The following is a 57,671-nucleotide window of genomic DNA, read 5'->3' on the forward strand; positions in this document are numbered from 1 at the left end:
GCGTCCAGCAGCGCCGGGTGGAGGCCGAAGGCGGCGGCGGTGGTCCGGGCGCGCTCGGGCAGGGCGGCCTCGGCGAACAGGTCCTCGCCGCGCCGCCACGCCGCGCGCAGCCCCTGGAACACCTCGCCGTAGCCGTAGCCGACGCCGGTGAGCCTGGGGTAGAGCTCGCCCAGCTCGACGGGTTCGGCGCCCTCCGGCGGCCAGGCCCGCAGGTCGAACCGCGGCTCCTCGGCGGCGACGGCGAGCAGGCCGCCGGCGTTGCGGCTCCACGGCGCGTCCGGCGAGTCCGCCGGGCGGGAGTACACCGCGACGGTGCGCCGCCCGGCGTCCTCGGCGCCGACGGCGACCTGCACCGCCACCGCGCCCTGCTCCGGCAGGGTCAGCGGGGCCTGGAGCGTCAGCTCCTCCAGCACCGCGCAGCCGACCCGGTCGCCGGCCTGGACGGCCAGCTCCACCAGGGCGGTTCCGGGCAGCAGGACGGTGCCGTGCACGGCGTGGTCGGCCAGCCAGGGCTGGGCGGAGCGGGAGAGGCGCCCGGTGAGCACCAGTCCGCCGGAGTCGGGCAGTTCGGTCGCGGCGGCCAGCAGCGGGTGCTCGACGGGGAGCTGGCCCAGGCCGCTGGGGTCCCCGGCGGCGGCGGTGCCCTCCAGCCAGAGCCGGGTGCGCTGGAACGGGTAGAGCGGCAGGTCGACCCGGTTCGCGCCGCGGCCCTCGAAGAGCGCGGCCCAGTCGACCGGCACGCCGTCGGCGTGCAGCCGCGCCAGGCCGGTCAGCAGCTCCCGGGTCTCGGCCGAGTCGCGGCGCATGGTCGCGGCGGCGGCCAGGTCGCCGTCGAGGCAGTCCTGCGCCATCGCGGTCAGCACGGCGTCCGGTCCCAGCTCCAGGAACCTGCGCACGCCCAGGGGGGCGAGGGCGCGCAGCGCCGGCTCGAACCGCACCGGGCGGCGGACGTGGTCCACCCAGTAGTCCGGCGAGCCCAGCTCCTCGGCGCCGACCGGGCCGCCGGTCAGGGTGGAGACGATCGGGATGCCCGGCGCCCCGTAGGACTGCGCCTTGGCGACGAGGGCGAACTCGGCCTGCATCGGCTCCATCAGCGGGGAGTGGAAGGCGTGCGAGACGGTCAGCCGGGTGCTCTTGTCGAAGCGGGCGGCGAGCGCCAGCACCGCCTCCTCCTCGCCCGAGACGACCACCGAGCGCGGCCCGTTGACGGCGGCCAGGCCCACCCGCTCGTCGAGCAGCGGCAGCACCTCGGCCTCGGTGGCCCGGATCGCCACCATCGCGCCGCCGGCGGGCAGCCGGCTCATCAGGCCGCCGCGGGCCAGCACCATGGCGGCGGCGCCCTCCAGCGACAGGACGCCGGAGACGTGGGCGGCGGCCAGCTCGCCGACCGAGTGGCCGACCAGGTAGTCGGGGCGCACGCCCAGCGACTCCACCAGCCGGAACAGCGCCACCTCGACGGCGAAGATCGCCGCCTGGGCGTAGTCGGTGCGGTTCAGCAGCTGCTGCTCCGCCTCGATCACCCGGGCGAGCGGCACCGCCAGCTCCCGGTCCAGCAGGGCGGACACCTCGTCGAAGGCGGCCGCGAAGACCGGGAACGCCCGGTACAGCTCCCGGCCCATGCCGAGGCGCTGCGAGCCCTGTCCGGTGAACAGGAACGCCAGCTTCCCCTGGCCGGCCACGGTGCCCGCGGCCGGGGCCAGGGCGGCCAGCAGTTCCTCGGTGGAGGCTCCGACGGCCACCGCGCGGTGCTCCCAGGAGGAGCGGGTGCAGGCCAGCGAGAAGGCCACGTCGGCCGGGTCCAGCCCGGGGCGGGCCTCGACCCAGGCGCGCAGCCGCTCCTTCTGCTCGGCCAGCGCCTCGGGGGTGCGCGCCGACAGGAGCCAGGGGACGGCGTCCAGCGGCGGGGTGGGGGCCACCGCCGGGGTGTCGGCGCCCGGGGCCTCGGCCCGGGGCTGCTCGTCGCCCTGCTCGCCGTCCGCCTCGGCGGAGGGCTCGGACGAGGGGGCCTGTTCGAGGACGACGTGGGAGTTGGTGCCGCTGATCCCGAACGAGGAGACGGCCGCCCGCCGGGGCCGTCCGGTCTCGGGCCACGGCCGGGCCTCGGTCAGCAGCCGGACGTCACCGGCCTCCCAGTCGACCTGGGTGGAGGGCTCGTCCACGTGCAGGGTCTTCGGCAGTTCGCCGTGCCGCATCGCCTGCACCATCTTGATCACCCCGGCCACGCCCGCGGCGGCCTGGGTGTGGCCGAGGTTGGACTTGATCGAGCCGAGCCACAGCGGACGGCCCTCGGGGCGGTCCTGGCCGTAGGCCGCGATCAGGGCCTGGGCCTCGATCGGGTCGCCGAGCGAGGTCCCGGTGCCGTGCGCCTCGACCGCGTCGACGTCCGCCGGGGAGACGCCGGCGCTCGCCAGCGCCTGCTTGATCACCCGCTGCTGGGAGGGGCCGTTGGGGGCGGTGAGCCTGCTGCTGGCGCCGTCGGAGTTGATCGCGGTGCCCTTGACCACGGCCAGCACCCGGTGGCCCAGCCGCTGGGCGTCGGAGAGGCGCTCGACCAGCAGCATGCCCGCGCCCTCGCCCCAGCCGGTGCCGTCGGCGCCCTCGGCGAAGGCCTTGCAGCGGCCGTCGGGGGCGAGGCCGCGCTGCCGGCTGAAGTCGATGAAGGTCTCGGGGGTGGACATCACCGTCACCCCGCCGGCCAGCGCCAGGGTGCACTCGCCCGCCTGGAGCGCCTTGACCGCCCAGTGCAGGGCCACCAGCGAGGAGGAGCAGGCCGTGTCGATGGTGACGGCGGGCCCCTCCAGGCCGAAGGTGTAGGCCACCCGGCCGGAGGCGACGCTGGCCGCGCTGCCGTTGGCCAGGTAGCCGTCGAGGTCGTCCGGCACCGCGTCCAGCCGGGTCGCGTAGTCGTTGTACATGACGCCGACGAAGACGCCGGTGCGCGAGCCGCGCAGCGTCGCGGGGACGATGCCGGCGTCCTCGAAGGCCTCGTGGGAGGTCTCCAGGAGCAGCCGCTGCTGCGGGTCCATCGCCAGCGCCTCGCGCGGCGAGATGCCGAAGAAGTCCGGGTCGAAGTCGGCGGCGTCGTGCAGGAAGGCCCCGGTCCGGGCGTAGGTCTTGCCCGGCCGCGCGGGGTCGGGGTCGTACAGCGACTCGACGTCCCAGCCCCGGTCGGCCGGGAAGTCCGACACCGCGTCGGCGCCGGCGGCCACCAGGTCCCACAGGTGCTCGGGCGTGGCGACCCCGCCGGGGTACCGGCAGGCCATCCCCACGATCGCGATCGGCTCGTGCGCGCGGTACTCCGACTCGCGCAGCCTGCGCCTCGTCTCGCGCAGATCCGAAGTGGTTCGCCTGAGATAGTCGAGCAGTCGGTCCTCGTTGTTCGCCAACGCAGCCATCCGATCGGGATCGAAGCCTTCGGAAACGCGGGATCCCGGCTCTTCGGTCCACGTCCCCGCCTTTGGGAGGCTAGGGAGCAGGGGGTGTCGGGGTCACCCCCTACCGCCCCCTGGAGTGCTCCGGGGCCCCGCTTTCCGGCGCGTTGGTCGAATGCCGCACCGATTGGGCCCGCCGATGTGACGGCCACCACTGGCGGACCTGCGCGTATTCGCCATCCTCGGCTGTACGACACGACCGATCTTGACAACTTTGGCGCCCCCAACATACCGTCAAGTCGGGTTTGTGGCATGGGGGATCACCCCTCCTGAGCAGCCATGAGTCCACGAACGACCCAGAGCGCCCGGGTACGCCCGCCCGACCTCCGGGAGTCCTGGACCAGCCCGAAAACCTCACCGAACACCGCTCCGCCGAACACCACGAGAAATGCCGGCGGGGGCAAGTAATTCACAAAATGACGCGTACATGACTTTTTGATGTCGAGCAGATTTCGCCGCGATGTCACCGCCGATTTCCGGTGCGCGGCGAAGATATTGTTCCGGGGGACCCGTGGGGGCGGGGTACTCCGGAAACAATCATTTGCGGATTCAATTCAGAATACTGGCCATGGGGGAGGTCATGGTGCGCCTTTTCGAGCGCCACCGAGAGCTTGAGACCCTACGCGACGCGTTCGCGGAGAGCGTCGCCGGAGCAGGGCAGCTCGTCATCGTCACCGGTGGACCGGGACTCGGGAAGACCGAGCTGCTCCACGAGTTCGCGAACGCCGCGTGCAGATCCGGGGCGCGACTGCTGACCGCCAGCGGCGGCCCCCGGGATCAGGCCCGGCCGATGGGCGCCATCCGGGAACTCCTGCACAGCGGCGAGCTCCCGACGGATGTCCTGGAATGCTCGTTACAGCCCGATTCCGGGGCCGTCGACTTAGCGTCACTCGACGGATACCGGACGGAATCGGTCCGGTCGAACCCGGTCGGTACCCGATACGCCCAGGAAACGCTCCTCCAGGCCGTGTCCACACCGATCCTGGAGATGGCCTCGGAACGGCCCCTGGCGATCGCCATCGACGACGCCCACCTGTTGGACACCCAGTCCCTCCAGACCCTGCTGTACCTCCTGCGCCGAATAAGGACCAAGCCCATCGCGGTGGTCTGCGCCGGCTGGGAGCAGTCCTCGCCGATGGACCCGCTCATCCACGACGGCCTCACCCGCCTGCCGCACCGCCGCGTCCGGCTGGCACCCCTGTCCGAACAGGGCGTGGCCCTGATGCTGGCCGACCAGACCACCCGGCCGCTGCCCGCCGAGCTCGGCGCCACCTACCACCGGGCCACCGGCGGGAACCCCATGCTGGTGCACGCCCTGCTGGACGACGGCACCCAGTTCGGCGCCGAACTCGGCGAGCCCGTCGCGAGCGTCGCCTACCGTCAGGCGGCGCTGGCCTGCCTCCACCGGGGCGAGCCCGGACACCTCTCGGTGGCCAGGGCGCTGGCCGCGCTCGGCGAGCACGCCAACGCCCGGACCACCGCGCTGCTGCTGTCGAGCTGCCCGGACGCCGTCCAGGTGGTGGTCGACGTGCTGGGCTCCACCGGCCTGCTCGACGGCTACCGCTACCGCCTGCCCGCCGCCGCCGGCGCGGTGCTGAGCGACCTCGACCCCGGCGAGCGCTCGCGGCTGCACGCCGAGGTCGCCCGGCTGCTCTACCTGGACGGCGCTCCCGCGTCCGTGGTGACCGACCACCTGATGGCCGCCGACCAGGTCGCCGAGCCCTGGGGCCTGTCGGTCCTGCGGCTGGCCTCCGAGCAGGCCCTGGCCGCCGACCGGGTCGAACAGTCCACCGGCTACCTGCGGCTGGCCGTGCGCGAGTGTGCGGACGAGCGGCAGCGGCACACCCTCTCCACCGCGCTGGCGCGGGCGGAGTGGCGGGTCAACCCGGCCGCCGTGACCCCGTACCTCGAACCGCTCCACCGCAGCGCGCCGGCCCCGGACCTCGACGCGCGGGACCAGGCCACCGTGGTGCGGCACATGCTCTGGCAGGGCGAGACCGACCTCGCCGACACGACCGTCGCCGCGCTGGCGGCCTCGCTCGACCCGGCCGACGCCCACGTGCTGGCCGAGTTGGAGTTCGTCCGGCACTGCTTCTACGGCGTGCCCCAGGTCAGCCACCGCGGCGACCTCGCCAAGATGGCCACCCTGGAACGGGCCACCACCGGCAAGGTGAACACCCTGTGGGCCGCGGTGGCCCTGCTGGTCAGCGGGGACACCGGCGCCGAGTCGGTGTCCCAGGTGACCGAGGCCCTGCTGAGCGACCAGGTCAGCGACCTGAAGCTGGAACTGACGGTCATCTCGCTGTCGGTCATCGCGCTCACCGGCCAGGACGAGATCGCGTCCGAGGTCTGCGAGGCACTGCTGAACACCGCCACGCGGCGCGGCTGGACGACCTGGCGGGCGCTGCTGCTCGCCGTCCAGGCCCGGATCGCCCTGCTCCAGGGGGACCCGGCCACCGCCGACGCCAAGGCGACCGAGGCGCTCGACCTGCTCAGCTCCCAGGCCTGGGGCGTCCTGATCGGCCTGCCGCTGTCGACGGCGATCTTCGCCAACACGGCCCTGGGCCGGCACGAGACCACCACCCGGCTGCTGCGGCGCAAGGTGCCGGACAGCATGTTCAACACCGTCTTCGGCGTCCAGTACCTGAGCGCCCGGGGACACCACTACCTGTCCACCGACCGGCCGTTCGCGGCGCTGAACGACTTCGAGACCTGCGGGCACCTGATGCGCGAGCGCGCCTCCGCCCTCCAGCCGCTGTTCCCCTGGCGCACCGACCTCGCCCAGGCCAACCTGCGGATCGGCAAGACCCGGATCGCCAAGGAACTGGCCGAGGAACAGGCCGGGCTGCGCCACCCGCTGGGCGTCCGCTCCCGGGCGATCGCCCTGCGGGTCCTGGCCGGCACCAGCCAGCCGCGGCACCGCACCGCGCTGCTGCGCGAGTCGATCGACCTGCTCCAGGTCTGCGGCGACCGGCTGGAACTCGCGCTGGCCTTCGAGGACCTGTCCGCCACCCACTACGAGATGGGCGACTACGCCAGAGCCAGACTGGTGGCCCGGCAGGCCGCCCAGGAGGCCGGCGACGGCGAGCCGCAGGCCCCGGAGACCGACGGCGCGCCGCGGCCCGAGCCGGTGTCCGCCGGCGCCCCGGCCGCCCCGGCGCCCGCCGCCGCGCCCAGCCTCCCCGCCGCCCCGGTGGCCGCCCCGGTGACCGACTCCGCCTCGCTGCTCAGCGACGCGGAGAGCCGGGTCGCCGTCCTGGCCGCGCTCGGCTACACCAACCGTGAGATCAGCGGCCGCATCCACGTGACGGTCAGCACGGTCGAGCAGCACCTCACCCGGGTGTACCGGAAGCTGAACGTCGCCAGCCGCACGGAGCTGCCGTCCAAGCTCCTGGAACGCCAGATCCCGGCGCTGCCCGAGCACCGGCCGGCCGCCGACCGCCGGCCGCGCCAGCAGCGCGCCCTGGTCACCAGGGAACTCCCGCCGCTCTGGCGCCGGCTGGCGCTGTAGCACCCACCTCCGGGCCCGCCGCCCGACGCCGAAGCCGCCGCGTCCGAACTGCCCCACGGGCAGTCGGCGGCGGCTTCGGCGTCGGCACATCGGGAGGGCTCCCTTCGGGAGGTTCGATCGGGGGTCGCGGGCGGGGGGTCGGGTCGGGGGGTGGACGGGGGCGGTGCCTCGGCACCCCCCCCGTCCCGTGGGGCCCGGCCGGCGCCGTCCGCCGACCGGGCCCCGGTGCTGCTAGTCGAACTTGCCGAGCTCGCCGTCCAGGAGGTCGAAGAGCTCGTCGGCGGTGGCCGTGTCCAGCTCCGGGCCGCTCGGCCCGGCCGGCTCCGGGTGCGCGTCCCCGGCCCACTTGGCGGTCAGGGCCCGCAGTCGCAGGGCCACCCGGGAGCGCTGCTCCTCGTCGACCGGGCCGGCCGCGGCCGCCTCCAGCAGGGACTCCAGCCGGATCACCTCGGCCTCGACGTCCGGCGTGCCGTCCACGTCCCCGACCAGTTCGTCGAAGAGGTGGTCGGCGATGGCCGCCGGGGTCGGGTAGTCGAAGGTGAGGGTGGAGGACAGCCGCAGACCGGTGTCGGTGCCGATCCGGTTGCGCAGCTCCAGCGCGGACAGCGAGTCCACACCGAGCTCCCCGAACCCGCGCTCCGGGTCCACCGACTCGGCGCCCGGGTGTCCGAGCACCCCGGCGACGTGGCCGCGCACGGCGTCCAGCAGCAGCTGCCGGCTCTCCGCCGGGGAGAGCGCCGCGAGCCGCTCGGGCAGCGGGGTGGGCCGCGCCTCGCCCGCCGCGGCCGGCCCCGCCTGGGCGGTGCGGCGGACCGGGGTCCGGGCCGCCAGCGCCCGCACCATCGGGGGCGCCTGCTCGGTCGGCCGGACGCTCATCGGCAGCAGCAGCGGGCGCTGCGAGCCCAGCGCCCGGTCGAAGAGCGCGAGCGCCCGGTCGACCGGCAGCGGCTCGATGCCGTCCCGGGAGAGCCGGCGCAGCTCCGCCTCGCCGAGCGAGCCGGCCATCCCGGAGCCGGTGTCCCACAGGCCCCAGCCGAGCGAGAGCGCGGGCAGGCCCGCCGAGCGCCGCTGGGCGGCCAGGGCGTCCAGGAAGGCGTTGGCCGCGGCGTAGTTGCCCTGCCCGGCGGCCCCGAGGGTGGCGGCGGCCGAGGAGAACAGGACGAACGCCCCGAGGTCCAGGCCGGCGGTCAGCTCGTGCAGGTTCCAGGCCGCGTCCGCCTTGGGCCGCAGCACCGCGTCCAGGCGCTCGTCGGTGAGCGCCGTGACCAGTGCGTCGTCCAGGACGCCGGCGGCGTGCACCACGGCGGTGAGCGGGTGCTCGGCCGGGACGGCGTCGAGCAGCGCGGCCATCGCCGTACGGTCGGCGGCGTCGCAGGCGGCGACCGTCACGGTCGCGCCCAGCTCGGCCAGGTCCGCCAGCTCCTCGGGCAGGGTACCGGTGCGGCTGGTCAGCAGCAGGTGCCGCACGCCGTGCTCGCGCACCAGGTGCCGGGCGAGCAGCCGGCCGAGGCTGCCGGTGCCGCCGGTGATGAGCACGGTGCCCCGCGGGTCCAGGGTGACGGCGCCCTCGGCGGGCGCGGCCTCGGCCAGCCTCGGGACGAACGCCTGACCGGCCCGCAGCGCCAGCTCCGGTTCACCGGTGGCCACCGCCGCCGCCAGGGCGGCTTCGGAGGCGGGGTCCTCGTCGAGGTCGACCAGGACCAGGCGGTCGGGGTGTTCGACGGCCGCCGCCCGCACCAGGCCCCAGATCCCGGCCTGGGCGAGGTCCGGGGCGCCGTCCACGGCGACCGCGCCCCGGGTGACGACCACCAGCGGCGCAGCGCCCTCGGCGCGGTCCTCGGCGAGGCGCTCCTGGAGGACGGCCAGGGCGCGGTGCCCGGCCTGACCGGCCCGGGCCGGGGCGTGCGCACCGCCGTCGACGGTGATGGTGACGGTGTCCGGCTCGGCGCCCGCGCCGTCCGGGAGCGACGCCAACGGCACCTGCTCCCAGCGCAGTTCGTACAGGTCGCCGGAGGCCGGCGCGGCCGAGGCCGCGTTCAGCTGCTCGGCGGTCACCTGCCGGATGCGCAGCGCCGACACCTCGGCGACCGGTGCGCCGGCGCCGTCGAAGAGCCGGATGCCCAGCTGCTCGGTGCTCTGCGGGGTCAGCCGCAGCCGCAGGGCCGAGGCGCCCGCCGCGTACAGCGTCACGCCCTCCCAGGAGAACGGCAGGGTCATCACCGTCGGGTCCTGGCCGTCCAGCAGGTCGATGGCGTGCAGCGCGGAGTCCAGCAGCGCGGGGTGCAGGCCGAAGCCGGCCGGCTCGGCCTCCTCCGGCAGGGCGAGTTCGGCGTAGACCTCCTCGCCGAGGCGCCAGGCGGCGCGCAGGCAGCGGAACAGCGGTCCGTAGCCGTAGCCCTGGTCGGCGAGGCGGTCGTAGCTGCCGTCGAGGTCGACGGGCACGGCACCGGCCGGCGGCCACTCCCGCAGCGCGTCGGGCTCCGGCGCGCCCGACGCGGCCAGGACGCCGGTGGCGTGCCGGGACCAGGCGGCGCCGTCGTCCTCGGTGCGGGCGTGCACGGTGACCGGACGGCGCCCGGCGTCGTCGGCGGCGCCGGCGACCACCTGGAGCTGGATCCCGCCCTCGGCGGGCAGCACCAGCGGCCGTTCGATGGCCAGTTCCTCGACCAGGGCGGCGCCGACCCGGTCGCCCGCCTGGACGGCCAGCTCCACGAAGGCGCTGCCGGGCAGCAGCACCACACCGGCGACGGCGTGGTCGGCCAGCCACGGGTGGGTGCTCAGCGAGAGGCGTCCGGTCAGCGCGACGGTGTCGCTCTCCGCCAGCCGCAGTTCGGCGCCGAGCAGCGGGTGCCCGGCCGCGGCCTGGCCGAATCCGGCCGCCTCGCGCGGCCCGGACGGGCCGTCGTCCAGCCAGAGCCGGCGGCGCTGGAAGGCGTACGTCGGCAGGTCGACGCGACGCACCGCCGTGCCCTCGTACAGCCGCGCCCAGTCGATCGGGACGCCGCGCACCTGGAGCGCTCCCAGCGCGGTGGCCAGGGCGACGGGCTCGTCCTTGTCCCGGCGCAGCACGGAGACCAGCTGCGAGCGCTCGGGGTCGGCCAGGCAGTGGGTGCCCAGGGTGGAGAGCACCGCGTCGGGGCCCAGCTCCAGGAAGGTGCGGACGTGCTCGGCCTCCAGGGTGCGGACGCCGTCGGCGAAGCGGACGGCCTCGCGCACGTGGCGCACCCAGTACTCGGGCGAGGTCAGTTCCTCGTCGGTGGCCCGCTCGCCGGTGAGGGTGGAGACGATCGGCACCGTCGGCGGGGCGAACTCCAGGCCGCGCGCGACCTCGGCGAACTCCGCCAGCATCGGGTCCATCAACGGCGAGTGGAAGGCGTGGCTGACCGGCAGGCGCTTGGTCCGGCGGTGGGCGAAGGCGGCCTCGACGGCGGCCACCGCCTCCTCGGCGCCGGACACCACGACGGCGTTCGGCCCGTTGACGGCGGCGATGCCGACGGCCCCCTCCAGGTGCGGCAGCACCTCCTCCTCGGCGGCGTCGACGGCCAGCATCACGCCGCCGGCGGGCAGCGCCTGCATCAGCCGGCCCCGGGCCGCGACCAGCCGGGCGGCGTCCGGAAGGCTCAGCACGCCCGCGACGTGGGCGGCCGCGATCTCACCGATCGAGTGCCCGGCCAGGAAGTCCGGGCGGATGCCCCAGGACTCCAGCAGCCGGAAGAGCGCGACCTCCAGGGCGAACAGGGCGGCCTGGGTGGTGGCGGTACGGTTCAGCGGCTCGGCGTCGGTGCCGAAGACGAGGTCCTTGAGCCCGCCGTCGAAGTGGCCGCAGACCTCGTCGAAGGCCTGCCGGAACACCTCGAACTGCTGGTACAACTCCTGCCCCATGCCGGGGCGTTGGGCGCCCTGGCCGGTGAACAGGAAGGCCAGCTTGCCGGCCACCGGCTTGCCGCGCAGCACCCCGGGCGCCGTCTCGCCGGCCGCCAGCGCGGCCAGCGCCGCGGCGAGTTCGTCCCGGTCCCGGGCGACCAGCGCGGCCCGGTGGCCGAGTTCGGAGCGGCCGGTGGCGAGCGAGTAGGCGAGGTCGGCGATCGGCGTGTCCACCACGGCGGTCAGCTTGGCCGCCTGGGCCGCGAGCGCCTCCGGGGTGGCCCCGGAGAGCAGGACGGGCAGCAGCGCGGGCTCGGCGCCGGTGGGCTCGGGGGCCTCCTCGGTGACGGCCTCGATGATGGCGTGGGCGTTGGTGCCGCTGATGCCGAAGGAGGAGATCCCGGCCCGGCGCGGGTGTCCGGCCTCGGGCCACTCCCGGGCCTCGGTGAGCAGTTCGACGGCGCCCGCCGTCCAGTCCACCTTGCCGGACGGCTCGTCCACGTGCAGGGTCTTCGGCAGCACGCCGTGGCGCATCGCCTCGACCATCTTGATCACACCCGCCACACCGGCCGCGGCCTGGGTGTGGCCGATGTTCGACTTGATCGAGCCCAGCCACAGCGGCCGGTCCGCCGGGCGCCCCTGGCCGTAGGTGGCCAGCAGCGCCTGGGCCTCGATCGGGTCACCCAGCGTGGTGCCGGTGCCGTGGGCCTCGACCGCGTCGACCTCGGCGGCCGACAGCCCGGCGCTGGCCAGCGCCTGACGGATCACCCGCTGCTGCGACGGCCCGTTGGGGGCCGTCAGCCCGTTGGACGCGCCGTCCTGGTTGACGGCGGAGCCCCGGAGGACGGCCAGCACCCGGTGCCCGTTGCGCCGGGCGTCGGACAGGCGCTCCAGCAGCAGCATGCCGGCGCCCTCGGAGAGCGCGGTGCCGTCCGCGCCGTCGGCGAAGGACTTCGCCCGGCCGTCGGCGGCGAGATTGCGCTGCCTGCTGAAGTCCAGGTACGTGTCGATGGTGGACATCACCGAGACACCGCCGGCCAGGGCGAGGTCGCACTCGCCGCCGCGCAGCGCCTGGGCGGCCAGGTGCAGCGCCACCAGCGAGGAGGAGCAGGCGGTGTCCACCGAGAGGGTCGGGCCCTCCAGGCCGAGGGTGTAGGCGACCCGGCCGGAGGCCACGCTGCCGAGGCTGCCGTTGCCCAGGTAGTCCCGCACGTCCTCCGGCGCGTTGCTGAGCCGGCTCCCGTAGTCGTGGTACATCACCCCGGCGAACACGCCGGTGGCGCTGCCCCGCACCGAGTGCGGGTCGATCCCGGCGCGCTCCAGCGCCTCCCAGGACGTCTCCAGCAGCAGGCGCTGCTGGGGGTCCATCGCGATCGCCTCGCGCGGCGAGATGCCGAAGAAGTCCGGCTCGAAGTCGGCGGCGTCGTACAGGAAGCCGCCCTCGCGGGAGTACGTCCGGCCGGCCTTGCCCGGCTCCGGGTCGTACAGGCCCTCGATGTCCCAGCCGCGGTCCCGCGGGAAGGCGGAGATGCCGTCGCCGCCGTCCTCCAGCAGCTGCCACAGCTCCTCGGGGGTGCTGACCCCGCCGGGGAAGCGGCAGGCCATCGCCACGATCGCGATCGGCTCGTCACCGGTCGCCTGCGCGCCGGCGGCGGGGGCCCGGTCCGGCTCGTCGGCGCCGAACAGCTCGGTGCCCAGGTGGCCGACCAGGGCGGCCGGGTCCGGGTAGTCGAAGACCAGGGTGGCCGGCAGCCGCAGCCCGACCGCCTGGCCGAGCCGGTTGCGCAGCTCCACCGCGGTCAGCGAGTCGAAGCCCCACTCCCGGAAGGCCCGGCGCGGGTCGAGCACCATGTCCGGGTCGTGGCCGAGCACGGCGGCGACGTGGGTGCGGACCAGCTCGAACAGGGCCGCGTCGCGCTCGGCCCGGCCGAGGGCGGCCAGCCGGTCCAGCGCGCCGCCCGAGGCCGAGGGCGCCGCCGCGGCGGTGCGCCGGGCCGCCGGGCGCAGCAGGCCGCGCAGCACCGGGGAGGCGGTGCCCGCCGAGCGCAGCGCGGGCAGGTCCAGGCCGATCGGCACCAGCAGCGCCCGGTCCCCCGCCAGGGCGAGGTCGAGCAGCGCCAGGCCCTCGTCGGTGGTGATCGGACGCACCCCGGAGCGGGCCATCCGCTCCACGTCCGCCTCGCTGAGGTGGGCGGTCATCCCGGTGCGCTGCTCCCAGAAGCCCCAGGCCAGCGAGAGGCCGGGCAGGCCGAGCGCCCGCCGGTGCTGGGCCAGGCCGTCCAGGAAGGCGTTGGCCGCGGCGTAGCCGGACTGGCCCGCGCCGTCCACGGTGCCGGCGGCCGAGGAGAAGAGCACGAACGCCTTGAGGCCGAGGCCGGCGGTCAGCTCGTGCAGGTGCCAGGCCGCGTCCACCTTGGGGCGCAGCACGGCGTCCAGCCGCTCGTCGGTGAGCGCGGTGACCAGGCCGTCGTCCAGCGCGCCGGCCAGGTGCAGCACGGCGGTCAGCGGGCGGTCGGCGGGGACGTCGGCGAGCAGCGCGGCGAGCTGCTCGCGGTCGGAGGCGTCGCACTTGGCCACGGTGATCTCCGCGTCCAGGTCGGCGAAGTCGTCCTGGGCGACGCCGCTGCGCCCGGCCAGCAGCAGGTGGCGCACGCCGTGCTCGGCCAACAGGTGCCGGGCCACCAGCGCGCCGAGCACGCCGGTGCCGCCGGTGATCAGGACGGTGCCCCGGGCGTCGAGCGGGCTGCCGGTGCCCTGGGGGGCGCTCCTGGCCAGCCGGGGGACGTGCACCGTGCCGGCGCGAACGGCGAGTTGGGGCTCCGCCGAGGCGGCGACGGCCGCCAGGGCCTGCTCCACGGTGGTGTCCTGGTCGGCGTCGACCAGGACGAACTGCTCGGGGTTCTCGCCCTGGGCGGCGCGGACCAGGCCCCAGACGGCGGCCGCGGCGAGGTCCCGGACGCCTTCGGCGCCCACCGCCACCGCTCCCCTGGTGAGCACCACCAGGCGGGAGGCGGCGGCCTGCTCGCTGTCCAGCCACTGCCGCAGGGTCGCCAGCACCTCGGCGCAGGCGGCCCGGGTGCCGGTGACCGGGTCCTCGTCCCCGTGCACCGGCAGGACCACGAACTCCGGGACGGACGCCAGGGCGGCGAGGCCGCCCTCGCCGAGCACCGCGTGCGCGGGCACCGGCCCCTCCGCCGCGACGGCCGGCCAGTCGAGCCGGAACAGGGCGTCGGCGCGGCCGGCCGCGCCGAGCGCGGCGGGGTCGACCGCCCGGGTGGTCAGCGCGTCCACCGAGGCCACCGGGGCGCCGGTGGTGTCGGCGAGCTGGATGCTCAGGGCGTCGGTGCCGGTGATGCGCAGGCGCAGGGCCCTGGCTCCGGAGGCGTACAGCGAGACGCCGTTCCAGGCGAAGGGCAGCCGGGCCTGCTCCGGCTCCTGGTCGCCGCCGAGGCCGGCGGCGTGCAGGGCGGCGTCGAAGAGCGCCGGGTGCAGGGCGAACCGGCCTTCCTCCACCGGGAGTTCGACCTCGGCGAAGACCTCGTCGGCGCGCCGCCAGGCCGCCTTGAGGCCCTGGAAGGCGGGGCCGTAGTGGTAGCCCTGGGCGGCCAGCGCCTCGTACACGCCGTCCACCGGTACGGCCTGGGCGCCGGCCGGGGGCCAGGCCGCCAGGTCGAAGCCGGCCTCGGCGGTGTCCGGCTCCAGCAGGCCGCTGGCGTGCCGGGTCCACTCGCCCTCGCCGCCCTCGGGGCGCGAGTGCACGGTCAGCGGACGCCGGCCGGAGTCGTCCGGTTCGCCGACGTGCAGCTGGAGTTGGACGGCGCCGCGCTCGGGCAGCAGCAGCGGCACCTCCATGGTCAGTTCGGCCACCCGGCCGCAGCCGACCTCGTCGCCGGCCTTGACGGCCAGTTCCACGAACGCGGTGCCCGGCAGCAGGACCGTGCCGCCCACCGCGTGGTCGGCGAGCCAGGGCGCGGTGGCGGTGGCGAGCCGGCCGGTGAAGAGCATGCCGCCGCCGTCGGCGACCGCGACCGAGGCGCCGAGCAGCGGGTGTCCGGCGGCGACCAGCCCGGCCGCCGCCACGTCGCCCACCGCCTGGGAGCTGCCGAGCCAGAACCGCTCGCGCTGGAAGGCGTAGGTGGGCAGGTCGACCTTGCGCACCGGTGTCCCGGCGAAGACCGCCGCCCAGTCGAGGGCGACGCCGTGCACGTGCGCCTCGGCCAGCGAGGTCAGGAAGCGCTCCGGGCCGCCCTCGTCGCGGCGCAGCGAGCCGATCCCGACGACCTCGGCGTCCAGCGCCTCCGCCGTCTCCGCGACGCTGTTCAGCAGCACCGGGTGCGGGCTGCACTCGACGAAGACGCCGTAGCCGCTGTCGAGCAGCAGCCGGGTGGTGCCCTCGAAGAGCACGCTCTGGCGCAGGTTGGTGTACCAGTAGTCGGCGTCCAGGCCCGTGGTGTCGAACAGGCCGCCGGTCACCGTGGAGTAGAACGGCACCTCGGCGGAGCGCGGGTCCAGCCCGGTCAGCTCCTTGAGCAGCCGTTCGCGGATCGTCTCCACCTGGGCCGAGTGGGAGGCGTAGTCCACCGGCAGCCGCTTGGCCCGTACGCCGTCGGCGCGCAGCGCGGTGTGCAGTTCGTCCAGGGCGTCGGGGTCGCCGGAGACGACGACCGAGGCCGCGCCGTTGACGGCGGCCACCGAGAGCCGCCCCTCGTACGCGGTGAGCCGCTCACGGACCCGCTCCGCGGCCAGCGCGACCGACATCATGCCGCCGCGGGCGGACAGCTCGTCCGCGATGGCCAGGCTGCGCAGGGCCGCGACCTTGGCACCGTCGGCCAGCGAGAGCGCCCCGGCCACGCAGGCGGCCGCGATCTCGCCCTGGGAGTGCCCGATGACGGCGGCCGGGCGCACCCCGTAGGAACGCCACAGCTCGGCCAGCGAGACCATGACCGCCCAGAGCGCGGGCTGCACCACGTCCACCCGCTCCAGCGAGCCGGCGCCGCGGATGACCTCCAGCAGGTCCCAGTCGGTGTGCGGGGCCAGCGCCTGGGCGCACTCGGCCATCCGGGCGGCGAACACCGGTGAGGAGTCCAGCAGTTCGGCCGCCATGCCGATCCACTGGGAGCCCTGGCCGGGGAAGACGAAGGCGATCCGGGACTCGTTCTGGCGCCCGCCGCGCACCACGCCGGCCGCGGCGCGTCCGGCGGCCAGCTCGGTGAGTCCGGCGGCCAGCGCGGCGCGGTCGGCGCCGATCACCACGGCCCGCTCGCCGAGCGCGGCGCGGGAGGTGGCGAGGGTCCAGGCGAGGTCGGGCAGCGGGGCGCTGTCCAGGTGCTCCAGCAGCCGCTGGGCCTGGGCGGCCAGGCCCTGTTCGCCCTTGCCGGAGAGCACCAGCGGCAGCGGTCCGGTCGGCTCGGCGGCCTCCCCCGGCGCCTCGGGCTCGGGGACGCCCTCCAGGATCACGTGGGCGTTGGTGCCGCTGATGCCGAAGGAGGAGACCGCGGCGCGCCGGACCTCGGCGCCCTCGGGCCAGTCCCTGGCCTCGGTGAGCAGCTCGACCGCGCCCTCGGTCCAGTCCACCTGCGGGGTGGGCTCGTTGACGTGCAGGGTCTTCGGCATCCGGCCGTGACGCATCGCCATCACCAGCTTGATCACCCCGGCGACGCCGGCGGCGGCCTGGGTGTGGCCGATGTTCGACTTGATCGAGCCGAGCCACAGCGGCTCGCCGTCGGCGCGCTCCTGCCCGTAGGTCGCGAGCAGCGCCTGGGCCTCGATCGGGTCGCCGAGCGGGGTGCCGGTGCCGTGCGCCTCGACCAGGTGCACCTGGTCGGCGGTGAGCCTGGCGTTGGCCAGCGCCTGACGGATCACCCGCTGCTGGGACGGCCCGTTGGGGGCCGTCAGGCCGTTGGAGGCGCCGTCCTGGTTGATCGCGCTGCCCCGCACCACGGCGAGCACCCGGTGGCCGTTGCGCTCGGCGTCCGACAGGCGCTCCAGCAGCACCATGCCGACGCCCTCGCCCCAGCCGGTGCCGTCCGCCGAGGCGGCGAAGGACTTGCAGCGGCCGTCCAGCGAGAGCCCGCGCTGGCGGCTGAAGTCCACGAAGGTGTCCGGGGTGGACATCACGGTGACGCCGCCGGCCAGGGCGTAGGCGCACTCGCCGGTGCGCAGCGCCTGGACCGCCAGGTGCAGCGCGACCAGCGAGGAGGAGCAGGCGGTGTCCACGGTGACGGCGGGCCCCTCCAGGCCCAGCGTGTAGGAGACCCGGCCCGAGGCGACGCTGCCCAGGTTGCCGTTGCCGAGGTAGCCCTCGACGCCCTCGGGCACCTCGGCCAGCCAGCTGCCGTAGTCGTGGTACATCACGCCGGCGAAGATGCCGGTGCGGCTGCCGCGCAGGGTGTGCGGGTCGATGTTGGCCCGCTCGAACGCCTCCCAGGAGACCTCCAGCAGCAGGCGCTGCTGGGGGTCCATGGCGATCGCCTCGCGCGGCGAGATGCCGAAGAAGGCGGCGTCGAAGCGGGGTGCGTCGTAGAGGAAGCCGCCCTCGCGGACGTGGGTCTTGCCCGGGGCGTCCGGGTCCGGGTCGTACAGCCCCTCGACGTCCCAGTCGCGGTCGGTGGGGAAGTCCCCCACGGCGTCCACGCCCTGGTCGACCAGCTGCCACAGCTGCTCGGGCGAGCTGACGCCGCCGGGGTAGCGGCAGCTCATCGCCACGATGGCGATCGGCTCGTGCGCCGCGGCCTCGATCCGCGTGTTCTGCTGGCGCAGTCGTTCGTTCTCCAGCAACGACTCGCGCAGCGCCTCGACTATCTGCTCGACAGATGTATCCACGGTCGGTGTCGCTCCCTGATTACTTGGCGTCGCTACGGTCGAGCGCAGTGCGGATGAGGTCGGAGATGTCCATGTTCTTGATCGCCGAGGCGCGGTCGGCCTCGGGTTCGGCCGGCGCGGCGGCCTGGGCCTGGGCCTGGGCGGCGTCGCCGGGGGCGGCCTCGGAGAGCTTCAGCAGCCGCTCCAGCAGTCCGGCCTCGCGGAGCCTGGCCACCGGGATGCCGGCCAGCAGCTCGGCCACCCTGGCGTCGTCGGGTTCCTCGGCCGCCGCCTCGGTGCGCTGCGGGCGCAGCCTGTCCAGCAGGTACGCGGCCAGCGCCGCCGGGGTGGCGTAGTCGAAGATCATCGTGGACGGCAGGCGCAGCCCGCTGACGGCGTTGAGCTTGTTGCGCAGCTCCACCGCGGCGAGCGAGTCGAAGCCCAACTCGGTGAAGGCGCGCCGGGGTTGGACGGCCGCCGGGCCGTCGTGGCCGAGGACGGCGGCCACCTGGGAGCGGACCGCCTCCAGCACCGCGTGCTCGTGGTCGGCGGCCGGCAGGGTGGCCAGCCGCTGGGCCAGCGAGGCCGCGGCGCCGGTGCCCGCGGAGCCGGCGGCGGTGGCCGCGTCCCGGCGCACGGCGGGCCGCACCAGGGTGCGCAGCACGGCGGGGACGGACTCGCCGCGCTCGCGCAGCGCCGCCAGGTCGAGGCGGACCGGCACCAGGGTGGGGCGCCCGGCGCGCAGCGCCGCGTCGAACAGGGCCAGCCCCTCGGCCGGGTCCAGCGCGCCGATGCCGGAGCGCTCGATCCGCTCCCGCTCGGCCTCGCCGAGCTGGCCGCCCATGCCGCCGGCTCCCGCCCACAGGCCCCAGGCCAGCGCGGTGGCCGGCAGGCCGGCCGCCGTCCGCTGCTCGGCCAGGGCCTCCAGGAAGACGTTGGCGGCCGCGTAGTTGCCCTGCCCGGTGGCGTCCAGGGTGCCGGCGACCGAGGAGAACAGCACGAACCGGCCGATCTCCCGGTCCGCCGTCAGTTCGTGCAGGTGCCAGGCGCCGTCGACCTTGGGCCGCAGCACCGGGTCGATCCGCTCGGGGGTCAGCGAGCCGAACAGGGCGTCGTCCAGCACGCCCGCGGTGTGCACCACGCTGTGCACCGGGTGCTCGGCGAGCAGCTCGGCCAGCGCGGCCCGGTCGGCGACGTCGCAGGCCACCACGGCCGCCTCGGCGCCGAGTTCGGCCAGCTCGGCCCGCAACTCCCGGGCCTCGGGGGCCTGGAGGCCGCGGCGTCCGGCCAGCACCAGGCTGCGCACGCCGTGCTCGGTGACCAGGTGCCGGGCCACCAGCGCGCCCAGCCCGCCGGTGCCGCCGGTGATCAGCACGGTGCCCCACTCGGGGTCCTCCTGCTCGGCCGGCGGCAACTGGACCCTGGCCAGGCGCGGCACCAGGACGGCCCGTTCGCGCAGCACCAGTTCGCCCTCACCGGAGTCGAGGGCGGCGGCGAGCAGCGGCAGGGTGAGATCGCCGTCGCTCTCCACCAGGACGATCCGGCCCGGGTCCTCGGCCTGCGCCGCGCGGACCAGGCCGCGCACGGCGGCGTCCGCCAGGCCCCGGCCGGTCAGCACCACCAGCGTGGCCTTGGCGTACCGGTCCTCGCGCAGCCACTCCTGGACGGGGCCGAGCACGGTCCGCAGGACGGCGCGCACCCCGTCCGGCACCGGCTCTCCGGCCGACGTCGGCACCGGCAGCAGCAGCACGTCGGGGACGGCGTCGCCGAGCGCGGCCAGGTCCGGGTGGACGGGCAGGCCGAGGCCGAGACCGTCGCCGCCGAGCACCGCGAACTGCCGGTTGCCGACGCCCTGGGGGGCCAGGTCGGGGCGGGGGGTCAGCTCCACGGCGTACAGCGAGTCCTGCTGGGGGCCGAACTGTCCGGCCGCCACCGGGCGGGTCACGAAGGAGGAGACGGTGGCGACCGGGACTCCGGCGCCGTCGGCCAGCTCGATCCGGATGCCGTCGCCGTCCTGGCGGGTCAGCCGCACCCGGGCCGCCGAGGCGCCGCCGGTGTGCAGTTCGACCCCGTTCCAGGCGAACGGGAGCAGCACCTTGCCGTCGGCCGGCGCCTCGCGCCCCTCGTCCAGCAGCGAGGTGGCGTGCAGGGCGGCGTCCAGCAGGGCGGGGTGCAGGCCGAAGCGGGCGGCGTCGGGCCGTTCGGCGGCGGGCAGTTCGAGCTCGGTGAAGACCTCCTCGCCGCGCCGCCAGGCCGCCTTGACGCCCTGGAAGGCCGGGCCGTACTGGTAGCCCTCGGCGCGCATCCGCTCGTACAGGCCGGTGACGTCGACCTCGGTCGCGCCGGCCGGCGGCCACTGGGCGGACGGCTCGGGGCGGGCCTCGCCGCGCTCCGCGAGCAGGCCGGTGGCGTTGGTGGTCCAGGCGGCGTCCTCGGAGCCCGCCGGGCGGGAGAAGACCTGGACGGCTCCGCCGCGCCCGGCGACGACCTGGAGCTGGACGGCGCCCGACTCCGGCAGCAGCAGCGGTGCCTGGAGGGTGAGCTCCTCCAGGACGGGCAGGCCGAGCAGGTCACCGGCCCGGATCGCCAGGTCGACCAGGGCCGTTCCCGGCAGCAGGACGGTGCCGAGGACGGCGTGCTCGGCCAGCATCGGGTGGGTGGCGCGCGAGACCCGCCCGGTCAGCACCACCTCGTCGGAGGCGGCCAGCCGGATCTCGGCGCCGACCAGCGGGTGGTCCACCGGCGCCTGGCCGAGGCTGCCCGCGTCGCCCTTGGCGGCCGGCGCGTCCAGCCAGAACCGCCGGTGGTGGAAGGCGTAGGTCGGCAGCTCGACCGGCCGGGGGGTGTAGTCGCCGTAGAGCGCGGGCCAGTCCAGCGCGGCGCCGCGGGTGTGGGCCAGCGCGACGGCGCCCAGCAGCTCCGCGACCTCGGGCTTGCCCTTGCGGGCGACCGAGGTGAAGACCGCCGGCGCGTCCTCGGCCAGGCAGTCCGGGCCCATGGCGCTCAGCACCGCGTCCGGGCCCAGCTCCAGGAAGGTGGTGACGCCCTGCTCGGCCAGCGCGGCGACGGCGTCGGCGAAGCGCACGCTCTCCCGGACGTGCCGGACCCAGTACTCGGGGCTGCGCAGCTCCGCCGGGCTCGCCGGGCGGCCGGTCAGGGTGGAGACGATCGGGATGGCCGGCTCGGCGTAGTCGAGTTCGGCCAGCACCGCGCCGAACTCGGCCAGCATGCCGTCCATCCGGGGCGAGTGGAAGGCGTGCGAGACGGTCAGCCGCTTGGAGCGCTCGAAGCGGGCCGCGAGCTCCAGCACCGCCTCCGTGTCACCGGAGAGCACCACGGAGCGCGGTCCGTTGACCGCGGCGATGCTGACCCGCTCGTCCAGCAGCGGCAGCACCTCGGCCTCGCCGGCCCGCACCGCGACCATCGCGCCGCCCTCGGGCAGCGCCTGCATCAGCCGGCCCCGGGCGGCGACCGCCTTCGCCGCGTCCGCCAGCGACCAGACGCCGCTGACGTGGGCGGCGGCCAGCTCGCCGATGGAGTGGCCGGCCAGGAAGTCCGGGCGCAGGCCGAAGGACTCCAGCAGCCGGAAGAGCGCCACCTCGGTGGCGAACAGCGCGGCCTGGGTGTGCTCCGTCCGGCTCAGCAGCTCGGCGTCCGTGCCGAAGACCACCTCCTTGAGCCCGCCGTCGAAGTGGGCGGCGACGGCGTCGAAGTGCTCGGCGAAGACCGGGAAGGCCTCGTACCACTGGCGTCCCATGCCGGGGCGCTGCGAGCCCTGGCCGGAGAAGAGGAAGGCCAGGGCGCCCTCGTCGACGGTGCCGGTGACCAGCCCGGGGGCGTCCGTACCGGCGCTCAACGCGGCCAGGGCGGCGTCGAGTTCGGCGCGTTCGCCGGCCAGCACCACGGCGCGGTACGGGTGGGCGCCACGGGTGGTGGCCAGGGCGAGGCCCAGGTCGGCGAGCGGGAGGTCCGCCACGCCGGCCAGCCGCTCGGCCTGGGCGGCCAGCGCCTCGGGGCTGCGGGCCGAGACCGGCAGCGCCACCAGGGTGGGCGGGGTGCCGGTGGCCGGCGCCTCCTCGGCGGCCGGTGCCTGCTCCAGGATGACGTGGGCGTTGGTGCCGCTGATCCCGAAGGAGGAGACGCCGGCCCGGCGCGGACGCCCGGCCTCGGGCCACTCCCGGGCCTCGGTCAGCAGCTCGACGGCGCCCGCCGTCCAGTCCACCTGGTCCGAGGGGGCGTCCACGTGCAGGGTCCTGGGCAGCACGCCGTGGCGCATCGCCTCGACCATCTTGATCACACCCGCCACGCCCGCGGCGGCCTGGGTGTGGCCGATGTTCGACTTGATCGAGCCCAGCCACAGCGGCCGGTCCGCCGGGCGGTCCTGCCCGTAGGTGGCCAGCAGCGCCTGGGCCTCGATCGGATCACCCAGCGTGGTGCCGGTGCCGTGCGCCTCCACCACGTCCACGTCCGCGGCCGACAGCCCGGCGCCGGCCAGCGCCTGACGGATCACCCGCTGCTGCGACGGCCCGTTGGGGGCCGTCAGCCCGTTGGACGCACCGTCCTGGTTGATCGCGCTGCCGCGCACCACGGCGAGCACCCGGTGCCCGTTGCGCTCGGCGTCCGAGAGCCGCTCCAGCACCAGCATGCCGACGCCCTCGCCCCAGCCGGTGCCGTCGGCCGCGGCCGCGAAGGACTTGCAGCGCCCGTCGGCGGCCTGGCCGCGCTGGCGGCTGAAGTCGATGAAGGTGTCGGGGGTGGACATCACGGTGACGCCGCCGGCCAGCGCGAGGGTGCACTCTCCGCCGCGCAGCGCCTGGGCGGCCAGGTGCAGGGTGACCAGCGAGGAGGAGCAGGCGGTGTCGACGGTGACGGCCGGTCCTTCGAGCCCGAGCGCGTAGGCGACCCGGCCGGAGACCACGCTGCCGAGGGTGCCGTTGCCGAAGTAGGCGGCCACCTCCTCGGGGGCGTCGGTGAGCCAGCTGCCGTAGTCGTGGTACATCACGCCGGCGAACACCCCGGTCGCCGTCCCGCGGACCGTCGCCGGGTCGATGCCCGCGCGCTCGAACGCCTCCCAGGAGACCTCCAGCAGCAGGCGCTGCTGCGGGTCCATCGCGACCGCCTCGCGCGGGCTGATGCCGAAGAAGTCGGCGTCGAACTCCGCCGCCCGGTAGAGGAACCCGCCCTCGCGGGAGTAGGTCTTGCCGGGGGTGCCGGGCTCCGGGTCGAAGATCGCCTCGGTGTCCCAGCCGCGGTCGGTGGGGAACTCCGCGATGGTGTCGACGCCGTCGGCGACCAGCCGCCACAGGTCCTCGGGCGACTCGACGCCGCCGGGGTAGCGGCAGCTCATCCCGACGATCACGATCGGGTCGGCGTCGCCACCGGCGGGCGCCGCCACCGGTGCGGCCGGTGCCTCGGGCTCGCTGCCGAACAGGGTGTCGCGGATGTGCTCGGCCAGCACCTTCGGCGCCGGGTAGTCGAAGACGAGGGTGGCCGGAAGCCGCAACCCGGTCGCCGAGTTGAGGCGGTTGCGCAGTTCCACGGCGGCCAGCGAGTCGAAGCCGATCTCGGTGAACGCCCGGGTCGGGCTGATCGCCGCCGCGCTGTCGTGCCGCAGCACGGCCGCCACCTCGGTGCGGACCAGCTCCAGCAGGGTGCGGTCCCGGTCGGCGGCGGGCAGCGCGCCCAGGGCCCCGGCGGCGGCCAGGTCACGGGTGCCGCGGGCGGCCGCGGCCCGGCGGTTGACCGGCCGCACCAGGCCGCTGAGCAGCGCCGGGATGCCGTCCGTGCGGCCCCGCACGGCGGCGGCGTCCACCTCGACGGGGACGACCCGGGCCTCGCCGGTGCGCACCGCGGCGTCGAACAGGCGCAGCGAGTGCGCCGCGTCGAGTCCGGGCAGTCCGTAGCGGGCGATCCGGGCCAGTGTCGCCTCGTCGAGCGCGGCGCCCATGCCGGCCTCGCCGGTCCACAGGCCCCAGGCGAGGGCGGTGGCGGGCAGGCCCAGCGAGGCGCGGTGCTCGGCCAGCGCGTCCAGGAAGGCGTTGGCCGCCGCGTAGTTGCCCTGCCCGGCGCCGTCGAGGACGGCGGCGAGCGAGGAGAACAGCACGAAGGCCCTGAGGTCCCGCCCGGCGGTGAGTTCGTGCAGGTGGCAGGCGCCGTCCACCTTGGCCCGGAACACCTCCGCGAGCGCCTCCTCGGTGAGCGAGCCGATCACGCCGTCGCGGACCGTGCCGGCCGCGTGGACCACCGAGTCGACCGGGTGGGCGGCGAGCAGCGCGGCCACCGCGTCGTGGTCACCGACGTCGCAGCCGGCCACGACCACCTCGGCGCCCGCCGCGGCCAGTTCGGCCTGGAGTTCGGGCGCGTGGCCGCGGCGGCCGGCCAGGACCAGGCTGCGCACGCCGTGCTCGGCGACCAGGTGGCGGGCCAGCAGTCCGCCCAGGCCGCCGGTGCCGCCGGTGATCAGGACGCGTCCCCAGTCGGGCGCCGGGTGGGCCGCCGAGGGCAGGACGGCCAGCCGGGGGGCGGTGAACTCACCGTCCAGCAGGGAGAGTTCCGGCTCTCCGGTGGCGAGCGCGGTGGACAGCTCGGCCTCGGTGGGCAGATCCGGGTGCTCGATCAGGACGAGGCGGCCGGGGTTCTCCGCCTGGGCCGAGCGCACCAGGCCGCGCACGGGCGCCTCGGCGAGCGCGGGCGAGGTGACGACCACCAGGGTGGCGCCCGCGAAGCGGTCCTCGGCCAGCCAGGCCTGGAGCACCCGCAGCACCCGGGCGGTGGCGTTCCTCGCCGCGAACGCGAGCTCCTCGGGGCCGGCCGCCGCGCGCAGCACCACGGCCTGCGGCAGCGGGTCGGCGAGACCGGTGAGGTCCTCGCCGTCCAGCACCGCGATCCGCAGCCGCTGCGGCTCGGCCGGCAGCCCCAGGGGCGACTGCCGTACGGCGTAGAGGACTTCGCCGTCCGAGACCGGGCGGGAGACCAGGCCCCGTACGGTGGCCAGCGGCGCGCCGGTGGCGTCGGCGAAGTCCAGCGCGAGGGTGTCCTTGCCCGGGCGGGAGATCCGCACCCGCACCGAGGCGGCGCCGGCGGCGTGCAGCGAGACCCCGGTCCAGGCGAACGGCACCAGTACCTCGGCGCGGGGCTCGGCGTCCAGGTCGGCGGCGTGCAGGGCGGCGTCCAGCAGCGCCGGGTGCAGCCCGAACCCGGCCGCGTCGGCGACGAGTTCGGCGGGGAGCTCGACCTCGGCGAAGACCTCGCCGCCCTGCCGCCAGGCGGCCCGCAGGCCCTGGAAGGCCGGGCCGTAGCCGTAGCCCTGGGCCGCCAGCGTCCGGTAGACGCCGGTGAGGTCGATCGGCTCGGCGCCCCGCGGCGGCCAGTTGTCCAGCGGCCGGGGCAGCGGTTCGGCCTCGGGGGCCAGCACACCGCTGGCGTGCTGGGTCCACCGCCCGGCGTCCGCGCCGTCCGTCCGGGAGTGGATGGTCAGCCGGCGGCGCCCGCTCTCGTCGGGCTCCCCCACCGCGACCTGGATGCCCGCGCCGCCCTCGGCGGGCAGCACCAGCGGGGCGCCCAGGGTGAGTTCCTCGATCGCGCCGGCGCCGACGTGGTCGCCGGCGCGCACGGCCAGCTCGACGAAGGCGGTGCCGGGGAAGAGCACCCGCCCGGCGATGACGTGGTCGCCCAGCCAGGGCTGGGTCCGCAGCGAGAGGTGCCCGGTGAGCACCACGCCGTCCGCGCCGACGGCCACCACCGCGCTCAACAGCGGGTGCCCGGCCGGGAGTTGGCCGAGGTCGGCGAGGTCGGCGCGGGCCGAGCCCGGCTCCAGCCAGAACCGCTTGCGCTGGAACGGGTAGGTCGGCAGCTCGACCGGGCGCCCGTCCCGGCCGGCGTGGAAGCGCGCCCAGTCCACCGGCACCCCGGCCCGGTAGGCCTCCGCCAGGGCCGACAGGGCCTGCCGCGGCTCGGGGTGCTCGCGGCGCAGCAGCGGGGCGAAGACGGCCGGGGAGCCGTCCAGGCACTCCTGGCCCATGGCGCAGAGCACGCCGTCCGGGCCGATCTCCAGGAAGGTGCCGACCCCGGCGCCGGCCAGCCAGTCCATCGCCCCGGCGAACCGCACCCGGGCGGCGACGTGCTCGACCCAGTACTCGGGCGTCGCCACCGCGTCGGGGCACAGCTCGCCGGTGACGGTGGAGACGATCGGGATCTTCGGCGCGGCGTACGTCAGGACCTTCGCGATCCGGCGGAACTCGGTGAGCATCGGCTCCATCAGCGGCGAGTGGAAGGCGTGGCTCACCCGCAGCCGCTTGGTCCGGTGCCCCGCCCCGGCCAGCTCCCCGGCGATCCGCAGCACCTCCGTCTCGTCGCCGGAGAGCACCACCGCGCGCGGGCCGTTGACCGCCGCGATGCCGACCCGCTCGGTGAGCAGCGGCGTGACCTCGGCCTCGGTGGCCTGCACCGCGACCATGGCGCCGCCGGCCGGCAGCGCCTGCATCAGCCGGCCGCGCGCGGCCACCAGGATGGCGGCGTCCTCCAGCGTGAGGACCCCGGCCACGTGCGCGGCGGCCAGCTCGCCGACGGAGTGCCCGGCCAGGTAGTCGGGGCGCAGGCCCCAGCTCTCGGCCAGCCGGAACAGCGCGACCTCGACGGCGAACAGGGCCGGCTGGGCGTACTCGGTGCGGTGCAGGAGTTCGGCCTCGGGCGAGCCCTCGGCGGCGAACAGCACCTCGGTGAGCGGCAGGTCCAGCTGGAGGTCCAGGTAGCCGCAGGCCCGCTCCAGGGCTTCGGCGAACACCGGGAAGGCGTCGCGCAGTTCGCGGCCCATCGCCAGGCGCTGGCTGCCCTGCCCGGTGAACAGGAAGGCGAGCTTGCCGGCGCCGGCGACGCCGGTCGGGGCGGTGCCGGAGGCGATGGCGCTCAGCGCGGCGTGCAGCTCCGCGCGGTCCTCGGCGACGATCGCGGCGCGGTCGGCCAGGCCGGCCCGGGTGGTGGCCAGGGCCCGGGAGAGGTCGGCGAGGTGGACCTCGTCTCCGTCCAGCAGCGGGAGCAGGTCCGCGGCCCGGGCGCGCAGTGCCCGCTCGCCGCGCGCCGACAGCACGTACGGCAGCACGCCGGGGCCGGCCGGGTCGGCGGCGGGCTCCTCGGCGGGCGGCTGCTCGGCCTCGGCGTCGTGCTCCAGCAGGACGTGGGCGTTGGTGCCGCTGACGCCGAAGGAGGAGACGCCCGCGCGGCGCGGCGCCCCGGTCCGCGGCCACGGCCGGCCCTCGGTGAGCAGTTCGACCGCGCCGGCCGACCAGTTGACGTGCGGGCTCGGGGCGTCGATGTGCAGGCTCTTCGGCAGGTAGCCGTTGCGCATGCTGAGCACCATCTTGATCACCCCGGCCACGCCGGCGGCGCCCTGGGTGTGGCCCAGGTTGGACTTGGCCGAGCCGAGCAGCAGCGGCGCGTCCTCGGGCCGGTCCTGCCCGTAGGTGGCGATCAGCGCGGTGGCCTCGATCGGGTCGCCGAGCGTGGTGCCGGTGCCGTGCGCGTCGACGGCGTCCACCTCGTCGGCCCGCAGGCCGGCGTTGGCCAGGGCCTGGCGGATCACCCGCTGCTGGGAGGTGCCGCTGGGCGCGGTGAGTCCGTTGCTGGCGCCGTCCTGGTTGACGGCCGAGCCGCGCACCACGGCCAGCACCCGGTGGTTGTTGCGCCGGGCCTCGGAGAGCCGTTCCAGGACCAGGACGCCGACGCCCTCGGCGAAGCCCGTGCCGTCCGCCGCGGCCGCGAAGGCCTTGCAGCGGCCGTCGGGGGCCAGGCCGCGCTGGCGGCTGAAGGCGGTGAAGACGCCCGGGCCGCCCATCACGGCGACGCCGCCGGCCAGCGCCAGCGAGGACTCGCCGGCGCGCAGCGACTGGCAGGCCAGGTGGATCGCGACGAGCGAGGCCGAGCAGGCGGTGTCCACGGTGACCGCGGGGCCCAGCGCGCCGAGCACGTAGGCCACCCGGCCGGAGATGACGCTGGGGGCGTTGCCGGTCAGCAGGTAGGCGTCCAGGCCGTCGGGGGCCTCGTGCAGCCGCGGGCCGTACTCCTGCACCTCGGCGCCGAAGAACATCCCGGCCTCGGTGCCGCGCAGCGCCAGCGGGTCGACCCCGGCGTGCTCCAGGGCCTGCCAGGCGGTCTCCAGGACGAGTCGCTGCTGGGGGTCCATGCCCAGCGCCTCGCGCGGGCTGATGCCGAAGAAGTCGGCGTCGAACTCGGTGGCGGTGTCGATGAACCCGCCGCGCCGGACGTAGCTGCTGCCGGGGGTCTCCGGGTCCTCGTCGAAGAGCCGGTCGAGGTCCCAGCCGCGGTCCTCGGGGAAGTCGGAGAGCACCTCGCCGCCGTCGCGCAGCAGCTGCCAGAGCCGCTCCGGCGAGTCGACGCCGCCCGCGAACCGGCAGCCGATGCCGACGATCGCGATCGGCTCTGCCCCAGCCTGGTGGCCGGGAGGTGCCCCCATGCCGGCGCCGAGGTTGGCGGTCGGGGCCGGTTCGGGGGTGACGGCGCCGAGCGCCCCGGCGAGCAGCCGGTCGACCAGCGCGGCCGGGGTCGGGCACTCGTAGACCACGGTGACCGGCAGGTCGAGGCCGGTGGCCGCGACCAGGCGGGCCTGGAGGTCGACCGAGGCCAGCGAGTCGAAGCCGAGCTCGGTGAAGGCGAGCGCGGTGTCCAAGGTGTCGGCGGCCTCCGGGCGGGCGGCCTTCAGCGCCGCCACCGCCGTACGGCTCACGAGGTCGAGAACCAACCGCCGGTGCTCCGACGGCGCGGCGTCGGCCAGCAGCCGGGCCAGTACTGAATCGGACCTGGACTCATTCATCCGCGCATCTCCACATTCGGCCAAGACCGTTTGGCAAAAGAACAGTTACGCGGGGGCGGCGGCGCCCACCCGCGCCTCGCCCCCGTCATGCCGCGCCGCTCCCGGGGCCCGGGCCGGCTCAGGCGGCGCCGCCGGCGAGGGCGTGGCCCTGCCCGGCGGCGATCGCTTCGTCATCGAACTTCCAGCGGACGTAGGACAGCGACCCCAGCAGCTCGCCGGACGTCACGGTGCGGGACTCGCCGGCCTCCACCACTCCGGCCAGCGGCAGCCGGCCGGTGTCCGCCCAGCGCAGCCGCCCCTCGCCGTCGATGTAGCTGCGGGTGCGCCCCTGGTTGTCGGGGTGCAGGCAGTAGGGGATGTCCAGGTACCCGCGCTGGAAGGCCAGCAGCACCGCCCGGCCGACGTCCGGGTCCAGGTTCAGCACCGCGGACACCAGCGCCGCGGCCTCCGCGTAGGTCTGCGAGTCGCCGCCGTCGTCCGCGATCCGCTCGGTGCGGGCCGCCCGGGCGGCCGCGTGCTCCAGCGCGCTGACGTTCTCCGCCACCGTCGGGATGCGGACGGACTCGGCGACGGTCTTCACGATCAGCCGCTCGGAGCCGGTCGCGGCGGCCAGCTCGGCCGCGTCGCCGAGCAGGGCGAGCGCGCCGTGCGGCGTGGTGGGGTAGACCCCCATGTACGCGTAGATGACGACGTGCCAGTCGGTGTCCGGCAGCAGTTCGGCGAGGAGCCGGCGCAGCGCGAACACCGCCTCCACGTCCTGCTGCTGGTGCGTCTGCTGGGCGTAGCTGGCCGAGATCGAGCGCAGCCCGTGCTGGTGGAAGAACAGCGCTTCGAGCGCGCTGATCGCCACCAGCTGGCCGGGCGGGCAGAGCTGGCCGAGCATGCAGCCGCCGAAGGTCTCCAGGTGCGGGTCACGCCCGATCTCGCGCAGCCGGGCGAAGAGGTCGCAGGAGCGCGACCAGTTCTCCACCGACTCGCGCAGCGGGATGCGCCCGTACGGGAGGCAGTAGGAGACCGGACCGCCCTCCGAGGCGTCCAGCCCGACCCGCATCAGCGAGCGGAAGATGTCCAGCGGCGCGGCCGAGCCGTGCCGGACCTGCACCGGGAAGTCCGGGCCGTGGATGCCGTCCAGCACCCACCTGGTGGTCTCCAGGTCATGGCTGACGATCGGGTAGCCGTTGAGCGACACGCCTTCCAGCAGGGCGAGTTCGGCGGACTCCAGGTCGTTCACCCGGGTGTAGCTGTCCAGGGTGACGGTGCCGACCGTACGGCCGGCGGCACCCTTGGTGGCCAGCAGTCCGGCCCGCATCAGCTCCGGGTCGCTCATCCCCATCCGGGGCTGCACCACGAGTTCGCCCGCCCGGTGCGCCCGGCGGACGAACGCGCCGAAGCCGCCGGCCGTGGCGACCTCGCCGAAGCCGTCGGCCCCGGCGAGCCCGCCCGAGCCGTGGAGTCCGCCGACCTCGCCCCCGCTCACGTCAGCACCCGCTGCGGGAGCGAGTCGAGCAGCCGCCGGAACGAGGCGATGCCCTCCGCCCCGTCGTCGAAGACCGCGTCGTAGCCCGCCGCGACCAGCTCGGCCAGCTGCTCGGCGCTCTGGGCGCCGGCGATGCCGAGCTTGCCGCCGATCACGGCCGGGACGGCGCTCAGCTCGGCGCGCTCGCGCACCTTGCCGATCATCCGGATGCCGTCCTGGTAGCCGTGCCCGTTGACGCTGCTGACCACCAGCAGCGCCGGACGGCGGGCCAGCGTCTCGCTCACCAGCAGGTCGGTGGGCACGCACGGGCCCAGGTTGACCACGTCGAACCCCAGCTCCTCCAGCAGGAGCTGGAGGAAGACCAGGTTCCAGGTGTGCGAGTCGGAGGTGCCGCCCGCGACGATCACCGTCGCGTCCCGCTTGACCGCGGCGGGCGCGTTCCGCTCGGCCACCGCGGGCAGGTTCGGGGCGGCGGGCGCGCTCCGCCCGGTGGGCAGCGCCATCACAGCTCCCGGCCGAGCTGGTAGGAGCGGACGTGCTCGATCCGCGACACCGAGACCAGTTCCTCGCCGCGGACCACGACCTCGGCCGGAGCCGGGCGGCCGAGGAACATCAGCAGGCTGGCCGTCGGGCCGTAGGCGCCGGCGTTGGGGATGCTGACCACGTCCCCCGGCGCCAGCGCGGGCAGCTCGATGTCCCGGCCGAGGACGTCGCCCGGGGTGCACAGCGGGCCGACCAGGCTGGCGATCTGCTCCAGCGGGATGCCGTCGTCCTCCAGGCGCACCGAGACCGGCATGATCCGGCCCAGCCCCGACATGCCGCCGAAGGTGTTGATCCCGCCGTCCAGGATCACGAAGCGCCGGCCGCGGCTCTCCTTGAGGTTGACCACGCCGACCATCAGGGTGCCGCTGTCGCCGACCAGGTAGCGCCCGGACTCGACGGCGAACTTCACCTCGCCGGTGCGCCAGCCGGGGAACCACTCGTCCAGCGAACCCGCCATCGCCTCACGGAGGTCGCCGTACACCGGCCGCTCGCCCCGGACCGCGTACGGCACCGAGAAGCCGCCGCCGATGTCGACGAAGCGGAAGCGCGTGCCCAGCTCCTCCTGCACCCGGGCGGCCACCTCGATGGTGTGCCGGAACTCCCCGATCAGGCTCTCCTCGTCCTTGGCGTTGCTGAGCGGGAAGAAGTGCGCGCCCGCCACGTCGGTGCCCGGCACGTCGAAGAGCTGCTCGCGCAGCCCCGGCAGCGTCTCGCTGTCGAAGCCGAACTGCGAGGGCACCCCGGTCATCCGGATGCTGGAGGTCGCGCTGGCGCTGGCGCTGTTGACCCGCAGCAGGCAGGTGGCGACCACGCCGAGCCGGGTGGCGACCGCGCCGACGTTGCGCAGGTCGCCCAGCGACTCGACGGAGAAGAGCCGCACCCCGGCGCCCAGCGCCTCGGTCAGCTCCTCCTCGGTCTTGCCGGGGCCGGTGTAGAGGATCTCGGCGCCCTCGAAGCCCGCGCGCAGCACGGCGGCGAGCTCGCCGGTGGAGCTGATCTCCGCCCGGCAGCGCCGGCCCTCGCCGGCGCGCATCTCGCGCAGCAGCTCGGGGTGCGGGTTCGCCTTCGCCGCGTAGAAGAGCTCGACGCCCTCGGGCAGCGCGGCGAACAGGTCGCGTCGGGCGGCCGCGATCCGGTCCAGGTCGTAGACGTACGACGGAGTACCGAAGCGCTTGGCGAGCTCGGCGTAGCCAGTCACGGGGTGGCCCCTTCGAAGAGTTGAGCGAGCTTCTGGCGGTCGTGCTTGCCGTGCAGGGTCAGCGGCAGTTCGTCGACCACCCGGCACAGACCCGGCACCTTGGCGGGCTCCAGGCGCAGCGACAGCTCCCGCAGCACGGTGTGCGGCGCCAGGTCGCCGACCACGCAGACCGCGAGGTCGCGGCCGTCGGCGGGCGGCAGCGTCGCGGCGGCCTGGACACCGGGGATGTCCATCGCGGCGGCCTCGATCTCGATCGTGCTCATCCGCACGCCCTTGCGCTTGAACATGTCGTCCCGGCGGCCCTCGTAGTAGAGGAAGCCGTCCTCGTCCACGCTGCCGAAGTCACCGGTGTGCAGGCGCCGCCGCCCGCTGACCGGGTCGGTGCGGAAGGCCTTGGCGGTGAGCTCGGGAGCCCGCCAGTAGCCGGGCATCACGTGCGGGCCCTCGACCACGATCTCGCCGGCCGAGCCGGTGGGCACCTCGTTGCCGTCCTCGTCGAGGATCAGCACCCTGGTGCCCGGCAGCGGACGGCCCACCGAGGTGGGCTTGCTGTCCTCGAACTCGGGCGGCAGTACGGAGATCCGCTTGCACTCGGTCTGGCCGAACTGGCGGATCACCTGGGCGCCGGGGAAGGCCGTGCGCAGCGCGTCCACGGTGGTCTTCGGCAGCGCGGCCCCGGTGTTGGTGAACATCCGGACCCTGGACTCGCCGCCCGGGTCGCGCTCGGCGAGGGAGCAGATCATCGCCGCCAGCGAGGGCACGATCGGCACCACGGTCGCGCCGCTCTCGCGGATGCGCCGCAGCAGCACCAGGTCCGAGTCGGTGTCGGCCAGCACGAGTTCCGAGCGGCCGAGCGCGGCGAGCAGGATCTTGTAGAGCCCGTAGTCCCAGGAGATCGGGAAGCGGCAGAACACCACGTCGTCGGGGCGGTAACCGAGTTCCTGGTTGATCGCCCGGGAGGCGAAGACCATCTGGCGGTGCGGGCAGATCACGCCCTTGGGGGCGGCGGTGCTCCCCGAGGTGTAGACCAGCACGGCGACCTCGTCGGCGTCGACCTCCTGGGCCCGCGAGGCGCGCGCGCCGCTGCTGTGCAGCGCCGTCACCTCGGGCCAGGCCTCGCCGAAGCCCAGCACCTCGACCGGCGTGAGGGCGGCGATCCGCTCCACGGCGGCGTCGGCGACGATCACCAGCCGGGGTTCGGCGTTGCCGAGCACCGACCGCAGGTGGTAGTCCTTCATGCCCGGGTTCAGCGGCACCAGGACGGCGCCGCGCCGGGACGTGCCGTAGAACAGCGCCACCAGCGCCCGGTTGCTGGGCAGTTGGACCAGGACCCGGTCGCCGGGGCGGACCCCGCGCGACTCCAGCCAGGCGTCGACGGCGTGGCTGTACTCGACGAGCTCCCGGTAGGTCCACCGGCCGTCCCGGTCACCGACCGCGACGGCACCGGGCGCGGCGTCCGCCGTAGCCTCGTCGAGCACCCCGTGCACCAGCACGGCCGGCTCGGCCTGCGGTATCGCGTCACCACTCACGGCGTGTGTCCGTCCTCTCCATTGTGAGCCTCACTCGGATGTCGTCGCGGCCTGGAGTGCGAGCTGCTTGCGGTCGATCTTCCGGTTCGAGTTCAGCGGGAACTCGGCCAGGTGCCGGTAGCGCTTGGGGACGATCGCCACCGGCAGCACCTTGCGCAGCTCGCGGGCGAGCAGGGCCGGCGCCACCTCCTCGCCGGTGTAGAAGACCGCCAGCTCCACCGAGCCCTGGGCGGGCACCGCGACGGTGACGGCGTCCTGCACGCCGGGGCAGTCGCGCACCGCGGCGTCCACCTCGGCCAGTTCCACCCGTACGCCGAGCACCTGGACCTGGGCGTCGCCCCGGCCGAGGTAGAGCAGTTCGCCGCCCGCCGCCCGGCGCACCCGGTCCCCGGTGCGGTAGTAGCGCAGGCCGTCGCGGTCGAAGAAGCGGCCCACGTCGTCGTTCGGGTCGAGGTATCCGGCGGTCAACTGCGGACCGGCGATGCACAGTTCGCCTTCGACCTCGTTCTCCTCGCCGTCGGCGCCGAGCAGCAGGTGGCGGTGTCCGCCGTGCACCGAGCCGATCGGCACCATGCCGTTGAGCGCGTCCTCGCCCGCCCAGCGGTGGGCGGCGACGGTGATGGTCAGCTCGGTCGGCCCGTAGAGGTTCTCCAGCGTCGAGTCCGGCGCCGCCGCCAGCCAGTCGCCCGCGTCCTGGCAGCTCAGCGCCTCTCCGGCGAAGAAGCTCCAGCGCAGCGAGGGCATGGCGCCGGGCCCCAGGCCCCCCATCCGCCGCACCAGCGCGATCGCGCTGGGGGTGGAGAACCAGACGGTCAGGCCGTTGTCGGCGATGAACCGCGGCATGTCCCGGTAGGCCTGCGGCGGCGCGACGACCAGCGTGCCGCCGGCTCCCCAGGCGCAGAACAGGTCGAACATCGCGCAGTCGAAGTTGAGGTCGAAGTTCTGCGAGAACACGTCCTCGGGGCCGAAGTCGTACCGCTCGTCGAGCAGGCCGAAGTAGTGGTGGGTGTTGGCGTGGGTGACCGGGACGCCCTTGGGGCGGCCGGTCGAGCCCGAGGTGAACAGGACGTACGCGGTGTCCTCGCCGCGCACCGGCACCGGCTCGGCGAGCGCGCTGCCCGCCGCCGGCTCCACGGCCGGCTGGGGCTGGCCGCCCGGGGCGAACAGCACCGGGACGTCGACGCCCTCCTCCCACAGCCCGGTCAGCGCGGCGAGCGCGTCGTCGTCGGCGATGATCGCGCCGACCCCGCTCGCCTCGATCATCTGCCGGGTGCGGGCGGCCGGGAAGGCCGGCTGGAGCGGGACCATGGTGATCCCGGTGTAGAGGCCGGCCAGGATCGACGTGTACGCCGAGGGGCCCTTGCCCGCCAGCACGCCGATCGCCGCCGGCCGCGACGGCAGGTGGGCCAGCAGCGACCCGGCCAGCAGCAGCGCGCGCTCGTGCAGCTCCTGGTAGGTGAGGCTGGTCCCGCCCGCCCGCACCGCCGGGCGGTCCGCCGACTTGGCGAGTCCGCGCAGGAAGCGCCCGGCCAGCGCGAGGTCCACGGTGTCATCCATCGTGGTGGCCTTTCGTGTCCCCGTCCCGTCAGGCCTGGACGCCGGGCAGCAGGCCCGCCACGGTCTTCCAGAGCACGGCCGGGGTCTCGAAGGTCTCCGGCGTCAGCGCGTCGTCCAGGAAGCGGATGTCGTAGGCGGCCTCCAGCCGGCCCAGCAGCTCGACGGTGCCGAGCGAGTCCAGGCCCAGCTCACGCAGCGGGGTGTCCTCCGTCAGCTGCTCGCCCGGGGGCAGGAAGGGCAGGAAGCCGCGCAGGGTCTCTTCGAACGTCTCGTCCCACATGGTGACTCCATCGGTGTCGTTGGTTCTTCGTCGGGTGTGATCGGCCGACGGCCGGCGCCGGGCGCTCCGGCGCTCAGCCGGTGGCGGGCCGGCGCCTGGGGGTCATCGCCAGCCGGGGGTTGGCCGGCAGGACCTCGAAGTTCGCGGTGGTGCACGAGACCCGGCCGAACAGGCTGTCCGGGCCGGCGACGCAGACCCGCTCGACGCCGAAGCCCTTGAGCCCGGCGAGCGCGTCCGGCCAGCGCAGCGGGCGCGTGACGCTGTCCAGCAGCATGGTGCGCACCTGCTCGGCCGTGGTGAGCAGCGCGCCGTCCTGGTCGGCCACCACCGGCAGCTTCGGGTCGGTGAAGTGCAGGGTGGACAGCACCTCGTGCTCGATCTCGTCCCGCAGCCCGGCGAAGGCGCCCGAGTGCAGCGGCGGACGCATGGTGTAGAGCGGCATCCCGCCGATGGAGCGCAGCCGCTGCTGCATCCACTCCACCCGGGACTCGCGCAGCGAGAGCATGTAGAAGCCCTCGTCGATGTAGCAGGAGATGTCGTGCCACTCGCCCTGCTCGTCCAGCTCGGCGAGGATCTCGCCCAGCTTCTCCTCCGGCGTGCGGACGAAGGAGAGCACCACGACGTCGGTGTGCTCCCGGGCGAAGTAGTCGTCCATGAGGCGGGCGAGTTCGGCGGTCATCCGCACGGCCTCGGCCGCCGGGAGCGCCTGGGCGAAGGCGACCGCCGCCTTCTCGCCGAAGCTGGCCCCGAGGACGGCCTCGGCCTCGACGCCGAGGACGGCCCGCGCCCATTCGGCGCTGGCCAGGCAGTTGACCAGGAAGGCCACCTGGGCGGCCTCGGAGTAGTCGCCCTCGGCCTCGCGGAACGCGTCGACCAGGGAGTAGCCGAGGACCTCGTCGGCGACCGAGACCAGCTCCCGGGCGAACCGGTTGGCCACCATGAACCGGCCGACGTCGCCGAAGGAGGCCGGGCCCATGCCGGGGAAGACCATCGCCGTCCGCTTCGTCACGACCGGGCCTCCCCCGCCGGGCGCACCAGCTCGGCCGGCTGCTGGGCCAGCTCGTCCAGGAAGCCGACCATCACCTCGGTGAAGCGCTCCGACTCCTCCAGGTGCGGGCAGTGGCTGGAGTTCTCGAAGACCTCCCAGCGCACGGTGGGGATGCGGTCGAAGTAGGGCTGCATCGTCACCGGGGTGGCCTCGTCGTACTTGCCGCTGATCAGCAGCGTCGGGGTCCGGATCAGGTCCAGTTCGTCGATGATCGACCAGTCCTTGAGGGTGCCGATCACATGGAACTCGTTGGGCCCGTTCATCGTGTAGTACACGGTCGGGTCGTTGTAGATCTCCATGAAGGAGGAGAGGAAGTCCCTCGGCCAGGGCAGGATCCGGCACACGTGGCGGTCGTAGAAGACCCGCATGGCGGCCAGGTACTCGGGCGACTCGAAGGTCTCGGCCGCCTCGTGGCGCAGCAGGGTCTCCTGCACGTCCGGCGGCAGCTGGGCGCGCAGCACGGCCATCTCGCTGAGCCACAGCGGGTAGGAGGCGGGCGAGTTGGCCACCACCAGGCCGCGCAGTCCGGCCGGCCGGGTCATCGCGTGCTTGGCGGCGAGCAGGCCGCCCCAGGACTGGCCGAACAGCACGTAGTTGTCGGCGATGCCCAACTGGTCCAGGAGGTTGGACAGTTCGGCGGCGAAGAGGTCGACCTTCCAGAAGTCGGCGCCCTTGTTCGGCAGATGGGTTGATCCGCCGTTGCCGATCTGGTCGTAGTGCACCACCGGCCAGCCCCGCTCGGCGAGTTCGGTCAGCTGGAGCAGGTAGTCGTGGGTGCTGCCGGGGCCGCCGTGCACCACCACCACGGCCGGTTTGCCCGCGGTGAGATCGCCGGTGACCCGGTACCAGGTCCGGTACTCCCCGAACGGGACGGTTCCCTTAGCGCTGGGCTCCAGGGGCACGGTAACCACCTTTGTCGACAGACGTGTTCGGGGTGAACGGAATCGTGATCCGGCCCCGACGCTAACGCGCGGCCACGGCCCGACTGGACCCCTAGCGGCCCCTAGGTCGGCCCCTGGGTCGGGGCCGGACCGGACCGGGGTGAACGGACGGCGGCGCAGGCCACACGGGTAGGGGGCGGCAGGGGGTGTGGCGCGGTGATGGCGCCGCCTAACGTGCGAGCAGCGTTCGAATGAGTTCGTTCGAGTCAGTTCGAGAGGGCACCATGACCCAGACTGCCGACCAGGACCGTACGGCCACCGCGCCGCCGGCCTTCCCGATGCCGCGTTCCTGCCCGTTCACCCCGCCGGCGCAGTACGCCGAACTCCGCGAGAAGGAGCCGGTCGCCCGCGCCGTCCTCAAGGTCAACGGCAAGCCCACCTGGCTGGTCAGCACCTACGAGGGCATGAAGAAGGTGCTCGGCGACTCCCGGGTGAGCGCCAACCTCAAGCTGCCCGGCTACCCGCTCCAGGTGCCGGTGCCCGAGGAGATGCTCCAGGCCGTCCCGCTCACCTTCCTCTCCATGGACCAGCCCGAACACACCGTTCAGCGCCGTCTGCTGGCACCGGAGTTCAGCCTGCGCCAGATGCGCGCGCTGCGGCCGCGGATTCAGCAGATCGTGGACGCCCAGATCGACACGATGCTGGCCAAGGGCGGCCCGCAGGACCTGGTGGCCGCGCTCGCCCTGCCGGTGCCCTCGCTGGTGATCTGCGAGCTGCTCGGCGTCCCCTACGAGGACCACCCGCGCTTCGAGCACTGGGCCGGCCAGATCATGAACCAGGACATCAGCGACGCCGAGCGCGGCCTGGCCCACTACGAACTCGACCAGTACGTCGACCAGTTGGTCACCATCAAGGAGACCACGCCGGGCGACGACATGATCAGCCGGCTGATCGCGGCCAACCGCGCCGAGCCCTCCGTCGAGCACTCCGACATCGTGAGCATGGCCCGGCTGATGCTGGTCACCGGCCACGAGACCACCGCCAACATGATCGCGCTGGGCACCCTGGCCCTGCTGGAGCACCCCGAGCAGCTCGAAGCCGTCAAGGCCGACGCCGCCCTGCTGCCCCGGGCCGTCGAGGAGCTGCTGCGCTTCTTCAGCATCTCCGACGCCGGCACCGCCCGGGTCGCGCTGGAGGACATCGAGGTCGAGGGCGTGGTGATCAAGGCCGGCGAGGGCATCCTGCCGCTCAACAACTCCGCCAACCACGACGAGAGCGTCTTCCCCGACGCCGACACCCTCGACATCCGGCGCGAGGCCCGCAGCCACCTCGCCTTCGGCTACGGCATCCACCAGTGCATCGGCCAGAACCTCGCCCGGATCGAGCTGGAGGTCGTCTACGAGACCCTCTTCCGGCGCGTCCCCGGCCTCAAGCTGGCCGTCCCGATGTCCGAGCTCAAGTTCAAGGACGACGCCATCGTGTACGGCATGTACGAACTGCCCGTCACCTGGTGACCCAGACGGATCGATCCGACCAGCCTCGAACCCGACTCCGAGAGGGCACCATGACGACCCAGGACCGCACGGCCGCCGAGCTGCCGAGCTTCCCGATGACCCGCGCCTGTCCGTTCAGCCCGCCGGCGCAGTACGCCAAGCTCCGCGAGACCGAGCCGCTCTCCCAGGCGGTCCTCAAGGTCACCGGCAAGCCCGCCTGGCTGGTCACCACGCACGAGCACGTCAAGGCCGTGCTCGGTGACTCGCGGGTGAGCTCCAACCTCAAACTGCCCGGCTACCCGCACCAGTTCCACATCCCCGAGGAGATGCTGCGCGAGGTCCGCCTCATGCTGCTCTCGATGGACCCGCCGGAGCACACCTCCCAGCGCCGCTACCTGATCCCCGAGTTCACCGCCCGGCGGATGCGCGCGCTGCGCCCCCGGATCCAGGAGATCGTGGACAACCGGATCGACGCGATGCTCGCCAAGGGCGGCCCGGTCGACCTGGTGTCGTCGCTCTCGCTGGCGGTGCCCTCGCTGGTGATCTGCGAGCTGCTCGGCGTCCCCTACGAGGACCACCCGCAGTTCGAGGAGTGGTCGGCGCTGATGATGAACCACGACATCAGCCCGGAGGAGTACGGCGCCGCCGTCATGGGCCTGGACATGTACCTCGACAAGCTGGTCTCCGCCAAGGAGTCCGAGCCCGGCGACGACCTGATCAGCCGCTTCATCGAGAAGAACCGCGAAGAGCCGATCGCCGACCACACCGACATCGTCACCATGGCCCGGCTGATGCTGGTCGGCGGCCACGAGACCACCGCCAACATGATCTCGCTCGGCGTGCTCGGCCTGCTGGAGCACCCCGAGCAGCTCGACGCCGTCAAGGCGGACCCGGAGCTGCTGCCCGGCGCGGTGGAGGAGCTGCTGCGCTTCTTCAGCATCTCCGACTCCGGCACCGCCCGGGTCGCGCTGGAGGACATCGAGATCGACGGCACCGTCATCAAGGCGGGCGACGGCATCCTGTCGCTCAACAACTCCGCCAACCACGACGAGAGCGTCTTCCCGGACCCGGACACCCTCGACATCCGCCGCGAGGAGGCCCGCAGCCACCTCGCCTTCGGCTACGGCATCCACCAGTGCATCGGGCAGAACCTCGCCCGGATCGAGCTGGAGATCGTCTACGGCACCCTGTTCCGGCGCATCCCCGGCCTCAGGCTGGCCGTCCCGATGTCCGAGCTCAGGTTCAAGGACGAGGCGCTGGTCTACGGCGTCCACGAACTGCCCGTCACCTGGTGACCGTCCGGCGCCCGGAGTCCACCCCACAGAGCGAGGAACCACCACCATGCGCGTCAGCATCGACCCCGACCGGTGCGTGTCGGCCGGCCAGTGCGTCATGCTCGCCCCCGACGTCTTCGACCAGGACGAGGACGGCATCGTGACACTGCTCGACGAGGAGCCGCCCGCGGAGCTGCACGCCGTGGTCCGGCAGAGCGCCTCGCTGTGCCCGGTGCGCCTCATCCAGCTCTCCGAGTAGCGACGCACGCCCCCACCCATCGCCCCGCCGGACGCCCCACACGCCCGGCGGGGCTCGGTGCGTCCACGGACGGCGGGCCCGGCCTCAGGGCGTCTGGACGGGGGCTCCCAGCCGGTAGTCGTGGGCGGTGAACGCGGCGGCGACGGCGAAGCGGTCCGCCCGCACGAGCGTCTGGCGCCACTCGACCGGCCGCCCGTCGGTGTCGCGGCCCAGCCGGTCGATCGCCAGCAGCGCGGTGGTCTCCGGGCAGTCCAGCAGGATGCGCTCCCCCCGGCCGGGGACCACGGCGCGGATGCGCTCCCAGCCGCCGCCGATCCGGCTGCCGCAGTGGCGTTCCAGCTCGTCGTAGAGCGAGGTGTGGGTGAAGTCGACGTCCAGCAGCGGGCGGGCCACGTCCGCGGGCAGCCAGATCCGGTCCACGGCCAGCGGCTCCTCGTCCGCCAGCCGGACGCGCTCCAGGTAGACCAGCGGAGTGGACTCCTCCAGGCCCAGCCGGGCGGCGATGACGCCGTCGGCGCGCTGGTCGAGCGCGCGCACCACGCTGCGCTGGACGGCGCCGACCTCCTCGACCGCGCGGAAGAGGCTGTACGCCTCGCCCACGTCCTGCTCCAGCGGGCGGCTCGCGGTGAACCGCGAGACCTTGCCGCGCTGGGCGGTGACGAGGCCCTCCTCGCGCAGTTTGCGCAGCGCCTCGCGGACCGTGTGCCGGCTGACCTGGTACTCGGCGACGAGGTCGAACTCGCCGGGGAAGACGTCGCGGAACTCGCCCGCGTCGAGCCGGCGCAGCAGGTCGGCGCGCAGCTGCGCCCAGAGCGGGCTGCCCGGGGATCGGGTGAGGGGCCTGCGGCCGGGCTCGGAGGTCACGGCGCCGTCCTGGGGATCAGGGGTCGGGTGGGTGGTGCGGGACACCTGGTGAATGGTGGTGCCTCCGGGGGGTCGGCACAAAATCGGACGCCCGCCGGGCGCGGCGGGCGTCCGGCCGGTGGCGGCCGGGGCGGGCGTGGCGGCCGAGGGCGGGCGTGGCGGCCGGGGCCTGCCTCAGACCAGGGCGCCGACCAGCATGCAGCCGGCCACCGCGAGCAGCAGCACGGCGAAGGCCCGTTGCAGGGCGGCGCCGGACAGCGTGGCCGACAGCCGCCTGCCGTCCCACGCGCCGAGGACGGCGGCTCCCACGAAGGGCAGGAAGACCGCCGGGTCGAGGGAGACCCCGGAGACGGTCAGCCGGGTGGCGAGGGAGACGACCGAGTTGAGGACGATGACCACCAGACTGGTGCCGACGGCCGTGCGCATCGGCAGCCGGAGCACCGACACCAGCGCGGGCACCGCGAGGAAGCCGCCGCCGACCCCGAGCAGCCCGGTCACCGCCCCGAGGCCCGCTCCGGCGGCGACCGTGCCCAGCGGCCCGCCCCGGCCGGGCGCCTCCGCGGCCTCCTCCCCGGCCGCCTCCTCCCCGGCCTTGCCCCCGGGCGCCTCCTCCCCGGCCGCCTCCTCGCCGGGCGCCGTCCGTACGGCCCGGGTGCCGCGCAGCATCGCCACGGCGGCCAGCGCCGCCAGTACGGCGAACGCGCAGCTCAGCACCGGCTGCGGGACGCGGTGGGCGAGCACGGACCCTCCGACGGCGGGGAGCACCCCGGCCGCGGCGAACAGGGCGCCGGTCCGCCACCGGACGGTGCCGGTGCCGGTGTGCCGGGCGAGCGCGGTGGCGGAGGTGACGGTGACGATGACCAGGCTGGTCGTCCCGGCCTCGGCGGTCGACAGGCCCAGCAGGTACACCAGGGCCGGAACGGCCAGCACTCCCCCGCCCCCGCCCAGCGCGCCGAGGGCCACGCCGACCGCGGCTCCGCAGAGCAGAGCGGCGATCAGCGCGCTCACGCCGTGACGCCGTCCGGGCCCTGCCCGGCGGGCCGGACGACCTCACCGTTCCAGGCGGCGAAGCCGCCGCGCAGGTCGACGGCCTCGAAGCCGCGGGCCCGCAGCACCGACGCGGCCACCGAGGAGCGGTTGCCTCCCGCGCAGATCACGGTCAGCGGCCGGTCGGTCGGCAACTCGCCCAGGCGGGCGAGGAGTTCGGGCAGCGGGAGGAGCCGGGCGCCGGGCAGGGTGCCCACCTCCCGGATCTCCCCCGGGAGCCGGACGTCCAGTAGCTCGAACTCCCGCCCGGCCCACGGCAGTCGCTCTTCGAGCCGGTCGGCGTCCACCCGGCCGGCGGCGGTCAGGTGCGCGGCGCCGACCGCCTCCACCGGGGCGTCCAGGGCGCCCAGGACCCGGTCGAAGCCGATCCGCGCCAGCCGGTTGCGGGCCTCGACGGCGTCCTCCGGGTCCCCGCACAGGACGATCGGGTCCTGGGCGTCGAGCACCTGGCCGGCGAGTTCGGCGAACCGCCCGCCGAGCGGGAGGTTGACCGCGCCGTACAGGTGGGCGGCGGCGAAGGCCTCCGGATCGCGGGTGTCCAGCACGGTGGCGCCGCCCGCCCGGGCCTCCAGGAACGCCTCCGGGGTGAGCGGCGGGACGGGGGTGTCCTCGTCCAGCACCGGGCGGGCCTGGCGGTTGCGCACCGAGGTGAACGCGAAGTAGGCGGGCACCGCGGGCTGGCCGGCCGTCACCACGGCGACGAACTCGTCCTCGGTCATCTCGGCCAGCGCGTAGTTGCCGCGGCGCTGGTTGCCGATCGTGCAGCTCAGCTCGCTGGAGAGGTTCTTGCCGCAGGCCGATCCCGCTCCGTGCGCCGGGTAGACCCGGGTGTCGTCGGGCAGGGCGAGCAGGCCACGGGTCGAGCGGTAGAGCAGGCGGGCCATCTCCTCGGCGGAGCGGCCGCGCGAACTGAGCAGGTCGGGGCGGCCGACGTCGCCGATGAACAGCGTGTCGCCGGTGAGCACGCCGAACGGGACGGCGTCCCCGGCGTGTTCGCGCACGACGACGCAGATCGACTCCGGGGTGTGGCCCGGCGTGTGCAGGACCTCCAGGTCGACCTCGCCGAGGCCGAGGTGCTCGCCGTCCTCCAGCGGGTCGGTGTCGAAGTCGAGCACGGCGGCGGAGCCGTAGGAGATCCGGGCGCCGGTGCGCTCGGCCAGCTCCAGGTGGCCGGAGAGGAAGTCCGCGTGGACGTGGGTCTCGATGACCCGCTCGATGGTCAGACCGTGCCGCTCGGCGGCGGCCGTGTACTCCCGGACGTCGCGCTGGGGGTCGACCACGACGGCCCGGCCGGTGGTGCGGTCACCGACGAGGTAGGAGGCGTGGGAGAGGCAGTCGAGGTAGAACTGCTCGAAGACCAGGGGTCCGGCGGGCGTCGTCATCGCGTGCTCCTTGGGGGCGGGGGCATGGGTGGGGCGTCGCGCGGTGGCGACGGCGGGGCGAAGGGGGGAGCGGGCAGGGCTCAGGCGAGGCCGCGGAGCATCAGGTTCCAGTAGAGGAACGGCAGCCCGCGCCGCTTGAGGTGCCACATGTCGGTGCGCTCGCGGATGGTGTCGATCAGCGGGATCGACGGGGCGGGCCGCCCGGTGTAGTCGAACTCGGCGAGCAGCATCTTGTCCCGCGCGGTGGTCAGCGGGCAGGAGGAGTAGCCGTCGTAACGCCCCTGGGGCTCACGGCCGTTGAGGACGGCGAGGAGGTTCTCCACCAGGACGGGCGCCTGCTTGCGCACGGCGGCGCCGGTCTTGGAGTTGGGCGACGATCCGGCGTCGCCGAGCGCCCACACGTTCGGGTACCGGACGTGCCGCATCGTGTGCTTGTCGATCTCGACGTACCCGGCCGGGTCGTCGGCGCCGGCCAGCGGGCTCCGCTTGATCCAGTCCGGGGCGCTCTGCGGCGGCACCACGTGGGCGACGTCGTACGGCAGGGTCCTCGTGCCCCCGGTCGCCGAGTCGGTGACGACCACCTCGCGGGCCCCAGGGCGCACCTCGGTGACCTCGCTGCCGTAGTGCACCGTGATGCCGTACCGGCGCACCACCTCGTCCAGCACCCGGGCGAACTCCGGGACGCCGAAGATGGCGGCGCCGGGGATCACCAGGTGGACGTCGATCCTGCCGAGCACGCCCTGGCGGCGCCAGTGGTCGGCGGCCAGGTAGGCGATCTTCTGCGGGGCGCCGCCGCACTTGATGGCGCCGCTCGGCATGCTGAACACCGCGCTGCCCGAGCGGGTCCCGCGGATGAAGCGCCAGGTCGCGGGGGCGTACCGCGGCAGGTAGTTGCTGGACAGGCCGTCCTCGCCGAGCCCGGCCGCCAGGCCCGGGATCCGGTCCCAGTCCAGCTGGATGCCGGGGCAGACCACCAGGTGGTCGTAGGAGACGGTGCCGCCGTCGTCCAGCGCCACCTCCCGGGCCCCGGGATCGACGGCCACGGCCGCCCGGCGTATCCACGCCACGCCCTTCGGCATCACGGACGCCTGCGGCCGGATGCTCTCCGCCAGCGGCGCCCGTCCGCCGCCGACCAGCGTCCACAGCGGCTGGTAGTAGTGGTGCCCACTCGGGTCGAGCACCGCGACGTCCCGCTCGCCGGCCCGGCGCAGCCGCGCCGCGACCGTGATCCCCGCGGTCCCGCCGCCGATGATCACGATCCGGTGATGCCTGGTTATCAAGAGGACCCTCCCTGGCCAAATGTACGGACATAAAGCTAGGCCCGTATCGCGACAAGTCGCAAGACATCCTGGAGAACCTCGCTCGATTTGTCCGTACATTTGCCTCCCAGGCACGGCTCGCCTCTCGTCCGGCGGGGCGGGAACGCGAAAGGAGGCCGAGCGTCGTTCGCTCGGCCTCCTCGCGGATCGCGCGGCCATGGGGGCGGCCGGTGACGGCCCGGCCGCGCACTCAGGCGGTCAGCGCCTCCCGGTAGCGGGCCAGGGCCTGGAGGGCGTAGCCGTTCGCCGTGTGGTCGTGGCGGTAGAGCAGCTCCAGGAAGTAGACCCCGACCAGGCTCGGGTTCCACAGCGCGTTCTCGTTGCGGTTGTCGATCAGCCACCGCGCACCGCGCACCAGGACCGGGTCGAGCGGGTCGACCCCCGCGCCGATCAGGCCCAGCACGGCCATCGCGGTCTCCTCGGCGGTCGACGGGCCGTCGGGCGCCGGGGTCTGTCCCCAGCCGCCGTCCGGGTTCTGGTTGAGCCGCAGCCAGGTGACGCCGCGCCGGGCCACCTCGGTGTGGCCGAGGCCGATGTCGCCGAGCGCGCGCAGCACGGAGCCGGTGCCGCTCACCCGGCCGGTGTACCACTTGTTGTCGATCCCGCCGTCGGCCCGCTGGACCGAGCGGAACCACTGGTAGGCGTGGACCAGCCGCGGGTCCCCGGGCGGGCAGGCGCCGGAGAGCCCGAGCGCGGAGACGGCCTCCGCGGACATCACCGCGCAGGGCCCGTAGAGCACCTTGGGCGAGCGCGCCTTGCCGACCAGCGCGAACGACGGGTCCAGCGAGGCGATCCGGCCGACCTGGGCGAAGCAGCTCCACGACCCGTCGTGGTTCTGCTGCTTGAGCAGCCAGTCCGCGCCCTTGCGGACCTGCGGGTCGCGCACGTCGGCGCCGCCGCCGGCCAGGGCGATCACGGCGTCACCGGTGTTGCCGCTGTTGGGCCAGCCGGACGGCAGGCCCCAGCCCCAGCCGCCGGAGGGCGCGCCGGTCCAGATGAACTCCTCGTGGCGCTGGGCGCCGCGGATCCAGTCCAGGCCCTTGCGCACCCGGGCGTCGTCGCCGAGGCCCGCGTGCTGCATGCCGACCGTGATGAAGTTGGTGGCGTCCACCTCCAGGTCGCGGGTGACGGCCCAGGCGCCCTCGGGCTTGATCGTCGCCCGGAAGTACTTCAGGCAGTGCCGGACGATGTCCGGCCGCTGCTTGGCCAGGGTCAGCCCGATCACCACGTTCGCGGACATCATCGGGGACTCGACGAAGCCGCCGTCCGGGCCCTCGAACTCCACCAGGCCGACCAGGTACTCGATCGCCTTCGGGGTGGCGGCCCGGTTGACGGCGCGGCGCAGCCGCCCGTGGGGGCGCTCCGCGGCCATCAGGCCCCACGCCATGGCGGTGGGCATCGCGAAGGTGAGCTTCTTGCGCAGCGGGGCGGGCAGCAGGGCGATCTCGATCGGCACCCGGAGCAGGTCGTCGTCGCTCACCAGGCCGGCCAGGGCCAGGTAGAAGTGGACGAGGACGGTCAGCGAGCACCGCTCGACGTCGCGGACGGCCTCCATGCCGCCGAACTCCTCGACCCGGCGCCAGCCGCGGCGGATCTGCTCGGCCGCGCGGTCGGGGCAGACCAGGGCGAGGGCGGCGACGGTGAGGGCGGTGCCGTTCAGCGTCGACCCGGTGTCGACGTCGTCGCCCCAGCCGCCGTCCTCGGCCTGGGTGCGCAGCAGGAAGGCGACGCCGCGTTCGATCAGGTCCGCGCAGCCGACGGGGTCGGCCAGGTGCATGGCGATCACCACGTCGGCGGTGGACGGGGCGCTCGGGGAGAGGCGTCCCTCCCAGCTGCCGTCGGAGCGTTGCAGGTCGAACAGGGCGTCGGTGGTCTCGGCCAGGGCCTGGTCGAGGTCGGCGCGCAGGCCGTTCTCGGCGGGCGGGGCGCTCTCGGCGGGCGCGTTGGTCGTCATCGTGGTCACCTCCGGGTGAACCCGGGTGTCTCCGGGGCGGTCGGGCGGACCGGCTGGCCGGCCCGGAACTCGCGGTAGCGGGGGGCTGGTTCGACGGACGCGTCCCCCGGGGAGGGGGACGCCGTCGTGTGCTGCTGTGCCGTCATCGCCCCCGGAGCGCAGGGGTGTCGAGCGGGGACGGCTCGGCGGCGGGGGCGTAGCGGCGGACCGTCTGGGCCGCGTCGGCCGCCCGGTCCAACTCGCCGCTGCTCGCCGCCCGTTTGATCGCGGCCAGCGTCGCGCGGGCCTGGTCGGCGTCGAGGGCGAGGCCGATCGAGTCGGCCACCGTGCGCACCGCGGACACGCCGGAGTGCTTGCCCAGCACGATGCGCCTGCTGCGGCCGAGCAGTTCGGGCCGGTAGGGCTCGTAGGTGCTCGGGTCCTGGGAGATGCCGTCCAGGTGGAGCCCGCTCTCGTGGGTGAACGCGTTGGCCCCCACCACCGGCTGGTACGGCGGCACCCGCACCCGGATGAGTTCGGCGACGTACTCGGCCAGCGACTGGAGTTCGCCGAGGTCGAGCCCGGTGTCGTGGCCGAGCGCGGTGCCGAGGGCCATGACGACCTGCTCCAGCGGCGCGTTGCCGGCCCGTTCGCCGATGCCCAGGACGCTGCACTGCACCCCGGAGGCCCCTGCCGCGAGGCCCGCGAGGGAGTTCGCGGTGGCCAGGCCGAGGTCGTTGTGGCAGTGCACCGCGAGCGGCAGCGGGCAGCCCGCGCCGACCGCGCGGACCATCGCCGCCATCGAGGCCGGGTGCGCGATGCCCACCGTGTCGGCGAGGCCGAACGAGTCCGCCCCGGCGTCGGCGGCGGCCAGGCCGACCCTGATCAGCACCTCGGGATCGGTGCGGGTGGCGTCCTCGGCCGCGAAGACGACCTGGCGCCCCGCGCGCTTGGCGCGCCGCACGGCCCGATCCACGCCGGTCAGCACCTCGTCCAGGCTCATCCGCAGCTTGTTGGTCAGATGGCTCTCGGAGGTGCCGATGAAGATCGCGATGCTGTGCGCACCGGTCTCGATCGCGGCGTCCACGTCGCGGTCCAGCGGCCGGGCGATCACCTGGATCAGCGCGTCGCCGCCCGCGTCGACGATGCCGCGGATGGCCGCGGCCTCCTCGGTGGAGACGGCAGGGAACCCGGCCTCGATCAGCGGGATGCCCAAGGCGCCCAGGCGGCGGGCGAGTTCGCGCTTGTGGGCGGGTGTGAACACCACGCCCGGCATCTGCTCGCCGTCGCGCAGCGTCGTGTCGCTGATCACCACGGTGCCCGGCAGCTCGGGCCCGGCGTCCACGGTGTCGGCGGGCGTCCGCTCGGTCACCTCGGCCCGGGCGGCCGTGGCGGGCGCCGGCTGCGCCGCCCCGGCCTCGGCGGCGGGCGCCGTGAGCCGGCGGAAGCTGTTGAACAGCTGGTTCAGGCGGATCATGTCGGCGGGCGGCGCGTCCATGGTCAGCCGCCGGGAGAGGTAGGCGCGCCGCGGGTTCGTCCGGCCGAGCAGGAAGATGTCACGGAACACCGCGCCGGTGGTGGTGATGGTCACCAGCGGGGCGTCGCTCGGCGGTTCGCCGTCCTCCTCGTCCAGCAGGCGGACCTCCCCGCCCCGGCTGAGCAGCAGCAGGCGCGTCCGCGGCTCGCTGAGCCGGATGTCGATCCGGCGCTCCCACCCGGACAGCCCGGCGAGCAGCTGCGGCTCGCCGCCCAGCAGCGCCAGTTGGCCCCGGACGAAGTCGCGGACCCGCTCCGGCGTCACGGCCTCGTCCTGCGGCTCCGTGGCGGCGGAGCGGACGCCGAACTCGTGGCGCTCGCGCAGCTGCCGCTGGCTGAACCAGGTCGCACCGACGGCGGCCACGGTCAGCGGCACGCCCAGCGCCGGGCCCGGCGTCCAGATCGCGAAGGAGCCGGCCAGCACGATGCGGGTCATCACCAGCACCGCGTGGGCGCGGTAGGCCTGCGGGCGGGTCTGCCCGTGGGGGCGCAGCAGCGGGCCCACCGCGGCGGCGGCGCTCGCGGCGGCGACCAGCAGGGCGAGCACGTAGCCGGTCTGCCAGGGCCGGCCGAGGATCGCGGGCGCGCTCGCGGCCAGCGCGTACGCCCCGGCCAGCAGCAGCGCGGCGGTGCCCGCGGCGCGGGTGGCCCCGCGGTCGACCGCGTAGGTGCGGTAGCCGCCCTCGCGGTCGCCGTCGATGTCCCGGACGGCGCCGACGAGGTTGGACGCCGCGTCGTGCAGCCAGAAGACCAGGGCGACCGGCAGCAGCCGCGCCGGCGGCTGGTCGGCGACCATCATCGAGCCGTAGAGGAAGGCCAGCGCGGTCATGCTGCCGCGCACGATGTTGCCGCTCAGTCCGCGGGCCTTGAACACCTTGCTGTAGGCGATCCCGGCCGCGAACGCGCCGAGGACCAGCAGCACGGTCCGCCAGTTGAGCACCAGCGAGAGCAGCCCGCCGGCCGCGCTGCACGACAGGAAGCAGCACAGCGCGGTCGTCGCGGACATCCGGCCGGAGGGGATCGGGCGCTGCGGCTTGGCCTTGGCGTCCAGCTCGCGGTCGAAGTAGTCGCCGCCGTAGAGTCCGGCGAGCCAGCCGAGGGTCGGGATCGCCCAGGCCGCGAGGCACCGCGCTGCTGACGCGTGGGGGTTCGCCAGCAGCGCTCCGGCCAGACCGACCAGGCCGACGTAGAACGCGGTGTACGGCCGCCACGTCTCCAGGTGCGCGAAGAGGGCGGTACGGATGCCGCGACGCACTACCGGCACCGGCTGACCGCCGTCTTGGCGAAGTACTCCAGGCTGCGCCTGCTCTGGCTGTCCGGCAGACCGGCGAGCGTATCGATGGCGTCGGCCGCGAACTTCCGGGCCTCCTGCGCGGCGCGCTCGATGGCCCCGTGCTCGGTCAGCAGGGCGAGCAGGCGGCGGTGGCGCTCCTCCAGTTCGCCCTCACCGTTCATCAACCCGTCCAGCTCGTCGGCGAGTTCCGGCCCGGCCTCGGCACGGCACAGCAGGATGGGGAGGGTGAGCCGGCGGTTCGCCAGGTCGCTGCTGCTGGACTTGCCGGCCTCCTCGGAGGTGGCGATGTACGGCAGCAGGTCGTCCCAGATCTGGAAGGCGACGCCGAGGTAGGTCCCGTAGCGGCCGAGCGCGTCCGCCTGCTCCGGGGTGCCGCCGCCGAGGGTGGCGCCGATGTCGCAGGAAGCCCGGAAGAGCGCCGCGGTCTTGTTCTCGATCATGCGCAGGTAGGAATTGATCCGCATGTCGCCGTTGAGCCGGATCTCCTCCTCCATCATCTGGCCGGCGCAGAGGTCGGCACCGGCCTGGGCGGCCTTGGCCATGGCCCGCACGATCCGGTTCGCCTCGACGCCGTTGGCCGCGCAGGTGGCGAGGGCCGCGAAGAGGTAGAAGATCAGCGCGTCGCCGCCGACGATGGCGTCGGCCTGGCTGTATTTGGCGTGGACGGCGGGCATTCCCCGGCGGAACTCGTCGCCGTCGATGATGTCGTCGTGGATCAGGCTGGCCAGGTGGGCGCCTTCGGTGCCGGCCGCGGCGGGCATCACCTGGTGCAGGTCACCGCCGACGGCGGCCGCGCTCTCCAGCAGCAGGATCGGACGGAAGTACTTGCCCGGGGTCACCAGCGCGTAGCTGCACACCTCGGCGAGCCGGTCGCCGTCCGTCCAGTCGCCGCGCAGGCGCTGGAGCACCAGGTCGGCGAGGTAGGCGACGCGGTTGCGGCTCGACGCTTCCTCGGAGGCTCCGTAGGAAAGGAGACCGTCTTCGATGGAAACTCGCCCCGAGAGTTCGGGAAAAGACAACTTCTGCATATCTATCCCAATCCATCTACCCGGTTCCCGCGGGTCGCGATGAAAGTTCAGTGGAATGCAAGTGATGGCACGACGAACGGGAAGACGAAATCAGAGGAAAAACCGGCGGAACCAACGAAGAATCCGAGGGAAATTACCCCCGGATGGTTCCCGAACAGTTACCAGAAGATTCGACACGCGTCCGAAAAGCGGACACAGCGTTTCACTCAACGTCCCCCGTCGTCCATACCCCGGCAAGGCCCTCGACCTTGCCCGACCCCGAAGCGGTGAGGAATCCAATCGAGATCCATCACCATGTGATCGGAGATTATCGGCGGCGCTGGCGCCATGTCAAACACCCGTCCGCCCAACACCGGTGGCCCGCACCGCTGCGTAGTGGCGCCATGCCGGAACGTGATTTGGAGATCGACTGTCTACCCATCAGGCAGGGCGAGCGCTATTGTTCGCCGCATGTCCAGGACTATGCACACGTACGACGTGATTATTTGCGGGGCCGGGGCCGGGGGAATCGCTGCGGCCATCATGTTCGGGCGACAGGGGAAGAGCGTCCTGCTCCTGGACAAACTCCATGACACCGTCGAAACGTTCAAGGGCGAACTACTTCAGCCCGGTTCCCTCGGCATCCTCGACGGCCTCGGCGCACTGCAGCCGCTCCGCGACGCCGGCGCCCGCGCCATCGACCGGCTGTCCTGCGCCACCGCCACCGGCGAGGAATTGTGCGCCATGGAGTACCGCTGGCTCCCCGGCGACTACAACCACTGCATGACCCACACCTACAAGGGCATCCTCGACAACTTCGCGGGCATCCTGCCGGACACCGTCGAGTTCCGTCGGCGGGTCACCGTCGAGTCGCTGACCCGCGACGCCGACGGCCGGGTGAACGGTGTGAACGCCCGTCAGAGCACGGGGCGCGAGGAGATCCACGCACCGCTCGTGGTGATCGGCGACGGGCACGCCTCCAAACTGCGCGCCCAGCTCAACATCACCGTCGACACGACCCCGTACTCCCACCAGGTGGTCGCGATCGACCTGGTCGACGAGCCCCACCTGGCGACCCAGGCCACCACCTTCGTCACCCCGGCCGGCATGCGCGTCATGTACCCGATGCCGCACGACGGCGGCCGGCTCTACCTCCAGGTCCCGCGCGGCTTCGTCAACCGCGTCGGCAAGCAGGGCCTGCCCGCCTGGCTCGACGGCGTGATCACGGACTGCCCGGCGCTGGAGCCCGTCCGCGACTCCGCCCACCGGGGCCTGGAGACCTCCCGGGTGCTCTCCGCCCGCCGCTTCATCGCCCCCGAGTTCCACCGCGCCGGCGCGCCGCTGATCGGGGACGCGGCCCACGCGGTGCACCCGATGGCCGGCCAGGGCATGAACGCCGCCATCGCCGACTCCGCCGCACTGGCCCAGCTGCTCGAAGGGGTCGACCACGCCGACTCCGCCCGCGTCGACCGGGCCCTGAGGAGCTACGGCACCAAGCGCCGGGCGGAGGTCCGCACGATCTCCGAGTTCAGCCACCGCTTCGCCGACATGTTCACGGACACCGCCACCAGGCTCCGCTTCGCCCGCTCCACGTACATCCTGGGCCGCCACGGGCGCAACGAGCGGCTCTGCTACAAGATCATGCACAACATCTCCGGGCTGGGCTACCAGCCGTTCAGCGTCCTCGACCGCCTCCAGCAGCTCGGCCTGCCGGACCGTCACGCCCAGCTGCCGGCCCACGTCCGCCGGCTCGAACGGGTCTGAGCGGGCCCGCTGTCGTCCGAGCCGCGAACCGGCCGGCTCGCCGTCGCCCTCCGCAGTGCGGGGGGATGACGACGAGCCGGCTCCTTCGTGTCTCAGCCCTGTCCGACGATCCCGGCCAGGTGGGCCCGGTCCAGCTTGGCGTGGGCGGTGAGCCGGAAGGACTCCACCGCGACCACCCGGCCGGGCACCATGTAGCCGGGCAGCAGCTCCCCCAGCCGGCGGCGCAGCGCGGCCCCGTCCACCTCGGGCGCCTCCACGCAGAGCACCAGTTGCGCGTCGAAGCGCGCGTGCGCGTCCCAGAGCACCGCGGTGCGCGCCCCGCCGAGGAAGCCCGAGGCGGCGCGCTCGATCTCGCCGGTCTCGACCCGGTAGCCGCGGATCTTCACCTGGTCGTCGAGCCGGCCCCGGTGGTGCAGCAGTCCGTCCTCGGCCCGCTCCACCACGTCCCCGGTCCGGTACCAGCGCCGGCCGTCCGCCTCGGTGAACTTCGCCGCGTTCAGGTCCGCGTCGAGGTAGCCGCCGAACACCTGGGCCCCGGCGAGCAGCAGCTCGCCGCGCGCGTCGAGCCGCAGCTCCATCGCGGGCACCGCGGTGCCGATCGGCACGATCCGGCCCTCGGGCAGCGCCTCGCCCGGGGCCATCCGGTGGGTGCTGACCCAGACGGTCGCCTCGGTCGGACCGTAGACGTTGTCGACGACCGCGTTCGGCGCCGCGTCCCGGATGAGCCGGACGGTGCCCACCGGCAGCGGCTCGCCGCCGATCACCACGTGGCGCGTGCCCGGCATGCTGCCCGGGGCGAGGTTCCCGGCGGCGGCGGCCGACTCCAGCAGGCTGGGCGTGCAGGCCATCACCGTCACCCCGTGCCGGGCCGCCGTGCCCGCCGGGTCCAGCGCCTGCGTCCGGGAGACGGCCAGGACGGCCGCCCCGGTGCTCCACGCGCCCCACAGCTCGAACACCGAGAAGTCGAAGGTCAGCCCGTGGCACTGGGAGAAGACGTCGCCCGGCCCGACGTCGAAGGTCGCCATCGCCTGGGTGAGGAAGGCGTCGACGCTGCGGCGGGTGGTCCCGGCGCCCTTGGGGCGCCCGGTCGAACCCGAGGTGAAGATGTAGTAGGCCACGTCGTCCGGGTCGGCCTCGGGCGCGGCGGGCAGCACGGCCGGCGTCCGGACGGGAGGTACCGCCAGACCGTCCACGACCTCCAGCCGCAGTCCGGCCAGCGCCGCGAGCTGCGCCGCGACCAGCGGGTCGTCGGTCCGGTCGGCGACCACGACGCAGCGCGCGCCGGCCTGCTCCAGGACGGCGGCGTTGCGCTCCGGCGGGAAGTCGAGCGAGAGCGGCACCACCGTGGCCCCCGCGAGCAGCACCGCCAGGTAGCCGCGGTACGTGGCGGCCTCCCGTTCGCCGAGGACGGCGACCACGCCGCCCCGGCCGATCCGCTCGGCCAGGGCGCCGGCCTGGACGGCGAACTCGGCGTAGCGGTGGGTCGTCGCGCCGTCGATCACGCACACCGCGTCCGGGTGGCGGCGGGCCGAGGCGAGGAACCGCCCGGCCAGGGCGCACACCGCCCCGGCCGCGGGTCCGTCCGCACCGGCGGCCGGGGCGCTCCCTGCGGTGACCGGGACGGCTGGAGCGGCTGGAGCGGCAGGGTCAGCCGGGTCGGCCGGCCCGACCGCCGTGCCGTGCTCGCCGACGAAGGCCCAGAGCGAGCGCGGCGTGCGGAACGCCCGCTCGTCGAACGCGCCCAGGGGGATGCCGTACCGGCCGGAGACCGTCCGGCCCAGGCTCAGGATCCCCAGCGAGGTGATCCCGTAGGAGGTGAACGGCGTGTCGGGGTCGGGTTCCGCGCAGCCCTGCTCGCGCAGCGCCGACAGCAGCAGCTCCTCGAAGGCGTCGTCCCACGGGCGCCCGGGTCTGGGCAGGGTGGCGTCCATCGTCACAGGTCCTCGACGATCTCGAGCACCGCGCAGGTCAGGGTGTAGCCGGTGCCTCCGCCGAGCAGCATCACCAGGTCGCCGCGCTTCAACCGCCCGGTGGTGAGCAGGTGGTGCAGGCCGATGAACTGGTCGGCGGTGCCGATGTGCCCGGTGGTCCGGCCGAACTCCCAGGTGGAGCGGTCCAGCGGCAGGCCGAGGAAGCGGTCCAGCTGGATCTCGGTGCGCCACTTGGTGGTGACCACGGGGATGACGTACGTCAGTTCCTCGGCGGTGACCCCGGCCTGGGCGAGCACCTTGCCGATGCAGGCGTGGAGCAGCGCCTCCATCCGGCCGTAGTGCTCCAGCATCGGGACCTCGGTGTCGTGGAAGCGCTTGCGCATCTCCTCGAAGTCGACCGGCGAGAGGTCGGCGCCGGAGGAGAAGCCGCCGCCGCGCGCCTCGGCCTCCAGGGAGTTCTCGGCCAGCGTCACCAGCGAGCGCACCTTGGCGAAGCCCCCGGCGCCGCTGAGCAGCAGCGCGCTGCCGCCGTCGGCGAGCACGGACTGGTCGCCGTACCAGCGCGAGATCCACGGGTTGTCGAACCGGTCGCCGGTGGTGACCAGCACCGCGTCCTCGGGTCCGTTGACGAACCGGCTGGCCAGGTCGAGCGACCCCATCGCGCCGTTGCACTCCTGGACGATGTCGAAGGAGGGCACGGAGGCGCCGACGGTGTGCTGGGCGACGTAGGGCGCGGCCTGCCAGTAGCGGGCGCCCTGGTAGTCGACGTAGGAGTGGAAGAGGGCGCGGACCTCGCCGTACCCCTCCCCCGCCATCGCGAGCGCGTCGCGCCCGGCGGCGGCGGCCATCTCGGCCGGGTACAACTCGGTCTCGACGCAGGCCGACTCGACCTCGTCGGCGCGCGCGGCCTCGGGGTCGTAGCAGCCCGCCTCGATGGCCTCGGCGGCGGTCTGGCGCGGCGGCAGGTAGACGCCCACGCCGGCCACGTAAAGGTCGTTCATCAGATCACTTCGTCCCTGGCTCGGAAGTTCCACAGGCGGGCGGCGGCTCCGAGCCGGGCCTCCGGCCTGATGTTCGGTCAGGGCGCGGGCGCCTCAGCCCGGGGTGGCACCGGGCTCCCGGGCCGCGGGGGTGCTCGGCCGCGGCAGGCTCCGCTTGGCCTTCCGGTACTGGAACAGCAGCAGCCCGCTGCGGGACACCACCTCGCACAGCGCCATCAGGATCAGGCTGGTGGGCCAGGTCTGCGCGGAGTGCATGTCCAGCTTCTCGCTCAGTTCGCCGATCGCCTCGGCCCCGCCGTGCAGCGCGATGATGCCGAACGCGAGCCGGCCGGCCATGCCGACGATCCACAGCGCGGCGGCCGGGAGCGTCGCCCGCACGACGACGTCCTCACCCTCGCGGTGGACCTTGGTCAGCAGGCCGCAGCCGACGCCGAGCGCGGTCCCGACCGCGCCGAGCGCGCCCGCGAACAGCAGGTCGGAGGTCTCGGCGGGGAAGTCGCCGAAGTACTCGAACCCCGCCCACACCACGAGCCCCACCGGCCACACCAGGCCCAGCGCGGTGGTCTTCCTCCCCCGGATCTGGCGCAGGACCAGCGCGATCAGCCCGAGCGAGACGGCCCAGTCAGTCCAGCCCACGTTTCTCCTTCGGCACAGGTTTGCCGCCAGATGCATCACGAGATGATGCATCACGGGAGATAATTTAGTCCCGGGCACCCGCCAGAGCAAGATCGGCCCGAACTCACCGGTAGGATCCACGAATGGACGTTCTGCGACTGCACCGACTTTCCCGGCAGCTCCGGGAGGTCGCCCTCAAGGCCAGCCGGGGCGGGGAGGATTCGCCCATCTCCGTCGGCGACCTCGCGGTCCTGGAGAACGTGGCCCGGCACCCGAACAGCTCCATCGGCGAGATCAGCCAGCGGGCCGGCCTGGCCCAGAGCCGGGTCTCCAAGATCGTCCAGGACCTGGTCGAGGCCGGGGTGTTCCAGTGCAACAAGGACGCCAAGGACCGCCGCCAGACCCGGGTCCGGCTGCACCCGGACGCCCACCAGAAGACCTTCGAGGACTACGGCAAGCGCCCGGTCGACTCCGCCCTCGCCGAGGCCTTCCCGCACCTGGACGACGCCGGCCAGGCCCGCGCCACGGAGCTGCTGAACGAACTGGCCGACCTGCTCGACACCAGCACCGGCGCCTGACCACCCCGCCCGGCCCCGCCGGGACCACCGCTTCTCGACCCGCCGGCCGGGTTCCCTGGTCAACTCCCCTGCCACGGCGCGGAATCCACGTGGCGCGCCGCCCGCCGCACCCCACGCGCGGCGGACTCGTACGGACCGGCGGAGGCGCCGGGGCGCTGTTCGGCGGTGCGGCGCGAAGGCGGCAGTCATCTGACTGACGCCCCCACGCGCCCGGCGGGACAGGATGTGCGGAGCGGGCCGGGAGGCCTCCGGCTCGGAGCCCTCCGCCCCCGCCCACCAGCCACGTCGGCGCCGGAAGGACGGCCCCCCATGACGCCCGCCACCGGCCCGTCCGGCCACCGGACCACGGCAGCGGAGGGTCCCGTCCGGGGCCGATCCGAGCGGCCGGCGCGTGGTCGTCACCGGCGCCGGCCCCGGGGCCGGCGCCGAGACCGTACGGGCATTCGCGGCGGCAGACCCGCACACCGCCCCGGACAGGACCCGACGGCGCGGCGACCGGTCGCCCCACCGCTGGTGGCCGGTGCCACGGGACCCGCTTCGGGGGCGGCCACCAAGCCGAAGTCACGGACGCGGGGACCGAGTTCACCAGGCCGGGCGTCACCCGCCGCCCCCTCGCACCGGTCTACGGGACCCGGCCACCGGACCACGCCTGCGGCCCGGCCACCCAGCCCCGCGTTCCCCCTGGGGTCCGATACCGCCGTCCCCGGTCGCCGGCGGCCCGTTCGAGGGCGGCCACCGAGCCGAAGTCACGGACGCGGGGCCCGGGTTCACCAGGCCGGGCGTCACCCGCCGCCCCTCGCACCGGTCTACGGGACCCGGCCGCCGGACCACGCGGGCGGCCCGCTCACCCAGCCCCGCGTTCCCGCTGGGACCCGGTGGCGCCATCCCCGGTCGCCGGCGGTCCACATGCCCCGCCGGCCTTCCCCCTCCCCTCGGACGCGCGACGCCAACGGCCGCTCCGCTCCCCCGTCCGGCGCACCACCGGACCCGCGCCCGCGCCGAAACACCCGCCGTCCCACCGGCACCCCGGCACGAACCCGCCGGTCATCCGGCCGATCGCCCCACGCGCGCCCCGGCCCGGGGTGTCCCGGACGGTCGCGCTCCGCCCGCTCGCGCCGGCTCCCCAGCGGACCCGAGCCTCCGGACCCGGGCCGGGGTCCGACCCGGCCCCCTGGCCCCCGGCCCGGGTACGGACCAGGGTCCGACACGGGTTCGACGGGCCCGTGGTCCCGGCATCGTGGCCGGTGGCCGCCGACCGGCCCCCGCCCGGCGGACGCCGGAGCGGCCGGGCCGCCGCGCGGCGGAAGCGATGCCAGAAAGGGGAACGGGGGGCCATGAAGTCCGTCACCATGACGATGGTGGGCCGCGAGGAGGAGCAGGGGCAGCTCGTGGCGTTCGTCGGATCCGCCGCCGGCCAAGCCCTCGTCCT

28 protein-coding genes (2 of these 28 cut by a window edge) are annotated in these 57,671 nt (G+C 74.6%); 7 read left to right on the top strand and 21 right to left on the bottom strand.

All coding sequences use genetic code 11. From position 1 onward, the window contains the following. Positions 1–3,395, bottom strand: the 5' portion of a protein-coding gene (locus ACZ55U_RS08580; RefSeq protein WP_465523831.1) for a type I polyketide synthase. Its footprint begins 2,056 nt before the window's first position; 3,395 of the gene's 5,451 nt are visible here — the first part of the coding sequence; its start codon is at positions 3,393–3,395; its stop codon lies off the left edge, out of view. A gap of 616 nt (positions 3,396–4,011) precedes the next feature. On the opposite strand from ACZ55U_RS08580, the gene ACZ55U_RS08585 reads away from it, so the two are divergent. After that, complete coding sequence (locus ACZ55U_RS08585; RefSeq protein WP_465523935.1) at positions 4,012–6,942, top strand: helix-turn-helix transcriptional regulator; 2,931 nt, start codon at positions 4,012–4,014, stop codon at positions 6,940–6,942. A gap of 231 nt (positions 6,943–7,173) precedes the next feature. Here the strand turns inward: ACZ55U_RS08585 and ACZ55U_RS08590 are convergent, their stop codons facing one another. The 10 genes from ACZ55U_RS08590 to ACZ55U_RS08635 form a co-directional block, all read right to left on the bottom strand. Then, complete coding sequence (locus tag ACZ55U_RS08590; RefSeq protein WP_465523833.1) at positions 7,174–17,628, bottom strand: SDR family NAD(P)-dependent oxidoreductase; 10,455 nt, start codon at positions 17,626–17,628, stop codon at positions 7,174–7,176. A gap of 19 nt (positions 17,629–17,647) precedes the next feature. Next, a complete protein-coding gene (locus tag ACZ55U_RS08595; protein ID WP_465523835.1) occupies positions 17,648–28,432 on the bottom strand; it encodes an SDR family NAD(P)-dependent oxidoreductase in 10,785 nt (3,594 codons plus the stop codon). Between the two features lie 118 nt (positions 28,433–28,550). Further along, positions 28,551–29,909, bottom strand: coding sequence for a methylaspartate mutase (locus ACZ55U_RS08600; protein ID WP_465523837.1), 1,359 nt, complete (start codon positions 29,907–29,909; stop codon positions 28,551–28,553). Next, complete coding sequence (locus tag ACZ55U_RS08605) at positions 29,906–30,412, bottom strand: cobalamin B12-binding domain-containing protein (protein ID WP_465523839.1); 507 nt, start codon at positions 30,410–30,412, stop codon at positions 29,906–29,908. Before ACZ55U_RS08605 ends, ACZ55U_RS08600 begins: the two co-directional genes overlap by 4 nt. Next, on the bottom strand, positions 30,412–31,650 hold the full coding sequence (locus ACZ55U_RS08610) for a type III PLP-dependent enzyme domain-containing protein (RefSeq protein ID WP_465523841.1): 1,239 nt from the start codon (positions 31,648–31,650) through the stop codon (positions 30,412–30,414). Before ACZ55U_RS08610 ends, ACZ55U_RS08605 begins: the two co-directional genes overlap by 1 nt. After that, on the bottom strand, positions 31,647–33,179 hold the full coding sequence (locus ACZ55U_RS08615; RefSeq protein ID WP_465523843.1) for an AMP-binding protein: 1,533 nt from the start codon (positions 33,177–33,179) through the stop codon (positions 31,647–31,649). Before ACZ55U_RS08615 ends, ACZ55U_RS08610 begins: the two co-directional genes overlap by 4 nt. 30 nt (positions 33,180–33,209) lie before the next feature. Next, positions 33,210–34,736: an AMP-binding protein gene (locus ACZ55U_RS08620; RefSeq protein WP_465523845.1), complete on the bottom strand. Its 1,527-nt coding sequence runs from the start codon at positions 34,734–34,736 to the stop codon at positions 33,210–33,212. Positions 34,737–34,764: 28 nt separating this feature from the next. Then, entirely contained in the window at positions 34,765–35,016 is a 252-nt protein-coding gene (locus ACZ55U_RS08625) for a phosphopantetheine-binding protein (protein ID WP_465523847.1), read from the bottom strand. A 73-nt stretch (positions 35,017–35,089) separates the two neighbouring features. Then, positions 35,090–36,007, bottom strand: coding sequence for an ACP S-malonyltransferase (locus tag ACZ55U_RS08630; protein WP_465523937.1), 918 nt, complete (start codon positions 36,005–36,007; stop codon positions 35,090–35,092). Positions 36,008–36,021: 14 nt separating this feature from the next. Continuing rightward, positions 36,022–36,966, bottom strand: a complete 945-nt coding sequence (locus ACZ55U_RS08635; protein WP_465523849.1) for a proline iminopeptidase-family hydrolase — start codon at positions 36,964–36,966, stop codon at positions 36,022–36,024. 263 nt (positions 36,967–37,229) lie between these two features. Between ACZ55U_RS08635 and ACZ55U_RS08640 the strand changes: the two genes are divergently transcribed. The 3 genes from ACZ55U_RS08640 to ACZ55U_RS08650 are packed head-to-tail and all read left to right on the top strand — an operon-like array spanning position 37,230 to position 39,971. Further along, positions 37,230–38,459: a cytochrome P450 gene (locus ACZ55U_RS08640; protein WP_465523851.1), complete on the top strand. Its 1,230-nt coding sequence runs from the start codon at positions 37,230–37,232 to the stop codon at positions 38,457–38,459. Positions 38,460–38,509: 50 nt separating this feature from the next. Continuing rightward, positions 38,510–39,733: a cytochrome P450 gene (locus tag ACZ55U_RS08645; protein WP_465523853.1), complete on the top strand. Its 1,224-nt coding sequence runs from the start codon at positions 38,510–38,512 to the stop codon at positions 39,731–39,733. Positions 39,734–39,779: 46 nt separating this feature from the next. Further along, positions 39,780–39,971, top strand: coding sequence for a ferredoxin (locus ACZ55U_RS08650; RefSeq protein ID WP_465523855.1), 192 nt, complete (start codon positions 39,780–39,782; stop codon positions 39,969–39,971). Positions 39,972–40,055: 84 nt separating this feature from the next. On the opposite strand, the gene ACZ55U_RS08655 is transcribed toward ACZ55U_RS08650, so the two are convergent. The 7 genes from ACZ55U_RS08655 to ACZ55U_RS08685 form a co-directional block, all read right to left on the bottom strand. Beyond that, entirely contained in the window at positions 40,056–40,880 is an 825-nt protein-coding gene (locus tag ACZ55U_RS08655) for a GntR family transcriptional regulator (protein WP_465523857.1), read from the bottom strand. Between the two features lie 129 nt (positions 40,881–41,009). Next, positions 41,010–41,843, bottom strand: a complete 834-nt coding sequence (locus ACZ55U_RS08660) for a sulfite exporter TauE/SafE family protein (RefSeq protein WP_465523859.1) — start codon at positions 41,841–41,843, stop codon at positions 41,010–41,012. Then, complete coding sequence (locus ACZ55U_RS08665) at positions 41,840–43,264, bottom strand: MBL fold metallo-hydrolase (RefSeq protein ID WP_465523861.1); 1,425 nt, start codon at positions 43,262–43,264, stop codon at positions 41,840–41,842. Before ACZ55U_RS08665 ends, ACZ55U_RS08660 begins: the two co-directional genes overlap by 4 nt. Positions 43,265–43,344: 80 nt before the next feature. Beyond that, positions 43,345–44,544, bottom strand: coding sequence for an NAD(P)/FAD-dependent oxidoreductase (locus ACZ55U_RS08670; RefSeq protein ID WP_465523863.1), 1,200 nt, complete (start codon positions 44,542–44,544; stop codon positions 43,345–43,347). Between the two features lie 229 nt (positions 44,545–44,773). Further along, positions 44,774–46,537: a prenyltransferase/squalene oxidase repeat-containing protein gene (locus tag ACZ55U_RS08675; protein ID WP_465523865.1), complete on the bottom strand. Its 1,764-nt coding sequence runs from the start codon at positions 46,535–46,537 to the stop codon at positions 44,774–44,776. 142 nt (positions 46,538–46,679) lie between these two features. Continuing rightward, entirely contained in the window at positions 46,680–49,316 is a 2,637-nt protein-coding gene (locus ACZ55U_RS08680; protein WP_465523867.1) for a UbiA family prenyltransferase, read from the bottom strand. Further along, positions 49,307–50,374, bottom strand: coding sequence for a polyprenyl synthetase family protein (locus ACZ55U_RS08685; protein WP_465523869.1), 1,068 nt, complete (start codon positions 50,372–50,374; stop codon positions 49,307–49,309). The genes ACZ55U_RS08680 and ACZ55U_RS08685 overlap by 10 nt, the downstream gene beginning before the upstream one ends. Positions 50,375–50,836: 462 nt before the next feature. Here ACZ55U_RS08685 and ACZ55U_RS08690 point away from each other — a divergent pair, with 462 nt between their 5' ends. Further along, positions 50,837–52,117: an FAD-dependent oxidoreductase gene (locus tag ACZ55U_RS08690; RefSeq protein ID WP_465523939.1), complete on the top strand. Its 1,281-nt coding sequence runs from the start codon at positions 50,837–50,839 to the stop codon at positions 52,115–52,117. Between the two features lie 92 nt (positions 52,118–52,209). Here the strand turns inward: ACZ55U_RS08690 and ACZ55U_RS08695 are convergent, their stop codons facing one another. From ACZ55U_RS08695 to ACZ55U_RS08705, 3 genes are all read right to left on the bottom strand, one after another. Then, entirely contained in the window at positions 52,210–54,048 is a 1,839-nt protein-coding gene (locus ACZ55U_RS08695) for an AMP-binding protein (protein ID WP_465523871.1), read from the bottom strand. A gap of 2 nt (positions 54,049–54,050) precedes the next feature. Beyond that, on the bottom strand, positions 54,051–55,049 hold the full coding sequence (locus tag ACZ55U_RS08700) for a ketoacyl-ACP synthase III family protein (RefSeq protein WP_465523873.1): 999 nt from the start codon (positions 55,047–55,049) through the stop codon (positions 54,051–54,053). Between the two features lie 93 nt (positions 55,050–55,142). Then, a complete protein-coding gene (locus ACZ55U_RS08705; protein WP_465523875.1) occupies positions 55,143–55,685 on the bottom strand; it encodes a hypothetical protein in 543 nt (180 codons plus the stop codon). Between the two features lie 122 nt (positions 55,686–55,807). On the opposite strand from ACZ55U_RS08705, the gene ACZ55U_RS08710 reads away from it, so the two are divergent. Both ACZ55U_RS08710 and ACZ55U_RS08715 read left to right on the top strand, forming a co-directional pair. Beyond that, complete coding sequence (locus ACZ55U_RS08710; RefSeq protein ID WP_465523877.1) at positions 55,808–56,242, top strand: MarR family winged helix-turn-helix transcriptional regulator; 435 nt, start codon at positions 55,808–55,810, stop codon at positions 56,240–56,242. Positions 56,243–57,576: 1,334 nt separating this feature from the next. Next, positions 57,577–57,671: the beginning of a helix-turn-helix transcriptional regulator gene (locus tag ACZ55U_RS08715; RefSeq protein ID WP_465523879.1), read on the top strand. Its footprint extends 2,683 nt past the window's final position; the window shows 95 of its 2,778 coding nt (coding positions 1–95); the start codon lies at positions 57,577–57,579; its stop codon lies off the right edge, out of view.

Source organism: Kitasatospora sp. NPDC034533 (genome assembly GCF_055575155.1).

Excerpts from the sequence above, each read along its gene's own strand:
- ACZ55U_RS08605 (WP_465523839.1), bottom strand. The coding sequence starts at position 30,412 with ATGGCGCTGCCCACCGGGCGGAGCGCGCCCGCCGCCCCGAACCTGCCC.
- ACZ55U_RS08595 (WP_465523835.1), bottom strand. The coding sequence starts at position 28,432 with ATGAATGAGTCCAGGTCCGATTCAGTACTGGCCCGGCTGCTGGCCGAC.
- ACZ55U_RS08640 (WP_465523851.1), top strand. The coding sequence starts at position 37,230 with ATGACCCAGACTGCCGACCAGGACCGTACGGCCACCGCGCCGCCGGCC.
- ACZ55U_RS08650 (WP_465523855.1), top strand. The coding sequence starts at position 39,780 with ATGCGCGTCAGCATCGACCCCGACCGGTGCGTGTCGGCCGGCCAGTGC.
- ACZ55U_RS08585 (WP_465523935.1), top strand. The coding sequence starts at position 4,012 with ATGGTGCGCCTTTTCGAGCGCCACCGAGAGCTTGAGACCCTACGCGAC.
- ACZ55U_RS08620 (WP_465523845.1), bottom strand. The coding sequence starts at position 34,736 with ATGGATGACACCGTGGACCTCGCGCTGGCCGGGCGCTTCCTGCGCGGA.
- ACZ55U_RS08630 (WP_465523937.1), bottom strand. The coding sequence starts at position 36,007 with ATGGTCTTCCCCGGCATGGGCCCGGCCTCCTTCGGCGACGTCGGCCGG.
- ACZ55U_RS08695 (WP_465523871.1), bottom strand. The coding sequence starts at position 54,048 with ATGGACGCCACCCTGCCCAGACCCGGGCGCCCGTGGGACGACGCCTTC.
- ACZ55U_RS08710 (WP_465523877.1), top strand. The coding sequence starts at position 55,808 with ATGGACGTTCTGCGACTGCACCGACTTTCCCGGCAGCTCCGGGAGGTC.
- ACZ55U_RS08665 (WP_465523861.1), bottom strand. The coding sequence starts at position 43,264 with ATGACGACGCCCGCCGGACCCCTGGTCTTCGAGCAGTTCTACCTCGAC.
- ACZ55U_RS08685 (WP_465523869.1), bottom strand. The coding sequence starts at position 50,374 with ATGCAGAAGTTGTCTTTTCCCGAACTCTCGGGGCGAGTTTCCATCGAA.
- ACZ55U_RS08690 (WP_465523939.1), top strand. The coding sequence starts at position 50,837 with ATGCACACGTACGACGTGATTATTTGCGGGGCCGGGGCCGGGGGAATC.
- ACZ55U_RS08645 (WP_465523853.1), top strand. The coding sequence starts at position 38,510 with ATGACGACCCAGGACCGCACGGCCGCCGAGCTGCCGAGCTTCCCGATG.
- ACZ55U_RS08625 (WP_465523847.1), bottom strand. The coding sequence starts at position 35,016 with ATGTGGGACGAGACGTTCGAAGAGACCCTGCGCGGCTTCCTGCCCTTC.
- ACZ55U_RS08700 (WP_465523873.1), bottom strand. The coding sequence starts at position 55,049 with ATGAACGACCTTTACGTGGCCGGCGTGGGCGTCTACCTGCCGCCGCGC.
- ACZ55U_RS08675 (WP_465523865.1), bottom strand. The coding sequence starts at position 46,537 with ATGACGACCAACGCGCCCGCCGAGAGCGCCCCGCCCGCCGAGAACGGC.